Origin of the sequence: Kitasatospora sp. NPDC050543, from assembly GCF_044457565.1 — a bacterium.
GTDB lineage: Bacteria > Actinomycetota > Actinomycetes > Streptomycetales > Streptomycetaceae > Kitasatospora.
In genome coordinates this window covers 226,284-282,994 of record NZ_JBITGZ010000007.1, presented here as the reverse complement: position 1 = coordinate 282,994, position 56,711 = coordinate 226,284, and the positions used below count along the sequence as shown (strand labels likewise).

Below are 56,711 nucleotides of genomic sequence, written 5' to 3'. Positions count from 1 at the left end.
GCCGAAGAGCGCGATGGCTCCGGCGATGCCGAGGAAGGAGGCGGCGGACATGTAGTCGCCGGAGATCGCCAGACCGTTCTGGAAGCCGGTGAAGCCCCGGCCGCCGGCGTAGAAGTCGGCGGCGTCCTTGGTCTGCCGGCCGGCCCAGATGGTGATGCCCAGGGTCGCGAGGACGAAGAGGCCGAACAGGCTCATCGTCAGGGCGCGGTGCTCGGTGGCGGCACTGGCCAGGGTGGTCATTCGCCGGCCCCCCGGGGCTCGTGGACGGTCACGGTGTGGTGGCGCTCGCGGATGGCGGCGGCGGGCGGGTCGAGCCGGCGGTCCGCGTAGCGGGCGTACCAGGCGGCGATCGCGAAGGTGGTGGCGAACTGGAGCAGGCCCAGCACCAGCGCCACGTTGATGTGGCCGGCCACCTTGGTCGCCATGAAGCCGGGCGCGTAGCTGGAGAGCAGCACGTAGAGCAGGTACCAGAGGATGAACCCCGCGGTGACGGGGAACGCGAAGCTGCGGAAGGAACCGCGCAGGGTGCGGAACTCCGCGCTCTCCTCGATGCGTTGGACGTCCGTCGGGGCGGTGGCGATCGGCGGCGGTGCTTCCACCAGGGGTCTCCTGACTCCTTCGTAGGGCTGGTTCGCCCAGTGGAACGACGCGGCGTGAGGGCCGTCACAGTCCGGGCGCGTGTCGCTGCATGCTAGGAGCGATCACGGGCCACGAGAAGCGATTGAGCATGATCAGCCAAGACTTCACCCCGCCGCGCTCCCGAATGGCCGAATCCGATCGGCTCCGGACACGCCGCCCACCGCGTGTCCGGGCCTGCCGGGCGCGACCGGCGGACCGTCAGAGGGCGATCCGCACCTTCAGCGCCGAGCGGTCGTGCATCGCCCGGTACCCCTGGGGCACGCCGTCCAGGTCGACGGTGCGGTCGAAGACCGGCGCGGGGTCGATCGCGCCGGAGAGCACGTCCGGCAGCAGCTGCGGGATGTACGCGCGGGCGGGGGCGACCCCACCGTTCAACGAGACGTTCCGGCCGAACATCTGGCCGATGTCCACCCCGGCGCTGCCGCCGTGCGGCACCCCGACGTACCCCACCGCGCCGCCGTCCCGGGTGATCGAGATGGCGGTACGCATCGACTCCTCCGTGCCGACGGCCTCCAGCACACAGTGCGCGCCCTGACCGCCGGTCAGCTCCCGCACCGCCTCGACGGCCGCCTCACCACGCTCGGCGACCACGTCGGTGGCGCCGAATCCGCGGGCGATGTCGGTCCGCGCGGCGTGCCGGCCGAGCGCGATGATCCGCCTCGCCCCGAGCCGCCGCGCGGCCAGCACACCGCACAGACCCACCGCGCCGTCGCCGACCACCGCCACCGTCGCCCCCGGGCGGACCCCGGCGCCGACGGCCGCGTGGTGGCCGGTGGACATCACGTCGGAGAGCGCCAGCAGGCCGGGCAGCAGCTTCTCGTCCGAGGCCGCCTCCTTCGGCAGCTTCACCAGCGTGCCGTCCGCGAAGGGCACCCGGACGGCCTCGCCCTGGCCGCCGTCGGAGCCGGCCTCGCCCCAGAAGCCGCCGTGCGGGCAGGAGGTCTGCAGGCCCTGGACGCAGTACTCGCAGGTGCCGTCGGACCAGACGAACGGCGCGACCACCAGGTCGCCGGCCCGGACGCCGCGCACCTCGGCGCCGGTCTCCTCGACCACGCCGAGGAACTCGTGACCGATCCGCTGCCCGGCCGTCCGGGCGGCGACACCCCGGTACGCCCACAGGTCGCTGCCGCAGATACAGGCGTTGAGCACCCGTACCACCGCGTCCGTCGGGCGCCGGATCGCGGCGTCGGGCACCTCCTCGATCCGGATGTCATGGGGACCGTGGATCACGGTGGCGCGCATGGGCAGATCACCCTTCGGGGAAGGTGCCGCCGGGGGGTTTCTGACGGCCTGGGAATTCGGCCGGATGTCCGACGGAATCCTCCGCCCACTCTATTGCGGCCCCGCGCGTACGACATTCGGACCGGGCGCGTCCGCGCGGCCCTTATTCTGGTTGACCATGCACGCGATCCAGTCACCGACGAACGGCGCCCCGTGGACCACCGTGGTCCCCGCACAGCGCTCCGCCGCCCCCGCCGAGGGCTTCGCGGTCGTCGACGTCGAGACCACCGGCCTCGGCCGCACGGACCGCGTCATCTCCGCGGGTGTCTACCAGCTGGACGAGGACGGTGAGGTCACCGACCACTGGTACACCCTGGTGAATCCCGAGCGCGATCCCGGCCCGGTGTGGATCCACGGCCTCACCCAGGACGTGCTCAGGGGCGCGCCGACCTTCCCCGAGATCGCCGGTGAGCTCGCCGATCGGCTGCGCGGACGGGTGATGGTCGCCCACAACGCGCTCTTCGACTGGAACATGATCTCCCGCGAGTACTCACGCGCCGGGTTGCGCGCCCCCGTGGACCAGCGCCTGTGCACCATGGTGCTCTCCCGGGACCTGCGGCTGCCGCTGCCCAACGGCAAGCTCGCCTCGCTCGCCGCCTACTTCGGCGTCCAGCAGCGCCACGCGCACAACGCACTGGACGACGCCCGGGTGCTCGCCGAGGCCTTCCGCCCCAGCCTGCACCTGGCCCGCCAGGGGGGCGTACCGCTGCCCCTGCAGGCCTGTGTGGCCGTCACCGATCTCGGCGAGGACGAGCCGGCCGCGCCGGGCCGCAGTTCCTGGAGCTCCTCCTACCGGGCCGCCAAGAAGCGCCCGCCCTGCCCGTACCCCAACCCCGGGCGGTGGCAGGACGGCAAGCCGCTGGTCCAGGGCATGCGGGTGGCGATCACCGGCGACACCGCCACCGACCGCGAGCTGCTGGAGGACCGTGCGGTGGAGGCCGGGCTGCACATCGCCACTTCTGTGAGCCGCCTCACCAGCCTGCTGGTGACCAACGAGCCGGGCAGCTGGAGCGGCAAGGCGCGCAAGGCGCGGGAGCTCGGCACGCCGGTCGTCGGCGAGGACGCCTTCCTCCAGCTGCTGCGCGAGGTCGCCCCGCACCCCGGTGTCTGAGCCCGCCACCGGGTGGGCGTACCGTGCCAATGTGTACCGATTTCTGCTCTCCCGGCGCTGGCTGATCACCCTGCTGATCGCCGTGCTGCTGATCCCCACCACGATCCGGCTGGGCTTCTGGCAGCTGCACCGGCACGAGTCGCGGGTGGCCAGGAACGAGCTGATCGCCCGGGCACTCACCGCGCAGCCCGTCGCCTTCGACTCGCTCTCCGCGCCCGGCTTCGCGGTGCCCGGCGACCTGACCTGGCGGGCGGTCACCGCCACCGGGGAGTACGACGCGGCGCACGAGTTCGTGGTCCGCAAGCGCACCGACTCCGGCGGGGACAAGATCGGGTACTTCGTCGTCACCCCGCTGAAGCTCTCCGACGGCAAGGGCGAGGTGCTGGTCAACCGGGGCTGGGTGGCCTCCGGCGAGTCCGCCGCCGCCTACCCCGCCGTCCCGGCCACGCCGGCCGGCGAGGTCACCGTCACCGGGCGGCTGCGCGCCGACGAGACCGCCGCCGGCAGCGGCATCCGGGACCGCGGCGGTCTGCCGGACCGCCAGTTCAACCTGATCAGCTCCACCCAGCAGGCCCGGGAGAGCGGGATCACCCTGCTCGGCGGCTACCTGGAGCTGACCGGCACCAGCCCGGCGCCGGCCGAGCAGCCCGAACTGCTGCCGGAGCCCAACCACTCGGACATCGGCCCGCACATGGCGTACGCCGTCCAGTGGTGGCTGTTCACCGCGATGATCCCGGTCGGCTGCTGGATCCTGATCCGCCGCGAGGCCAGGGACCGCGCCGAGGAGGCCGCCGAGGCCGGGGCCGAGGCCCCCGCCGAGCCCGTCCCCGCCGCCTGACCGCGGGCCACGCCGCCCGGCCGCCGGCCCACGCCCGCTGCCGCCCGCATTCCCCGCGCCGCTGCCGCCACCGCGTCCGTACTACCCGCGGTGGCGTCCAGCGGGCAGGATGGACCCCATGGATCTTGGACTCAAGGACAGGGTTTACCTCCTCACCGGCGCCACCCGCGGTCTGGGGTTCGCCGCCGCCCGGGAGTTGGCGGCCGACGGCGCCCGGGTGGTGGTGAGCAGCCGGAGCAAGGAGTCGCTGGACGCGGCCGTGGCCGAGCTCGGCGGCAGCGAGCGGGCGCACGGCGTGGTCGCCGACAACGGCGACCCGACGACGGCCGCGCGCCTGGTCGAGGCCGCCACCGAGCGCTTCGGCCGGCTGGACGGGGTGCTGATCAGCGTCGGCGGCCCGGCGGCCGGCCCGGTCGCCCGTACCGAGGACGACGCCTGGCGCGCCGCCTTCGAGACGGTGTACCTCGGCGCGCTGCGGATCGCCCGCGCCGCGGCCGGCGAACTCGGCAACGGCGGTGTGATCGGCTTCGTGCTCTCCGGCTCCGTCCGCGAGCCGATCCCCGGGCTCGGCATCTCCAACGGTCTGCGCCCGGGCCTCGCGATGGCCGCCAAGTCCCTCGCGGACGAACTCGGCCCGCGCGGCATCCGGGTCGTGGGGCTGCTGCCGGCGCGGATCGACACCGACCGGGTCCGCGAGCTGGACGCCCTCGGCGGCGACCCGGCCGCCGCCCGGGCCCGGGCGAGCGCCGCGATCCCGCTCGGCCGCTACGGGACGGCCGAGGAGTTCGGCAAGGTCGCGGCCTTCCTGCTCTCGCCCGCCGCGTCCTATCTGACCGGTGTGATGATCCCGGTGGACGGTGGTGCGCTGCGCGGGCTCTGACGCCCGCTCACAGCACCCTCGGCTGCTTGGCCCTGCGCCCCGCGGTGGCGACGGGCTTGCGTACCGTCACCCACAGCCGCAGTTCGGCGGGCAGCTCGGCCAGGCCCAGGCTGCTGCGGGCGTCGAGCAGCGGCCCTGCGTCGAAGCGCTCCACCACCACCGCCGGGTCACCCTCGGCCGCCAGCACCGCGGCGCCCCGCACACCGGGGCGCCGCGGGGCGCCGGTCAGCCGCACCCGCGCCCGCTCGACCTCGGGCAGCCCGGCCGTCCCGGCCTCCAGCACGTCCTCCAGGGCCCGCGCCCGCAGCTTCACGCGCAGCGTGGACCCGGCCGGTACCGGCACCCGCAACGAGCTCGGCCCGGGCCTGCGCAGCTGCGCGAGCAGCCACCACGCGGCGCCGGCCACCGCCAGCGACAGCCCGCCGATCACCGCCGGCCACCACCAGTCCTGCCCGGTCCAGCGGGTGAGCGCGGCGCGGCTGAGCAGTGGCCGGGCGGGCGAGAGCAGCGGCCACCGCCGGGGCGGGTGGATCCCCAGCCGCCGGTACAGGTCGAGGCCACCGGCCAGCACCAGCAGCCCGACGATCAGCACCACCACCCCGGCCAGCGCCAGCAGCACCCGGTTGACGGCCGTCCGGCTCATCGGGCGCTCCCCCTGCCGCGTCCGGTCATGACGTCCAGGCGCGGCGGGGCGGCCAGCGCGACCCGGTCCAGCTCGGTGCGCAGCTGCCGCTGGACGGCCGCCGGGTCGGCGGGCCCGATGATCCTGACGGCGATCCGGTGCTTCCTGATCCGGACGGTGCTGTGCTCCACACCGGGCAGTGCGCCCGCCCGCGCCACCAGCAGCACGCCGAGGCCCGCCCGGTCGATCACCGCCACGGTGCCGCCGGGCGCGCCGCGCATCGCCAGCCAGCGGTGCCGGCCGGGGGCGAGGGCGAGCCAGCAGAGCCAGCCGCCGATCAGGACGGCGGCGCCCGCGCCGATCAGCACCCAGAGGTCGTCGAGGTGGCGGGTCGCCGCCTCGGTGGCGACCCGGACCCGCCAGCGCGCGGCGACGTGTCCGGTCCTCACCGAGATGACGTCGACGAGCAGGAAGCCGCAGAGCACAAGGAGGACGGCGGCGACGAGGGCCGCAGGCACGGTGCGCGGCCTCCAAATGCGCGCCCGCGTCGTGCGCGGTGTGCCGGCGTGGCGCGTCCCGGCGTGCCGCACCGCAGGGGCCCGCCCACCGCCCGTCGTCGGCCCGGGCCGCCTGCTGCTGATCGCCGTCGCTCCCGGGGCCGCCGGCCGGCCGGGTGCCAGCCCGGCCTCCGGCCGGCTCACCTCGGCCTCGGCCGGCCCCGCCTCGGAGGGCGCCACCTCGGCCTCGGGCTCCTCGCCCTGCGGCGAGGGCGTCGGCCCGCTCACCGTCGCCACCTCCCCGGCTCCGCCGTCGCCCGCGTCCGTCCGCTCATCTCACGGCCTGCCGCCGGCCGGTACCAGCCGTTCCACGACCACGGCGACCTCTCCCACCCGGGTGCCCGTCAGGGTGGACACCCGTTCGGTGATCCGGTCGCGGACCTCCCCGGCCACGGCCGCCAGGTCGCAGGGGTACGGCAGCTCCAGCGAGACCCGGACGGTGGCCGTGCTGCCCTGCGCCGAGATCGCCACCTTGGGCGGGGCCCCGCGCCCGGCCCGGCCGGCCCAGGCGCGCGCCATGGCCTCGCGGGCGGCACGCGCGGCGATCCGCGCGAAGACCCGGTCGGCGATCCGCAGGCGCCCCCGCCCGGCGGCGGACCGGGGCGCCGCTCCCCCGGCGGTCACGGCGGCCATCAGCGCCGCCGGTCGCGGCCGCGCAGCAGGTCGCCGAGGTCGCGGAGTTCGATGTCGCCCTCCAGCAGACGGCCCAGCACGAAGCCGACCGCGCCGAGCGCGGCGACCAGCAGGAAGCCCGCGAACCCGCCGAAGTAGCCGGCGAAGCCGAGCGCCATACCCACCACCAGGCCGACGATGGCCAGGTTCATCCACTACTCCTCGCGTGCTGGGGCCCGTCCGGGCCGGCTACTGCAGTTTGGGGCGCTGGCCGGCGACGGGCTCTTCCTCCTCCTCGACGTCAGGCTCGTCGGGGAGATGGACGTCGTTCACCGCGATGTTCACCTCGACGACCTCCAGGCCGGTCATCCGCTCGACGGCGGCGATGATGTTCTCCCGCACCTGCCTGGCGAGTTCCTGGATCACCACGCCGTACTCGACCACCAGCGCGATGTCGATGGCGGTCTGCCGCTCGCCGACCTCCGCCTTGATGCCGCGCCCGACGGGCGACTTGCCGCCCGGGACGCGGTCGCGCATCGCGCCGAAGGTGCGGGACAGGCCGGAGCCGAGGGCGTGGATGCCCGGGACCTCGCGGGCCGCCATGCCGGCGATCTTCTCGACCACACCGACCGCCAGGACGGTGCGTCCGCGCTCGTCGGACGCCCTGGTACCGCCGGTGGCGGAGGTCGGCGTGGCGTTCTTGTTCATGCTGGCCGGCGTCGGGGTGTCAGGCATGGCGGGTCTCCTGTTCAAAACCAGCTATATCGCAAATCCCTCCAACTCTGACATTTCGCCACGGAATCCGCCCCCGCAAACACCCGCGGACCGCCCCCGCAGACGCCGATGGCCCGACCCTGGGCGGGTCGGGCCATCGGTTCGGCTCGCGGTCAGTCGCCGATGCCCGCGAGGTCACGCATCCGGCGGGCCTGCGCCACCCGTTCGGCCGAACGCTGCTCGTCGTACGAGCGTCCGCCGGCACCCTGGAGCAGCGCCTTGGTCTCGATCACGGCGCCACGCGGGGCGGCCAGCAGCGCGGCGGCCAGGTCGCCGGCCGCGCCGTCCAGCTCGGCACCGGGGACGGCGAGGTTGGCGAGGCCGGTGGCGACCGCCTCCTCGGCGCCGACCCAGCGGCCGGTGGCGCAGATCTCCAGCGCCCGCGCGAAGCCGACGAGTTCGGTCAGCGGCTTGGTGCCGGCCAGGTCCGGGACCAGACCGAGCGAGGTCTCCTTCATGGAGAACTGGACGTCCTCGGCCACCACCCGCAGGTCACAGGCGAGCGCCAGCTGGAAGCCCGCGCCCACCGCATGACCCTGGACGGCCGCGATGCTGATCAGGTCGGGACGCCGCCACCAGGTGAACGCCTCCTGGAAGCCGGCGATGGTGTCGTCGAGGTCCTTGTCCTCGGCGGCGGCCAGCTGGATGAAGTTGCGCTCGCCGGGCAGCCCCTCGGGGGTGAACATCGCGCGGTCCAGGCCGGCCGAGAAGGAGAGGCCCTCGGCCCGCAGCAGGACCACCCGTACGGTGCCGGGCAGCTCACGTCCGACGGCGGCCAGCGCGCGCCACATGGCGGGCGACTGGGCGTTGCGGCGCTTGGGCTGACAGAGCGTCACCCGGGCCAGCTCGCCGTCGATTTCGAGCCGTACGCCGACCCGCTCCCAGTCCTGGGGCTGCGGGTCGGTGGCGGGGTCGGTCATGGGCACCTCCGGCGGTGAGGGGGTCGCGACTGGCGCGCCGCCGAGGGTGGCGGCGGACCACGGCCGAGGGAGGGCGGGGTGCCCGGCCCGGTTCGGCTACCGGAGAGTAACAAAGTTGCGGGCGAAGCGGCAGGGGTGGCCGGGGCGAGTGCCGCGGTGATCGCCCGGGCCGCCGGACCCCGCCGGCGCACCACACCCGGACATGACGATCGGCGGCCGGATCGCCCGGGCCGGGGGGCCGACGACGCTGGCATCGTCTCCCCGGCCGGCGCCCTGCCGCCGAATCATCCTGAGCTATTGGCTGCGCACGCGCACGCAGTGCCCGGCGCGGCGACCACGACCCACCTGGGCCCTGCGGTCGGACCACCCGCCGGCATGACGGACTGTCAGGAACCAGCTCCCGCAGTAGCCTTGTTCTTGCCCCGCGTGGCACCGCCGCGGCCCCGGAGGATCACTCCGGACTCGCTCAGCATGCGGTGCACGAAGCCGTATGAGCGCCCGGTCTCCTCCGCCAGAGCGCGAATGCTCGCTCCGGAGTCGTATTTCTTCTTGAGATCGGCCGCGAGCTTCTCACGCGCGACACCGGTCACCCGGCTGCCCTTTTTCAGAGTCTCGGCCACCCGTGCCTCCTCGTAGCGTTGCTCGGTCAGATTCCCATGATCACCCATCGACAGCCTCCTGGCCACCCATTCGACAAGGTCGATGTCGGGAAGGCGCAGTCTGCCGGTGGTGATCCCAACGCACAAGGGCGCTCACACAGAGTGCACGCCCCCCGGCGTGAAGGCGCCGCCCGGGAAGAAACAGCTGATCAGCAGGGCGGCCCGGCCGTCCTTTGGACAGCCGGGCCGACGAGAGTTCCTCAAACGGAATCTCGGACCTCTTCATTCCCGGCCACGCCGGGAGTACTAGATCTTCTGGTCCGAACTGATGACTCCGCGTCTACGCATGGTCACGCCAGAGAGACGAGATCCTGGTACGCCGGGCTCCAGAGATCCTCGACGCCGTCGGGCAGCAGAATGATGCGCTCCGGCTGGAGCGCGTCGACCGCGCCCTCGTCGTGGGTGACCAGGACGACGGCGCCGCTGAACTCGCGCAGCGCGCCGAGAATCTCCTCGCGGCTGGCCGGGTCCAGGTTGTTGGTGGGCTCGTCGAGCAGCAGCACGTTGGCGCTGGAGACCACCAGCGAGGCCAGCGCCAGCCGGGTCTTCTCACCGCCGGAGAGCACCCCGGCCGGCTTGTCCACGTCGTCGCCGGAGAACAGGAACGAGCCGAGGATCTTGCGGATCTGCACCAGGTCGGTGTCCGGTGCGGAGGAACGCATGTTCTCCAGCACCGTACGCTCCGGGTCCAGCGTCTCGTGCTCCTGGGCGTAGTAACCGATCTTCAGGCCGTGGCCCGGGATCACCTCGCCGGTGTCCGGCTGCTCCACACCCGCGAGCATCCGCAGCAGGGTGGTCTTGCCGGCGCCGTTGAGGCCGAGGATGACCACCCGCGAGCCACGGTCGATCGCCAGGCCCACGTCGGTGAAGATCTCCAGCGAGCCGTACGACTTGGACAGGCCCTCGGCCATCAGCGGGGTCTTGCCGCACGGGGCCGGGTCCGGGAAGCGCAGCTTGGCGACCTTGTCCGAGACCCGCACCTGCTCCAGGCCGGCGAGCAGCTTCTCGGCGCGACGGGCCATGTTCTGCGCGGCCACCGTCTTGGTCGCCTTGGCGCGCATCTTGTCGGCCTGCGAGTTGAGGGTCGCGGCCTTCTTCTCGGCGTTGGCGCGCTCGCGCTTGCGGCGCTTCTCGTCGTCCTCGCGCTGCTGCTTGTACTGCTTCCAGCCCATGTTGTAGACGTCGATCGCGGAGCGGTTGGCGTCCAGGTAGAAGACCTTGTTGACGACCGTCTCGACGAGCTCGACATCGTGCGAGATCACGATGAAGCCGCCCTTGTACGTCTTCAGGAAGTCCCGCAGCCAGGCGATCGAGTCCGCGTCGAGGTGGTTGGTGGGCTCGTCGAGCAGCAGGATGTCGGCGTCCGAGAACAGGATCCGGGCCAGCTCGACGCGGCGGCGCTGACCACCGGAGAGGGTGTGCAGCTCCTGGCCGAGGATGCGGTCCGGCAGTCCGAGCGCGGCGGCGATGGTCGCGGCCTCCGCCTCGGCGGCGTACCCGCCCTTGGTGAGGAACTCCGTCTCCAGGTTGGAGTACTTCTTCATCGCCTTCTCGCGGGTGGCGCCCTTGCCGTTCGCCATCCGCTCCTCGTTCTCGCGCATCTTCTTCAGCACGGTGTCCAGGCCGCGCGCGGAGAGGATCCGGTCGCGGGCCAGCACGTCGAGGTCGCCGGTGCGCGGGTCCTGCGGGAGGTAACCGACCTGGCCGGAGTTGGTGACCGTGCCACCGGCCGGCATGCCCTCGCCGGCCAGCACCTTGGTGAGGGTGGTCTTGCCGGCACCGTTGCGGCCGACCAGGCCGATCCGGTCGCCGGGGGCGATCCGGAAGCTGGCGGACTCGATCAGGACGCGGGCGCCGGCACGCAGCTCAAGGGCGTTCGCGGAAATCATGGCTGGGGTACTCCTGGGACGTGGGCGGGCGCGGCAGCCGCGGCTCCAGAAGGCTGGAACGGCGGGCGGGCACGGCGGGGTGAGAGGGCGGCGCTGGGCATCACGACGGGCCTTGGGGCGCCTCGCTGAGCTGCGCCGCCGGGCTCGCCGTCCGCCCGCTAGTGCCCGGAGAGAACAGCCATGGGGGCAAGTCTACCGGGCGCCGCGAACACGCCGGGAAACATTGCGGCGGGGCCGGGCCCGCCCCGCCGGGGGTCAGTGCTCCCGGTTCTCCGCCGGGTCGGTGCAGCTGCCCTGCGGTCGGACGGCCGCGAACGGCGCGCCGGCGCTGCCGCAGGCCGTCTCGGGCGCCGCGGCCTTGGTGTCGAACACCCGGGCGCCGACGATCGGGCCGTCGTCGATCAGCACCCGGCGCCCGTCCAGCGCCTTCAGCTGCACGCCGGGGCCCGCGTTCAGCTGCCAGCCGGTGCTGTCCAGCCGGTAGCCGCTGATGCCGCCGGAGACCGGGTGGCCGTTGCTGCCGCCGCTGGTGCAGCTGCGCGGGACGAGCACCGCGTGGTCGGTCCGCACGGTGCGCATCGGGTCGTACAGGCAGTTGCCCGGGGGCTTGGAGTTGTAGCGCAGATCACCGTCCGCGTCGCGGAAGCCCATCGTCAGGCTGGGCGTCACCACGGCCACCCAGGGCGCGGCCTGCGGGACGGTGTACAGGGCGGCGGCGGCACGCTCCAGCGAGATCTGCCGGCGCTGGGCCTCGGTGCGCCTGTCCGCGCCTGGCTCACCCTCGCCGCTGAGCCAGTCGGCGAGGCCGGGCACCGCCCGGTGCCAGCGCACCTCGTGGTCGGACGGGCGGACGGAGGTGACCAGACCGTCGTCCCAGACCACCACGGCGCTTTCGCCGGCCATCGCCAGGTAGAGGGCGGTCGCGCCCTCACGCCGGTAGGACCACGCGTGCTCACCGGTGGAGCCGTTGTAGGCCTCCAGACCGGGGCCGACCCTGAGCTCCAGACCGGCGGTGTCCAACGACTGCGCGTTCACCGGGCTCGCGTCCGCGCCACCCGGCTCGGCCACTCTGTCCCCGAACGGCACCGGCTTGTTGGCGTGCGCGGCCGCACCCGCCACCAGGACCAGCAGAACGGCCAGGGCAGGGAGGATCGAACGAGGGGTGAGTACACGCGGCGGCTTCCAGGACACGGGCGGAGCGTACCCGCCGTTCGAGCGCGAGTCAGCTCGACATGGCCGGGCGTGCACGCCGTGGACGCCCGGCCGGACGCCGTGCGAGCCGACGCGCGCTCCTCCCGTCGACCTGCATTTCTCGGGGCACCCGTCACCCCGCGTGCTCCGTGGTGCGCCGCCTCGGCGCGGGCGGCGCGGCGCGGCGGACTGTTACAGAGGTGATACACGACGGGCGGCCGGGCGTCGACCGGCCCGCCGACCGGGCCGGGGCGTGGCCGGCGGCCGACGGAGCCCGGGGAGGCCGGGCGGCGCGGCGGCCCCGGGCGAGCGGCGGGCCCCGCCCCCGGCCGCTGGGGAACACCTGTCGGGAACCACCCGGCCCGAGCCGGGCGGCGTTCGAACATCGCCCACTTCAGGGTGACATCCGCCGTCCCTGACGCCCCGTGGGCCTACGCTCGGGCCGCGGGCCCATACTCTGCCCCGGTCGTGACGCCCAGAGGAGAGCCCCATGCGATTCGGCCGCCTGTCACTGGCCGCCGCCGCGCTGCTGCTACTGGCCACCGCCAGCGTCCCGGACGGCACGCCGCCCGGCCGGAGCAGGCCCGGACTCTCCTCGGACGCCTTCCTGCCCCGCGGCGCCGCACCCCGGCCGGCCGTCCAACGGGCCAGGCACGAGGCGCCGTTCGGGGCCTTCGTCGGCTCCTGGGACAGCCACATCCCGCAGATCGGCCGCTACGCCCGCTGGCTCGGCGACGCCAACATGCAGGTCGGCCACACCTATCTGGCCGGCAACGGCTGGTCGGACATCGAGGGCGAGCCCGCCGTACTCGGCCTCTGGTCGCAGTGGCGGCTGGCCGACCCCGCGCGGATGCTCGTCCTCGGCGTGCCGATGCTGGTGCCCAACGAGGCGAACATCCCCGACGCACAGGTGGCGGGGCTGCTCCAGCGGGGCTCCCGGGGCGAGTTCGACCAGCACTTCCTGCGGCTGGCCGGCAGGCTCGTCGCGCTCGGCGGCGCCGACACCGTGCTCACCCTGGGGTGGGAGATGAACGGTGTCACCTACACCCACCGCTGCAAGCCTGACCCGGCCGCCTGGAAGGCGTACTGGCGGCGGATCGTGGGGGTGATGCGGTCGGTGCCCGGACAGCGCTTCCGCTTCGACTTCGCACCCAACCGGGGGCTGGACGCGATCCCCTGGACGCGGTGCTACCCGGGCGACGACGTGGTCGACATCATCGGCATGGACAGCTACGACCAGCCGGCCGGCGCCACCTTCGACGACTACGTCTTCGAGCCGTACGGGCTCCAGGACCAGGTCGAGTTCGCGGCCAAGCGCGGCAAGCCGGTCTCGTACCCCGAGTGGGGGCTGTTCCGCAACGGGGACAACCCGGACTTCGTCCAGCGGATGGTGGAGTGGATGCGCACCCATGACACCAGCTACCAGACCGTCACCGACTACTGCCCGCACGGGTTCTTCGGCTGCACGAGCAACCCGCGCTCAAGCGCCCGGTACCGGCAGCTGATGGCGGGGTCCAGGGGCGCGCCCGCCAGCCCGTTCGCCGCGCCCGGTGCCGGGCCGGGCACGGCGCCGGTCCCGGTACCGGCGCCGCGGTGAGCCCGCCGGCCGGGGCGTAGGAGGGAGTGCTCCGGGGCGGACGGGAGCGGCTCAGCTGCGGCGACGGGCCGCCAGCGCCTCCTTCAGCCCGGGCAGGCTGCCACCCAGCACCCGCACCGCCGCCCGCCGGGCCCGCGCCCCCAGCGCCAGCACTGCGAGCGCCGGGGCCACCCGGCGCGGGCCGAACAGCAGCCGCTGGTTGGGCAGCCTGTCCGGGCGCCAACGCTGCTTGTACGGCTCCTGGCCGCGCAACAGACTCAGCACCGGGATGCCCTGCCCCACCACCTCGTCCAGCGCCGTCCCGAACAGCAGGCCGGCGATGTCCAGCCGCTCACGCAGCCGCGGGTGCGCGCCGTACATGTAGAGGCCGCCGAAGGACGGGCAGAGCAGCAGCAGGTTGACCGCCACCAGCTCGCCGTCCAGTCGGTACTGGTGGACGGCCGCCCCGCCGCCGGCCACCAGACCGGCGGTGGAGGCGGTGAGGTGGCGGGCGAAGCGCTCGGTGCGGTGCTCCCGGGTGACGCCGCGCTCCTGCCACTGCAGGAAGTGCAGCCGCAGCAGGCCGGCGATCGCCTCCGGCACATCCTCGGGCGCGGTCGGGCGCACCTCCACACCGCACTCGGCGATCTTGCGCAGCTTGACCCGGCTGCGCTGCGCCGTCTTGCCCGGCAGCCGCTTGAGCAGCTGCTCCATCGGCACGGCCGGCAGGTACTGGCAGAGCGAGTCCGCCAGACGGTGCCGACGCCCGCGCCAGTGTTCGAACACCAGCTGGACGGCGGCCTCCGGGTGCACCTCGCGCAGGTCCAGGCTGTGCCAGGGCCTGGTCAGTGGCAGGGCCGCGGCGAACTCCTCGGCGGCGCGCTCCCGGCAGGAGTCGTCCAGCAGCACGTCGGTGAAGTCGATCAGGCCGCTGCCCAGGCCGCGCAGCCCGCCCGGCAGCGGGCCGCACCGCTGGAAGGCACCGGCGCCCACCAGCCGGCCGTCCCGGCGGACCAGCACGACGACCAGTGCGCCCGGGCGCCCGTAGCTGCTCCACCAGGAGCACTGCCAGGCGGCGGCCTGGAACGGCGTGGCCGTCCGGCAGCGGGCGGCCAGCGCGTCCCACTCCTCGGCGAGGGTGTCCAGGGCGCCGTCGTCGCTGCGGATCTCGGTGCTCCAGCGCGGCGCGGCGGCCTGGGCGGGGATCCCGGCCGCCGCCAGGTCGGTGCTCATCGGATGCTCCCCGCCGTGGCGGCGTCCCGGTCCTCGGCGCGAGGGCGCGGGGCCGTGGAGTCGGGCGCGGGCACTGCGGCCGGCGCGGGCTGCTGCTCCCCGCGCCGGCGCGTCATCATCACCAGCGCGCCGACCAGCAGCCCGGCCGCGCCGCCCACCGCGAGGTCCAGCTGCGCGGACGGCGTGGTGGGCTTGTCGGGCTCGGCGGCGGCCGCGAGCGGGACGAGCCGGACGCCGGTCTCCTTGCTGCTCGTGTTGGCGAACGCCACCAGCGACCTGGCCACCGCGTCGGCGGCCCGGACGGCCGCCTGAGGCCCGGTGCCGGTACCCGTGATCTCGATCACCGGTGCGTCGGGCGAGGTGGTCCCGTGCACCAGCGCCTCCAGCTCGGTGGCACTGTGGCCGGACTCGGCCGCGGCCGCCGCCAGCACCTGCGGCTGGCCGGCGAGCCGGCCGTAGGCCTGCGCGAAGTTGACGGCGGTGGCGCTCTCCCCCGGGTTCTGCGGCACCACCACCACATAGGAGTTGGCGGCGTACACCGGGTGCGCGACGGTCGCGTACCCGGCTCCGGCGACGGCGCCCAGCGGCACCGCGAGGGCCACCGGCCACCAGCGGCGGGCCAGCTGGCGAGCGCTCTGGCGCAGTTCGGACATTCGGGGCTCCTTGGCATGGCTTCTGGTCGGGCACGGCTTGCGGCCGGTGCCGGGCGCCCGTACAACGCGGGGCACGGCCGGGTTGAGGACGAGGGCGGCTCGGCGCGGGTCAGCCGCCCGGCGACGGTCGCTCGGGCACCGGCCGGCGCCGCGGCGGGCGGGCGGCAGCCGCCGCCGGGGCCAGGCGGTCGTAGAGGGCGCTCAGCTCGGCGGCGACCCGGCCGATGCCGTAGTGGTCGACCGCCCGCGGCCGGGGCAGCAGGCCGCCGCCGTGGGCCCGCAGCTCACGCAGCGCCGCCGTGTAGGACGCGGCGTCGGCGGGGATGCGCCGGGCGCCGGGAGCGGCGTCCGGGGGGAGTTCGTCCAGGGCGGGGCAGGCGCTGTGCCGCACGGGCAGTCCGGCGGCCAGGCCCTCCAGCACGCCGAGGCCGAAGGTCTCCTCGGTCGAGGGGGCGGCCAGCACGTCCAGCGCGGTGAGGAGTTCGGGGACGTCGTCGCGCTCGCCGGTGAGGACCAGCCGGCCGCGTACGCCCAGCCGCTCGGCCCGCTGCTCCAGGACGGCGCGCTCGGAGCCCGCGCCGACCAGCACCAGCCGGGCGTCGTCCAGCTCCGCCAGCGCGTCCAGCAGCACGTCGAACCGCTTGCCGGGGACGAGGCGGCCCACCGCGCCGATCACCCAGCCCTCCGGCGGCAGGCCCAGTTCGGCTCGGACCCGGCGGCGCAGGGCGGCCCGGGCGCCGGCCGGCCAGGTGTGCGCGTCGGCGTCGATGCCGTTGGGGATCAGCTCCACCCGGCCGGGCGGCACACCCCAGCCGTGCAGGGTCCGTTCGACCTGCCGGGAGACCGCGACGGTGGTGCTGCCGAGGCGCTCTGCGGCCAGGTAGAGGCCCTTGACGCCGGGGGTGACCGGGCGGCCCTCGATCACCCCCGGGTGCAGCGAGTGCTCGGTGGCGACCACCGCCCGTACGCCCGCCAGCCGGGCCGCCAGCCGCCCGTACAGGCCGGCCCGGTAGAGGTGGGTGTGCACCAGGTCGTAGCGCCCCGCGCGGATCAGCCGCACCAGCCGGGGCAGCGCGCCGAGATCCCGGTTGCCGCCCATAGCCAGGTGGTGGACGGGCACGCCCTCGGCCCGCAGCGCGGCGGCGACGCTGCCGGGGTTGGTCAGCGCGACCACCTCGCAGCGCCGGCCCCCGGGCAGGTGCCGCAGCAGCAGCTGGAGCTGGCGTTCGGCGCCGCCGGAGGCCAGGCCGGTGACGATGTGCAGCACTCTCATCGGGCGGACCTCCGCCCGCGGGCCGCCGCGCGGCGCAGCGCGGTGAAGGCTTCGCGCAGGCGGTGCCGGCCGCGCTTGACGCGCAGCCGCCAGGCACCGTCCCGGTCCCCGACGTAGCAGCGCGGCAGCGCGAAGCGGCCGGTGAGCGGGGAGTGCGCGATCGCGACGGCGTAGTCGTACCCGGCCTCGCGGACGGCGATGGTGGCGGGCAGGTCGACGGCGCCGTACGGGTAGCAGAAGCCGGTGACGGGCCCGCCGACCACCTCCTCCAGTGCCCGGCGGCTCTCCCTGGTCTGGCTGGCGAGCACGTCCGCGGGCAGACCGGGCAGGGCCTGGTGGCCGAGCCCGTGGGAGCCGATCTCCCAGCCGGCGGCGGCCAGTTCGGTGACCTGGTCGACGGTCAGCAGTTGCTTGCGGGGTCCCTCGGCGTCCCAGTCGTTGTCGCGGCCGAGCAGGTCCGCCACCACGTAAGCGGTGGCGGTGAAGCCGTACGCCTGGAGGATCGGCACGGCGTGCCGGGCGAAGTCGGCGTAACCGTCGTCGAAGGTGAGGCCGACCAGCTTGTCGGCGGTGCCGGCGGCGTGGGCACGCATCAGCTCGCGGATCGAGACCCCACGCCGCCCGCGCCGGTGCAGCCAGGCCATCTGGGCGGCGAAGCGCTCGGGGCTGACGGTGAGCAGGTACGGGTCCTCCTTCTCGACGGCCACCGAGTGGTACATCAGGATCCAGGGCGCCGGCCGGCCGCGGCCGACCGCGATGGCGCGCGCCGGGCGGCGCGGGGACGGGAGCGGTCCGGCCGTCCGCCGCGGGGTGGGCCGCGCCCCGGCGGCGCGTGGCGCCGGGTGGCCGGGCGGGATGTCCGGGAGGCGGGCGTCACCCGCCGCCGGAGCGGCGGAGCGGCGTCGCACGCCTTGCAGGACCGATCGGACAGGGCCCCGTTCAGCGTCCATGGGGCAGCTTCCCTTCATCGGCGATGGTTGGCGGGCACAGGGCCCGGACGAGGGCGAGGACCGGGCCGCGCACCTCGCGGGCACCGAGGCAGGTACCGAGGGCGGCGAAGGCCAGCGCCACGGTGACGCCGCCGAGCAGCGTCGAGAGCAGCGGGTTGGTGCACAGGCCCGCGGTGAGCGCGCCCACGGCTGCGGCGCCGACGGCGGCGCCGAGCAGCCGCGCCTGGCCGCCGAGCACCCGGGGCAGCCGCAGCGCGATGCCGCGCAGCAGGAGGCCGCGCAGCAGCAGCGCGGCGCAGGTGGTGATGCCGGCCGCGTTGCCGGCGGCCAGGCCGAGCGCGCCGTACGAGGGGGTGGCGAGCAGGCCGACGGCGACGGTGACGGCCAGACCCGCCACCATCGCGGCGACGGGGTACCAGTCGAGCAGCCGGCGCCCGCCGTCGTCGGCCCGCGGGTCGCCCGCGCGGCGGACCACCGGGCGCAGTGAGAAGTACGGGCGGACCATCACGCCGATCAGTGCCTGGGCCGGCAGGCCGAAGCTGTAGACCCGGATGACGGCGGCGGTGGCGGCGGTGTCCTGCGGCCCGAACGCGCCGCGCTCGAAGAGCAGCGCGACGACGGAGGGTGCGCAGGCCATCAGGAAGGCGGTGCCGGCCAGGACGACGGCGGCGGCCTGGCCGAGGTCCTTCTCGACCCGGTCCCTGGCGGTGGCCAGGTCGCCCGCGGCCAGCGCCCTGGCGACCAGTGGGAAGGTCACCGTGCAGATCAGGATGGCCGCCGTCATGGCGAGTTGGGAGACCTTGGCGGCGTAGTTGAGGTGCGAGATGGTGCCGGGCGGCAGGTCGGAGCCGAGGTAGCGCTCGATGAAGACCTGCGCCTGGCGGGTCAGGGTGAAGGCGGCGACCGGCAGTATGGCCAGCGGGATGAGCACCAGGCCCTGCCCGGCAGCCGGTCCGCCGCCGACCTGGCTGCCCTCGACCCGGCTGCCGTCGACCCGGCTGCCGTCCTCCTGCTTGCCGTCCTCCTGGCTGCCGCAGCGGCCGGGGCCGGCTCCCACCGGCGCGCGCCCGGCCGGCGGGCGGCCCTCGCGCAGCCGGCGGGTGAACGGCCCGATCAGCAGCCCGGCCATCAGCATGCTGCCCAGCGCGACGCCCACCGCCGCCGACCGCACGCCCCACAGGGCGTTGCAGCTCAGCAGAACGGCGAGGATGCCGAGGTTGTACGCGACGTAGATGCCGGCCGGTGCGGTGAAGCTGTGGTAGGCGCGCAGGGCGGAGCCGAGGTAGCCGGCGACGCCGAACGGGAGGATGGTGAGGGCGGTGATCCTGGTGCAGTCCACGGCGAGTTCTGGATCGGCCAGGCCGGGGGCGAGCAGCTGCACCAGCTGGGGAGCGCCGAGCGCGGCGCCGCCGGACAGCACGCACAGGGCGAGCAGCAGCCAGGGCAGCGTGGCCTTGGTCAGCTGCCGTACCGGATCCGGGCGGTCAGGGTGTTCCTCGCGCAGCACCAGGGCCAGGCTGAAGGCCGGGACCATCAGGAAGGCCATCGCGTCCTCGATCAGCAGCGGCGCCGCCGTCTCGGGGACCGTCCAGGCGACCAGGAAGGCGTCGGTGCCCTGGTTGGCGCCGAAGAGGCGGGCCAGCAGCAGGTCCCGGAGCAGCCCGAGGGCCGAACCGGCGGCGCTGAGCAGGGCGGTGACCCCGAAGGCCCTGGCCAGGAAGGCGCGCCTGGGCGGGGTCCGGTCCTGCGCCGCGCCGGTCGCGGCCCCGGCGCCGCGGCCAGCCGGGACGGTGGCGGGGAGGACCGGGACGGTGGCGTCCAGGACGGGGACGGCCGGGACGGGGACGGCCACGGCCTGCGCCGGTGGTTCGGTGGTCATGACGCGCCGGCCCCCGGGGCCACGGCGGCGGCGGGCCCGGCGCCCGGCCCGGCGGGCAGCGCCGAGCGGGCGGCGAGGCCGAGCACGATGGAGGTCAGCACCGTGGTGGTGCCGCCGATGTCGGCGTACAGGAAGTCGACCATCACCCAGGTGAGCAGCGCGAGCGCGGCCAGCCCGGTGCCGCGGGCGCGGCGCAGGCAGCCGAGCAGCAGGCCGATGAAGAGCGCCGCGTAGGCGATCATCCCGATCAGGCCCTGCTCGCTGAGCACCAGGAAGTACATGTTGTGCGGGGAGAGCAGCGGTTCGCGCCGGAAGCCGATGGTGGCGTCGGCGGCGTCGCTGCCGGAGGAGAGCCGCAGCGGCGCGTGACTGTCGCGCAGTTGCTGGAAGGCCTTGGGGCCGGCCCCGCTGACCGGGTGGTCCTGCCAGATCCGCCCGGCGGTGGCCCAGAGGTCGTAGCGGTCGCTGACCGACTGGTCGGGGGCGGCGGAGACGGAGCCGATGCTGCTCAGCCGCTTGGTGACGCCGGAGGCGCCGAGGCCGAGGCCGCCGACCAGGACCACGGCGGCGGCCAGCGCGAGCACGGCGCTGCGGACGGCGAGCCGGGCGTCGGTGCGCAGCAGCAGCACGGTGGCGGCGACACCGGTGGCGATCCAGCTGCCCCGGCTGAAGGAGACCGCCAGCGGGAAGGCCAGGAACGCGGCGGCGCCGTACATGGCGAGCCGCAGTCGCCGGTCGCCGGTGGGGCCGCGTTCGGCCAGCGCCAGGGCGAGGGCGGAGAGCAGGCCGAAGCTGACGACGGTGGACATCGCCATGATGTCCAGGGCGCCGAAGGTGCCGACGGCTCTGATCGGCTGTCCGATGTAGGAGGCGCCCGTCCTGGTGAGGTACTGGTGGGCGCCGACCACGCCCTGGATCAGGCCGGCGGTGACGAAGGCGCCGAGGGTCAGCCGCAGGTCGGTGCGGTCGCGCAGGGCGCAGAGCACGCCGGCGGGGACGAGGACGAAGACCTGGGTGAGCCGGACGAAGCCGGTCAGGCTGGTGGCCGGGTCGATCGAGCCGATGGTGGCCACGGCGGCGGCGAGCACGATCGCGCCGAACAGGGTGCAGGCGGTGCGGCTCAGCGCGGGGGTGCGGCCGCGCAGCAGGTCCAGGGCGGTCAGCGCGACCAGCGCCAGCGAGGCGAGGTCGGCGGCGGTGACGTGGACGGCGGCGGTGACGTCCTTGTCGCCGGTCGGCACGCACACCAGCAGCACGGTGGCGGCGGCGAGCAGGCTGGGCCGGGCGAGCAGCAGCGCCGCTGGCCGGCGTAACTCGGGCGCCGTCCGGGGTGGGGCGCCGAGGGTGAGGGCCATGCGGTCAGCTCCCGTCCGGGTGGAGCATCAGGGCCGCGGTGCGGAACAGGATCTTGACGTCCTGCCAGAGGCCCCAGCTCTCGATGTAGCGGTTGTCGAAGCGGGCCCGGTCCTCGATGGAGGTGTCCCCGCGCAGCCCGTTGACCTGGGCGAGGCCGGTGAGCCCGACAGGGACGCGGTGGCGGTCGGCGTACTCGGGGTAGGCCTGGCCGAAGCGCATCACGAAGTAGGGGCGTTCGGGGCGGGGGCCGACCAGGCTCATGTCGCCGCGCAGGACGTTCCACAGCTGCGGAAGCTCGTCCAGAGAGCTGCGGCGCAGCAGCCTGCCGACGGCGCCCATCCGGTGGTCCTGGGAGATGTTCCAGCGGGTGGCCGACTCGTGCTCGTTGCTGGGGCGCAGGGTGCGGAACTTGAGGACGGTGAAGACCCGGCCGTCCAGTCCGGTGCGCTGCTGGCGGAACAGGACGCCGGGGCCGGTGTCGAAGCGCACGGCCAGGGCGCAGGCGCCGAGCACGGGGGCCAGCGCGAGCAGGCCGAGCGAGGCGGCGGTGATGTCGAGGGCGCGCTTGACGGCCCAGCCGTGGCGGTGCATGGCGGGGCGGCCGATCCGCAGGCAGGGGAAGCCCCAGAGGTGGTCGCCGCCGCCGGCCCGGCGGGCGGCGTCCAGGGAGCCGTACTCGCGCAGGGCGGGCACCAGCCAGACCTGGCAGCCGAGCCGGGCGGCGTCGCGCAGGGCGGCGGCGGTCTCGCTCTCGTCGGCGGCGCCGGCGGTGGCGATGACGTGGTGGACGCGGTGCCGGCGCACGGCCCGTTCGAGGACCTCACGGCCGCCGAGGACGGGCAGCTTGGTGTTCTCGGCGAGCAGCACCGGGTCCGGGTCGACGAAGCCGACCGGGCGCATACCGTACTCACGGCGCTCCGCCAGGGCGGCGGCGACCCGCTGGCCGAGGTGGCCGGCGCCGAGGACGAGGACGGGGCTGGGGCGGCGGCTGCGGGCCCGGCGCAGCAGGTGGTAGGCCAGGGCGCGGCCGCAGCCGGCGGCCAGCAGGAAGCCCGTGACCAGCAGCACCAGGCGGCGCGGGCCGGCCGGGCCGCAGTCGGGCCAGCGGCCGTCGAGCGCGCCGGAGAGGGTGACGGCGAAGGCGGTGGCGACGACGGCCCGGACGGCGAGGGCGGGGAGCTCGTCGAGCGCCGAGAGGGTGAGGCGGGTGCGGTAGAGGCCGCCGGCCAGGTTGAGGGCGAGCAGCAGCGGCAGCAGCCCGGCGACGCCGAGCGTGGGGTGGGCCCGGCCCGCGGCCCCGAGGGTGGTCGAGCAGACCAGAGCGGCGGCGCACAGTGCGAGGACGTCGACGGTGACCAGCGCGGCGGGCAGCACGGCCCGGGAGCGGAGCGGTCGGCGGTGGCGGCCGATCGGCGGGGCCGAGCGGGCCTGCGCCGCACCCGCCGGACGGTCCAGCAGACCGGTGGCCTGTCGCCGACCGCTGGGCAGGGGCCGCCCCGGGTACGGCACGCTCTCGTGGTCAATGGTCATCAGCGCACGAACTCCCCTGCTGTGTGCCCGTGTTGACGGGGGTCCGGCCCCGGGTGTGCCGGAGCGGGCCGCCCGGCCCGGCGGACGCGGTCCAGGTGGCACCTGCTGCCGCACTCAACGTTCGACAATTTCCGCAAATCGACAATGCCGAGAGGAACGAAGCAGTCGAAATCAGGCGGCACCGAACGTCGGTTTGAATTCCGGCAGCTGACTCGCCATTTCATTCCACCCATCCACGAATAGGAACTTCCGGCTTGAAGCCTCGTCCTATCCGGTTGAGATGCGAATACGGCGGCACCTTCGTGGCGAGCATTCACGGCATGTGAAACGATCAGATCCGCTCAGGGACACGGGCACTCCCCCGCCCGGCGGCCGGGTCGGCCCGCAGCAGTGTTCGATAGAGCGCGTCCACCCGCTCCACCACGGACCGCACGTCATGCCGCGCCACCACGTGCTCCCTGGCCAGTGCCCCGCGCCGCCCGCACTCGATCGGATCCGCCAGCGCCTCGGCGATCCGGCCCGCCAGCGCGGGTACGTCCTGCGGCGGCACCAGGCCGCGCGCGTGCTCGGCCGACGGCAGGCACTCCCGCGCACCGGGGACGTCGGTCAGCAGCACCGGCCGGCCCGCCGCCATCGCCTCCAGCGGCGCCAGCGCCATCCCCTCCCAGCGGGAGGGCAGCACCACCAGGTCCGCCGCCGCCAGCCACGGTCGCGGGTCCGGCACGTCCCCCGCCAGCCGCACCCGGCCCGGATCCGCCAACTCCCGTACGGCGGTGGCCAGCGCGGCCTCGTCCGGTCCGCCGCCGACCAGCGCCAGCCGGGCGGCGGGCACCGCGCGCAGCACCTCGGGCCAGGCGGCGAGCAGCACGTCCTGGCCCTTCTGGCGGCAGAGCCGGCCCACGCAGACCGCCAGCGGGGCGTCCAGGTCCAGGCCGAGCGACATCCGGGCGGCGCGCCGCTCGGCGGGCGCGTAGTGCCGTACGTCCACCCCGTTGGGGACGACGGCCCACTCGGCGGCGATCCCGGCCGCCTCGCCGTCCCTGCGCTCCTGGTCGCTGACGCAGAGCACCCGGTGCGCCCAGCGCGCCGCGTACCGCTCCCAGCGCAGGGTGGCGGCGGTGAGCGGGCCCTCGACGGCGGCGAACGACCAGGCGTGCGGCTGGAACACGGTCGGGACGGCCCCGCGCACCGCCAGCCGCCCGGCCAACCCGGCCTTGGCGCTGTGCAGGTGGAGGACGTCGGGCCCCGCCGCCCGGACGATCCGGCGCAGCCGCCAGGCCTCCACGGCGGTGGCGGGGCCGGGTGAGCGGCGGGCGGGCCAGTCCTGGACCAGCGCGCCCGCGGCGGCGGCCTCGGCTGCCAGCCGGCCTCGCTGCGGGCAGGCCACCAGCACCCGGTAGCCGGCCTCGCGCTGCCCCCGGACCAGGTCGACGACCACGCGGGCGACTCCGCCGTCGACGGGCTGGGCGATGTGAAGGATCGTCATATGCACGGCGGTGAGCCTAGGCTCGGGCCGACGGCCGGGACGGCCGCTGTCACCCGCAGGTGGCGGGCCGCCACCCGTACGGCGCGCAAGCCGTACGGGTGTCCGGTGCGGTCGTAAGCACGTTCCCGGCGGGGCCGGCCCGGGGGCGGGCGCGGTCCGGGTCCGCGCGGGGCCCGCACGCCCGGCTCCCGGTTCCCCGGATCCCCGGGCGTCCCGGGCGTCCCGGGCGTCCGGCTCAGCATGCTTCGGTTCGGGCGCGTCGCCGGCTCAGCGTGCTTCGACTCTGGGCGCGCCGGTTCAGCGCACCTCGTCGGCGAGGCGGGCGAGCACCTCGTCGTGGATGCGGTTCAGGCCCTTCGGGGCGAAGGTGCGCTCGAAGAAGCCGCCGATGCCGCCCGCGCCCTTCCAGGTGGTCTCCACCGTCACCCGGGTGCCTCCCTCGCCGGCCGCGGCGACCGTCCAGGTGATCACCATGGAGGAGTTGGCGTCCGTCTCCACCAGCTTGTCCGGGCTCGGCGCGGAGACGGTGAACAGGCAGTCCCGAACCCGCTTCTCGGTGGCCTGGAGCCGCCAGTGCACCTGGGTGCCCGCACCCGTGCCGCCGGCCCGCACCTCGTACTCGCTGTACTGGGCGGGCAGCAGCTTCGGGCGGGTCACCCGGTAGTCGGCGAGCACCTCGTAGACCCGCTCGGGTGCGGCCTCGTAGACCCGCTCGGTGGTGGCGTACACCTGTCCCATGACCATGCTCTCCTCGGCTCGACTTCGCTTGCTCCGGCAAGCCAACCACCGCCCGGGCCGGGTACCAAACCAGGGCGCGACCGCGGGGCGTGGCGCGCCGTGACGAGCGGCGCCGCCCGGGTGCGCCGAACGGCGTGAAATCCATTCGCGGTCGGTGCGGGGCGCCGCGCTATGGTGGCCGGTGTGCTTGATCAGGTGACCGCAGTCCGCTACCTCGACCCGCTCCGGGCCGGCGGTTCGGTGCCCGGCGTCGTGGAGACCGACGACCTGGGGACGTACGTGGTGAAGTTCACCGGCGCCGCCCAGGGCCGCAAGGCGCTGGTGGCCGAGGTGATCGTCGGCGAACTGGCGCGCCGGCTCGGGCTGCGGGTGCCGCCGCTGGTGCTGGTCGACTTCGACCCGGCGGTCGCGGCCCATGAGCCCGACCGGGAGATCCAGGACATCCTCCTGGCCAGCGGCGGCCTCAACCTCGGGATGGACCTGCTCCCCGGCGCCCGCGACTTCAGGCCCGCGATGATCGACGTCGACCCCGTCGAGGCCGGCCGGGTGGTGTGGCTGGACGCCCTGACCGGCAATGTCGACCGCACCCTGCGCAACCCCAACCTGATGGTCTGGCACGGCCGGCTCTGGCTGATCGACAACGGCGCCGCACTGGTCTTCCACCACCGCTGGTCCGCGGCCGGATCGGCCCTCACCAGGCGGTACGACCTCAGCGACCACGCGCTCGGGGGATACCGCCCGGACGTGGCGCAGGCCGACTCCCGGCTCGCGCCCCTGGTCACCCCCGGGCTGCTGCGCGAGGTGCTGGCGCTGGTACCGGACGAGTGGCTCGCGGACGAGCCCGGGTTCTCCTCGGTTGCCGAACTGCGCGAGGCGTACGTCGGCCATCTCGCGGCCCGCGCCGCCGCCTCGGCGGCCTGGCTGCCGGACGGCTTCGCCACCCCTGACGAGCTGCGCGCGACCGCCGAACGGCGGGCCGCGGCCACCCGGGCCGCGCGGCCGGCCTGGCTCCAGCAGGTCCCCGACCTGCACGGGAAGCCCTCCGTCGAGGTCGACGGGCGCGGGCACTTCGGCTGACGCCGGGCCGGTGCTCCGCCGCGGCCTGTCTCGGGCATCGGGCGCACGGGAGCCGCCCGGCGCGCCCGCCCGGGTGCGGGTGCTCGAACACCGGTGGGGGCCGGCCCCCACTCGGGGCCGGCCCCCACTCTGGTGGCTCGGGCTGTCGGTACGTCGGCGCGTCAGCTGGACCGACCGCCGGCGCGGCGCCGGCTCAACGCCACCACTGAACCGCCTTCTGCGCGTTGATGATGCCGGCGCCGTAGAAGCCGTTGTCGTTCTCGCCGCCCTCGCAGGTGGCCGTCCACGCGCCGGTCCCGCCCGGGTTGTACGGCGCGGTCGGGCAGGCGTGCGACTCGGCGTGGCTGGTCAGCATCTCGGTCAGCTCGTCCGGGCTCGCCCACGGGAAGGTGCTGGCCAGCAGCGCGACCACGCCGGTGGTGTGCGGCGAGGCCATCGAGGTGCCCTGCTTGTAGCCGTACCCGCCGCCGGTGACGGTGGACAGGATGCGGCCGTTCTTGTCCGGCGTCGCCGGGGTCTGGTACCGCGCGTCACCACCGGGGGCGGCCACGATCGCGACGCCCTTGCCGTAGCTGGAGTAGTACGACTTCTCGCCGTCGGACCCCACCGAGGTGGTGACGACGACGCCCGGCAGCTCGGCCGGCAGCGACAGGCAGTCGTTGGTCACCGGCCGGGGCGCCGGCGTGGTGTCGTCGGGGCTGCTGACGTCGGTGGTCTTGTGAGCGAGGTCGATGTTCTCGTTACCCGCCGCGGCCACGTTCAGCACACCGTTGCGCTGCGAGAACTCGACGGCGCGGCGCACGGCGGTGGTGATCGCCGCCTGGTCCGGGTCGTTCTTGCAGTTGAACATCCACGGGTCGATGTAGTAGCTATTGTTGGTCACCTTGAAGTGGTGCTGACCGGCCCAGACGAAGCCGCAGACCGCGTACTCGGGGTAGATGAAGCCGGCGTCGTCGACGACCTTGACCGCTGCGAGCTTGACGTTCGGCGCGATGCCGACGATCCCCTTGCCGTTCTTGGCGGCGGCGATGGTGCCGGCGACGTGCGTGCCGTGGTCACTGGTGGTCGGCTGCCAGGCCTGCCAGGCGGTGTTGGGCTTGCCGCCCTCGATGCAGGACACCGACTGTGAGGCATCCACGTTGGGCGCGAGGTCCTCGTGGGTGGCCTCGATCCCGGAGTCCAGCACGCCGACGGTCACATCACGGCTGCCGAGCGACAGCTTGTGCGCCTTGTCGGCGCCGATCAGGCGCATGTCCCACTGGTTGGCCTCCAGCGGCTCACTGCCGTCCGTGGGTGCGGCGGCCGGGGCGGAGGCGGCGATGGTGGTCTCGACATCGCTCTGCGGGAGGCCCTTGGTACGGCTCGCCCCGACCGAGTCGACGCCCTTGGCCAGCCGGAGCTTGGCGGCGAACTGGGCGTCCGTCGAGCGGGCTATGACGACGCCGATCTGCTCGTAGGAGTACACCACGGTGCCGCCGAGAGCGGTGATCGCACGCTCGGTCTTCTGCACCTGGCCGTGGTTGGCCTTGGTGTTGACCACGTAGCTGAGCAGCGGACCGGTCGTGCTCCCCGCCTCCGGGGCGGCAGCGACGGCGGCGCCGGCCGGCAGCGCGAGCGCGCCGGCGGTGGCGAGGGTCAGTCCCACCACCGCGATCCGGGTCCGGCGTATCCGAGGAACTCTCATAGGGGTTGGCCCTCCCGAGTGACTTCTACGCGGCTGCTGGTGGCAGTGGCGGTTGAGTAAAGGGAACGTAGTGAACTGACGCGCCCACGGGCAAGACCTGAAGGACCGTTTCCTAGAACTGGATTATTTTCCGACTGATTCACCGAAGTTGGGCATGCCGGTCCCCGATCGGGGTAGCACGAGCACCCTCGCCGGGCGGCCCGGGCAACGCCGGGATCAGAGCCCGACCAGCCGCAGGTCACCGAGTGAGTCGTCGGGGCGCATCGGTGGATGACCGGCCACGCGCAGGAGCGGGCGCACCGGACCGAGGCGCTGCTCAGAGCCGGTACAGCCGACGGGCGTTGTCGGCGGCCAGCAGCCGGGCGATGCGGGCGGCGTCGGCGGCGGAGCAGTGGCCGCCGAACCGCCAGTCGGAGAACACCGCGCCCAGGCCGTGCCGGAACTGGGCCGCGCCGACCAGATGCAGCTCGGGCAGACCGTAACCGTCGGTCGAGAACAGCACCTTGCCGAACGGCGCCAGCTCCAGCATCTCGCCCAGTACGGCGGCCACCCTCGGCCCGACGTAGGAGGCGGTCAGGCCGAGGTCGGTGTACACCAGCGGGAACGCCTGGGCCAGCCAGGCGGCCTGCCGGTGATAGGGGTAACCGTGCAGCAGCACCAGCGGCACGCCGCTCGGTTCGGCGGCGCGGATGAAGTCCGCCAGCAGCGAGGGGTCCGCCCGGTGCAGCGTCAGATCGGGGTCACCGAAGCCGGTGTGCAGCTGGAGCGGCAGGCCTCGCTCGGCGCAGACGTCCAGCGCCGTCCAGAGCAGATGGGCGAGCAGCACCGGGTCGGTCAGCCGCCCTCCCCCGGCGCGCAGCCTGTCGCCCGCCGCACGGATCACCTCGGCGTCGCTCGGGCGCCGCCCCGGGATGCCCAGGCCGTGGCGGTACGCCAGCACGGACTTCATCGCGACGGCGCCCGCGCTCGCCGCCCAGATCGCCGCACGCACCGCCGCGGGCCAGCTCCCGGCGGCCGCCGGCGCCGACTCGGCGATGCGCTCCAGCCGGACCACCTCGCGCACCCGTGCGCCGGCGCTCTCGGCGAACTCCGTGAGTGGCAGCAGGGGTTGGCCTGCGGCGGTGGTGAGTCCGGTGTCCAGCAGGCAGGTGTCCAGGCCGGCCGCCGCGAGCAGCCGCCTGGTCGCCTCCGGCGCGCCCAGCTCGCGTCGGCGCGCCAGGTAGTCGGCGGCGCCGGTGTGCGCGGGCAGCCCGAGCGCGGGCGGGCACCAGCGGCGTACCGCGAGACCGAGTGCGCTGTCGAAGGGGGAGCAGCCGGGGGCGGGCGGGCGGTCCGACTCGGTGAGCAGCGCGGCGAGGGCATCGTCGTCGAGTTCGGCCGTGACCACGCTGTGGCAGTGGTGGTCCACCAGCGCGGGAACGTCCACCGCCGCCACCCTCAGTACCGCCATCGCGTCGCCGCGACGATCTCCTCGGGGCTGCGCCCGGCGAAGAGCTCGATCTCCGCCCGCCGTACCGCGAGCACCGCGTCGTAGAGCGGCTCGCCGAGTGCCTCGCGCAGCACGGCCGACTTCTCGTACGCCTCCACCGCCTCCGGCAGGCCGGCGGGCAGCCGGCGGACGGCTCCGGGGGGCGCGTCCGCCGGGTCCGCGGTGACCTCGGGGGGCAGCGTCAGCCCCTCGTCCAGGCCGGCCAGGCCGGCCGCGATCACCGCGCCCACGGTCAGATAGGGGTTGGCGGCGGCGTCGAAGCACTTGATCTCGGCGTTGGCCGCCGTCGCCTGCTCGCCGGTGGAGCCGGTGACCAGCCGCAGCGCCGCCTCGCGGTTCTCCCGCCCCCAGCACTGGTAGGCGCCGGCCCACTGCGAGGGGACCAGCCGCAGGTAGCTCGCCGGGCTGGGTGTGCCGAGCACCAGCAGCGCCGGGAGCGCCGCGAGCGCCCCGGCGAGGAAGCCCTCCGCCTCGCCGGTCAGCCCGTACGGTCCAGGGCCGCCCTGGCAGAGATTCTGCCGCTCGCGCCAGAGGCTGAGGTGCAGATGGCCGCCGTTGCCCACCACGCCGGGGCTGACCACCGGGGCGAAGGAGGCCCGCAGGCCGTGCCGGGCGGAGACGGCGCGCACGGTGTGCCGGACGAGGACGGAGGTGTCGGCGGCGGCGACCGGGCTCTCGGCGGCGAGGGAGACCTCGAACTGGCCGGGCGCGTACTCGGGGTGGACCTGGAGGACGGTGAGCCCCTGCTCCCCGAGCGCGCGCAGGATGTCGAGCAGGTAGTCGGAGAGGTCGGTGAGCCGGTGCATGCCGTAGGCCGGGCCGCGGGTGGGGAAGACGGGCTCCGCCTCGGGTGGGCCGGCCTCGGCGACCACCCACTCCACCTCGATGCCGGCCCGCAGCGTCAGGCCGCGCTCGGCCGCGGCGGCCTCCATCCGGCGGGCGAACAGCCGCTGGCAGCCGGGGTGCGGGGTGCCGTCCTGCCGGTAGCGGTCCGCCGGGGCCCAGGCCCAGCCGCTCTGGGCGGCCAGCGGCACCAGGCGGTCGAGATCGGGGTAGAGCCTGAGGTCCCCGGTGGGGCCGCCGACCGAGCGGTCGGTGGCCATCGAGTCGTCCACCAGGAAGACGTCGAAGCAGGGCGCCGCGCCGACTCCCCACTCGGCCGCGTGCTCCAGGCCGCCGACGGGCACGGCCTTGACCCGGGCGATCCCGGCGTTGTCCACCCAGCCGAGGGCGACCCCCTCGACGCCGACCGTCCGCAACTTGGCGGCGGTGAGCCGCGCCTGGGCGGCGCGCTCGGCGGGCGGCGGCAGGGCGGCGGGGTCGATGCTCATGGCTTCCATGCTGCCGCGCGCACTGACCTGGCGGTATTCCCCGGAAGAGTGGTTTGGCCACCGACCCGGGCCCGGGGCCGGCGGCCGACGGCGGTGCGGTGGAGCCGTCGGCACTCTTCCTACTTGGCGGTAGCTTCGCTACAGTGACCGCACGCACCACCGCCGGGCTTCGGGAGCCGCACCGGCGGGGTTCGTCGTCCGGCGCGCCAACCGCGTTTCGCCGGCGGCGGCACGGGTGCCTCTCCCGTCCTGCGCCCTTGCGCGCACGACGGAGCTTCCCTCGTATCAGAGCCGCTTCCTTCACCTTTGAGCGCCTGAGTACCACGGCACATCCGCGGCACGGCCGGAGCGGACCGGCCCGTCCCGCGGCTGCCGCAACCGTCATCTCCCCTTCCCGCTGCGCGGACCCTCCTCCGGCGGCCGCCGGCCCTGCCATGGGCCGGGCGGTCCGCCGCAGCGCGCGCGGGCCCTATGACAAGGAGTCAGGACAATGGAGCGTCCCTTCCCCACCGTGGCCGTGGTCGGCCTCGGCACCATGGGCGCCGGCGTCGCGGTGGCGGTCGCGAAGAGCGGCCGCCGGGTGATCGGCATCGAGGCGAGCGGCGACTGCGCCGCCCGGGCACTGGCCCGGATCGAGGAGGCCACCGCGCACGCCGTGCAGCGGGAGCGGATCACCGCCGAGGAGCGCACCGCGCTGCTGGCGCTGATCTCGGTCGGCGACCGGCTGGACGCCGCCGCCGAGGCCGACCTGGTGATCGAGGAGGTCCCCGAGCAGCTGGAGCTGAAGCGGGAGATCTTCGCCGAGCTGGACCGGATCTGCCCGCCGGAGACGGTGCTCGCGACCGGTACCACCGCCCTGTCGGTGACCCGGATCGCGGCCGCCACCGCGCGCCCCGAGCGGGTGCTGGGCCTGCACTTCTTCAACCCGGTGCACGTGATGAAGCTGGTCGAGGTGGTCCGCACCGTACTGACCACCCCGCAGGTGGCCGAGAGCGCCGCCGAGTTCGCCCGCGACCTGGGCAAGGAGCCGGTCGCGGCCGGCGACCGGGCCGGCTTCGTGGTCAACGGACTGCTCTTCGCCTACCTCAACCAGGCCGCCGCGATGTACGAGTCCAAGTACGCCACCCGCGAGGACATCGACGCCGCGATGCGGCTGGGCTGCGGCCTGCCGATGGGCCCGCTGGCCCTGCTGGACCTGATCGGCGTGGACACCGCGCGGACGGTGCTGGAGGCGATGTACGAGCAGTCCAGGGACCGTCTGCACGCCCCGGCGCCGATCCTGGGCCAGCTGGTCTCGGCCGGGCTGCTCGGGCGCAAGTCCGGGCGCGGCTTCTACACCTACGAGGCGCCGGGCTCCTCCAAGGTGGTCGCCGAGGCGGCCGGCGCCGCGGCCGTGCGCCCGGCCGGCCGTCAGGTGCGCGCCGTCGGCGTCTGCGGCTCGGGGACGATGGCCACCGGCATCGTCGAGGTGTTCGCCAAGGCCGGGTACCAGGTGCTGCTGGCCGCCCGCAGCCAGGAGAAGGCCGACCGCGCCAAGGCGCAGCTGGCCAAGTCCCTGGAGCGCTCGGTCACCAAGGGCCGCCTCAGCGCCGAGCAGCGGGACGCGGCGCTGGCGCTGGTCACCCCGACCGGCCGGTACGGCGACCTGGCGGAGGCCGACCTGGTGGTCGAGGCGGTGGCGGAGGACCTCGCGGTCAAGCGCGAGCTGTTCGCCACCCTCGACAAGATCTGCAAGCCGGGCGCGGTGCTGGCCACCACCACCTCCAGCCTGCCGGTGATCAGCTGCGCCGCCGCGACCTCGCGGCCGCAGGACGTGATCGGGATGCACTTCTTCAACCCGGCGCCGGCCATGAAGCTGGTCGAGGTGGTGTCCACAGTGCTGACCGCGCCCGACGTCACCGCCACCGTGCTGGACCTCTGTGCCAAGGTGCGCAAGCACCCGGTGGAGTGCGGCGACCGGGCCGGCTTCATCGTGAACGCGCTGCTCTTCCCCTACCTCAACGACGCGGTGCGGATGCTCCAGGAGCACTACGCGACGGTGGACGACATCGACACCGCGATGAAGCTCGGCTGCGGCTACCCGATGGGCCCCTTCGAGCTGCTGGACGTGGTCGGCCTGGACGTGTCGCTGACCATCGAGCAGGTGCTGCACCAGGAGTTCCGCGAGCCGGGCCTGGCGGCGGCGCCGCTGCTGGAGCACCTGGTGGCGGCGGGCTGCCTGGGCCGCAAGACGGGCCGTGGCTTCCGCGACCACGCGCGCCGATGACCACGCCACCCACGGGCGGCCCGGCGCGGGCCGGCTGGAGCCCCGGGACGGTCTCGTCCCGGTGGCCCCGGCCGAGCGCGACCGGGCCCCTCGCACCGGTGCGCAGGGCCAAGCCGAATACCACCGCCGCGGGGGCGTGTAGCGTTCCGGGCATGGATCGGGTTCAGTCAACCTCCGGGCACCACGACGCCGCACGGGCGGTCGCCGCGGGAGCCACCGCCCCCGTCGGAGCCGTCGCGGATCCGGGCCCAGGCAGCCGGCGGGCCGCCGCGCAGCGCCAGCAGATGCGCCAGGACCTCGCCACCGCGGCGATGGAGCTGTTCGCGGGGCAGGGCTACGAGGAGACGACGGTCGACCAGATCGCCGCCGCCGCCGGGGTGGCCCGGCGGACCTTCTTCCGGTACTTCCGGTCCAAGGAGGAGGCGATCTTCCCGGACCACGACGACACCCTGGTTCGGGTGGCGGACCTGCTGGCCAGCGCCGCGCCGGACGAGCACCCGCTGGACGTGGTGTGCCGGGGCATCAAGGAGGTGCTGCGGATGTACGCCTCCACGCCCGCGGTCTCGGTGGCCAGGTACCAGCTGATCCGCCAGGTGCCGGCGCTGCGCGAGCGCGAGATCGCGGTGGTGGCCCGCTACGAGCGGCTGTTCACCCGGTACCTGCTGGGCCGCTTCGACGCGGCCGAGCAGATCCCGCCGGGCTGGCAGCGCGGCGGGGACGACGACTCGATGCTGGCCGAGGTCTCGGCGGCGGCGGTGGTCGCGGCCCACAACCACGTGCTGCGACGCTGGCTGCGGGCGGGCGGGCGCGGCGACGTGGAGGCCCAGCTGGACCACTCCTTCGAGGTCATCCGGGGCACGTTCTGGGCGACCGCGCCGGCTCCGGCCGGGGTACGGCGCCGTGGAGCCATCGTGGCACCCGGTGCCATCGGTGACCTCGGATCGCCACTGGAGGCCGCCGCCGCGAGCGCACTGAGTGCCACCCCGGGCGGTGAGGTCCTCATCACAGTGGCCCGCACGGACGCGCCACTGGATCTCGTCCTGGACAGCATCAAGGCCGCCCTGGGTGGTGCGAGGGCCTCCTAGGCCGATGCGTTAACGCAGGTCAGAGGCTTCTTCGAGGGCCCGCACCGGTTCGCCGGCGCGGGCCCTGCGCATACCCGGGGACGGACTCTCCGAGGCTGCCCGAACGGTCGTCCGGTTCATTCGAATTGATGACACCCGGTGTCTTTACGAGTGGCACAGGGTGCCACTACCTTGTTACCCACCAGTCACGACGCCGCGGCTCCCCACCTCGGTGCGTCGTGTCCGGCGCTCCCCACCCCGGGAGCTGTGCCAGCCCGAACCCACCCACCCTCAGCGAAGCCGGTGTCCGCTCCCGGCTCCCCCAGACGCCCTGTGCCCCTCACACAGGTACGCCTTCGGAGGCAGCCATGAAGGAAATCCTCGACGCGATCCTCAGCTCCGACAGCACCGCGGCGGACTTCGCCGCGATCAAGCTGCCGGAGTCCTACCGAGCCGTCACGCTCCACAAGGACGAGGAGCAGATGTTCGCGGGCCTCGCCAGCCGCGACAAGGACCCTCGCACGTCCCTTCACCTCGACGACGTGGCCCTGCCCGAGCTCGGCCCGGGCGAGGCGCTGGTCGCCGTCATGGCCAGCGCGGTGAACTACAACACCGTGTGGAGCTCGATCTTCGAGCCGGTCTCCACCTTCGGCTTCCTGGAGCGCTACGGCCGGCTGTCGCCGCTCACCAAGCGCCACGACCTGCCGTACCACGTGCTCGGCTCGGACCTCGCGGGCGTGGTGCTGCGCACCGGCGCCGGCGTCAACGCCTGGAAGCCCGGCGACGAGGTGGTCGCCCACTGCCTCTCGGTCGAGCTGGAGTCCTCGGACGGCCACAACGACACGATGATGGACCCGGAGCAGCGCATCTGGGGCTTCGAGACCAACTTCGGCGGCCTGGCCCAGCTGGCGCTGGTGAAGACCAACCAGCTGATGCCCAAGCCCGCCCACCTGACCTGGGAGGAGGCCGCCTCCCCCGGCCTGGTCAACTCCACCGCCTACCGCCAGCTGGTCTCGCAGAACGGCGCGGGCATGAAGCAGGGCGACAACGTGCTGATCTGGGGCGCCAGCGGCGGCCTCGGCTCGTACGCCACCCAGTACGCGCTGGCCGGCGGCGCGACCCCGATCTGCGTGGTCTCCAACGACCAGAAGGCCGAGATCTGCCGGGCGATGGGCGCCGAGGCGATCATCGACCGCAGCGCCGAGGGCTACCGGTTCTGGAAGGACGAGAACACCCAGGACCCGCGTGAGTGGAAGCGCCTGGGCGGCCGGATCCGCGAGCTGACCGGCGGCGAGGACGTGGACATCGTCTTCGAGCACCCGGGCCGCGAGACCTTCGGCGCCTCGGTGTACGTCACCCGCAAGGGCGGCACCATCGTCACCTGCGCCTCCACCTCCGGGTACATGCACCAGTACGACAACCGCTACCTGTGGATGTCGCTGAAGAAGATCGTCGGCTCGCACTTCGCCAACTACCGCGAGGCGTGGGAGGCCAACCGCCTGGTGGCCAAGGGCAAGATCCACCCGACCCTCTCCAAGGTCTACTCCCTGGAGCAGACCGGCCAGGCGGCGCTGGACGTCCACCAGAACAAGCACCAGGGCAAGGTCGGCGTGCTCTGCCTGGCCCCGTCCGAGGGCCTGGGCGTGCGCGACGCCGAGCTCCGCGAGAAGCACCTTCCGGCGATCAACCGCTTCAGGGACATCTGATGACAGCTCAGAAGCGCGACCGGCCCTGGCTGATGCGCACGTACGCGGGCCACTCCACCGCGCACGACTCCAACGCGCTCTACCGCAAGAACCTCGCCAAGGGCCAGACCGGCCTCTCGGTGGCCTTCGACCTGCCGACCCAGACGGGCTACGACTCCGACCACATCCTCGCCCGCGGCGAGGTCGGCCGGGTCGGTGTCCCGGTGGGCCACGTCGGGGACATGCGGACCTTGTTCGACGGCATCCCGCTCGAACAGACCAACACCTCGATGACGATCAACGCCACCGCGATGTGGCTGCTGGCGCTCTACCAGGTGGTCGCCGAGGAGCAGGGCGCGGACATCGCCAAGCTCACCGGCACCACCCAGAACGACATCGTCAAGGAGTACCTCTCGCGCGGGACGCACGTCTTCCCGCCCGGTCCGTCGGTGCGCCTGATCACCGACATGATCGCCTACACGGTCGGCAACATCCCCAAGTGGAACCCGATCAACATCTGCAGCTACCACCTGCAGGAGGCCGGGGCCACCCCGGTCCAGGAGATCGCGTACGCGATGTGCACCGCGATCTCCGTCCTGGACGCCGTCCGCGACTCCGGCCAGGTGCCGGCCGAGCGGATGGGCGAGGTGGTCGCCCGGATCTCCTTCTTCGTGAACGCGGGCGTCCGCTTCGTCGAGGAGATGTGCAAGATGCGCGCCTTCGCCCGGCTCTGGGAGAAGGTCACCCTGGAGCGCTACGGCATCCAGGACGCCAAGCAGCGCCGCTTCCGCTACGGCGTGCAGGTCAACTCGCTCGGCCTGACCGAGGCCCAGCCGGAGAACAACGTCCAGCGGATCGTCCTGGAGATGCTGGCCGTCACCCTCTCCAAGGACGCCCGCGCCCGGGCCGTGCAGCTGCCCGCCTGGAACGAGGCACTCGGCCTGCCCCGGCCGTGGGACCAGCAGTGGTCGCTGCGCATCCAGCAGGTGCTGGCCTACGAGTCCGACCTGCTGGAGTACGGGGACATCTTCAACGGCTCCGAGGTGATCGAGGCCAAGACCGCGGCGCTGCTGGCCGGCGCCGAGGCGGAGATCGCCAAGGTGCTGGAGATGGGCGGGGTGATCCCCGCCGTCGAGTCCGGCTACCTGAAGTCCAACCTGGTCTCCTCGCACGCCGCCCGGCGGGCCAGGATCGAGTCCGGCGAGGACAAGATCATCGGGGTCAACTGCTTCGACACCACCGAGGAGAGCCCGCTCACGGCCGACCTCGACACCGCGATCATGGTGGTCGACCCGGCCTCCGAGCAGTCGGTGCTGGGCGCCCTCGCCCGCTGGCGCGAAGGCCGCGACGAGAGCGCCGTGCAGCGCGCCCTTGAGGAGCTCCGGGCCACCGCCGCCACCAGCGACAACCTGATGCCGGCCACGCTCGCCTGTGCCCGGGCCGGCGTCACCACCGGCGAGTGGTCCTTCGCGCTGCGGGACGTCTTCGGCGAGTACCGCGCTCCCACCGGCGTGGGCGGCGCCCCGGTGGCGGTGGCCGCCGAGCCCGGCGGGGAGCTGGCCGCCGTCCGCGAGGCGGTCGCCGCGACCGCCGCCGAGCTGGGCACCGGCAAGCTGCGCCTGCTGGTGGGCAAGCCCGGTCTGGACGGGCACTCCAACGGCGCGGAGCAGATCGCCGTCCGGGCCCGCGACGCCGGCTTCGAGGTCGTCTACCAGGGCATCCGGCTGACGCCCGAGCAGATCGTCTCCGCCGCCGTCGCCGAGGACGTGCACTGCGTCGGCCTGTCGATCCTCTCCGGGGCGCATCCCGAGCTGGTCCCGGACGTCCTGCACCGGCTGCGCCGGGCCGGGGTGGAGGATGTGCCAGTGATCGTGGGTGGCATCATCCCGGCAGCGGACGGCGAGGCTCTCAAGGCCGCCGGCGTCGCTGCCGTGTTCACCCCGAAGGACTTCGGCATCACCACCATCATCGGCCGGATCGTGGACGAGATCCGGCTGGCCAACAGGCTCCAGCCGTGGACGCCCGCCACCGTCGCGACCACCAGCTGACCCCGGAAGGAACTGACCACCCCTCATGAGCACTATCAACCGGCTCCGCCCCCGCCGCTCCTGCCTCGCCGTGCCGGGGAGCAACCCGCGCTTCCTGGAGAAGGCCCAGGGCCTGCCCGCCGACCAGGTCTTCCTCGACCTGGAGGACGCCTGCGCCCCGCTGGTCAAGGAGAGCGCCCGGCACAACATCGTCGACGCCCTGAACAACGGCGACTGGGGCAAGAAGACCAAGGTCGTCCGGGTCAACGACTGGACCACCCACTGGACGTACCGCGACGTGATCACGGTCGTCGAGGGCGCCGGCCCGAACCTGGACTGCATCATGCTGCCCAAGGTCCAGGACGCGACCCAGGTCAAGGCGCTGGACCTGCTGCTGACCCAGATCGAGAAGACCATGGGCTTCGAGGTCGGCAAGATCGGCATCGAGGCGCAGATCGAGAACGCCAAGGGCCTGGTCAACGTCGACGAGATCGCCGCCGCCTCGCCGCGGCTGGAGACGATCATCTTCGGCCCGGCCGACTTCATGGCGTCGATCAACATGAAGACCCTGGTGGTCGGCCAGCAGCCGCCCGGCTACCCGGCCGACGCCTACCACTACATCCTGATGCGCATCCTGATGGCCGCCCGGATGCACGACCTCCAGGCGATCGACGGGCCCTACCTGCAGATCCGCAACCAGGAGGGGTACCGCGAGGTGGCCGGCCGCGCCGCCGCGCTGGGCTTCGACGGCAAGTGGGTGCTCCACCCGGACCAGGTCGCCGCCGCGAACGAGATCTTCTCGCCCTCGCAGGAGGACTACGACCACGCCGAGCTGATCCTGGACGCCTACGACTGGTGCACCTCGGAGGCCGGCGGCGCCAAGGGCTCGGCGATGCTCGGCGACGAGATGATCGACGAGGCCAGCCGCAAGATGGCCCTGGTGATCGCCGGCAAGGGCCGCGCCGCCGGCCTGGAGCGCACCTCCAAGTTCGAGCCCCCGCAGGCCTGACCTCGTACCGATCCCCCTAAGGAAGCTGAATCATGCAGTTCGGACGCACCTACGAGGAGTTCGAGGTCGGCGCCGTCTACAAGCACTGGCCCGGCAAGACGGTCACCGAGTACGACGACCACCTCTTCTGTCTGCTCACCATGAACCACCACCCGCTCCACATGGACACCAACTATGCGGAGAAGACGACGGACTTCGGCAAGAACGTCGTCGTCGGCAACTACATCTACTCCCTGCTGCTCGGCATGTCCGTCCCGGACGTGTCCGGCAAGGCGATCGCCAACCTGGAGATCGAGTCGCTGCGGCACATCGCGCCGACCTTCCACGGCGACACGATCTACGGCGAGACGGTCGTGCTCGACAAGTGGCCGTCCAAGTCCAAGGACGACCGCGGCATCGTCTACGTCGAGACCAAGGGCTACAAGCAGGACGGCACGGTCGTCTGCATCTTCCGCCGCAAGGTGATGGTGCCGACCGAGACGTACATCAAGGCCCGCGGCGGCGAGCAGCCCGGCCGCCCCGAGCCGCTGTCCTAGCCGGCCCGCACCCCCGATACCCCGGTACGAGGAGCCGCCGTCATCGGCCCCTCCCCGGCCTGGGGGCTCCACGGAAGTCACGCCCGTGGAGCCCCCCACACCACCGCTTTCCGCTTGCCCCCCACCTCTTCCTTCTTGACGTACGACAGGAGCCGCACGATGGGACGCCTCGCGCAGACCGACGGCCTCACCGAGATCCAGCGGGACATCCTCGCCACCGTGCGGGACTTTGTCGACAAGGAGATCATCCCGGTCGCCACCGAGCTGGAGCACAAGGACGAGTACCCGACCGCCATCGTGGAGGGGATGAAGCAGCTCGGCCTGTTCGGGCTCACCATCCCCGAGGAGTTCGGCGGCCTCGGCGAGTCCCTGCTCACCTACGCCCTGGTGGTGGAGGAGATCGCCCGCGGCTGGATGTCGGTCTCCGGCATCGTCAACACGCACTTCATCGTGGCGCACATGATCAACGCGCACGGCACCCAGGAGCAGAAGGAGTACTTCCTGCCCCGGATGGCCGCCGGCGAGATCCGCGGCGCCTTCTCGATGTCCGAGCCCGGCCTGGGCTCCGACGTGGCCGCGATCTCCACCAAGGGCGTCAAGGACGGCGACTTCTACGTCCTCAACGGCCAGAAGATGTGGCTGACCAACGGCGGCACCTCCACCCTGGTCGCCGTGCTCTGCAAGACGGACGAGGGCCAGGCGACCCCGTACCGCAACATGACCACCTTCCTGATCGAGAAGACGGCCGGCTTCGGCCCGAACCCGACCGTCCCCGGCCTCACGGTGCCCGGGAAGATCGAGAAGATGGGCTACAAGGGCGTCGACACCACCGAGCTGGTGCTCCAGGACGTCCGCATCCCGGCCGACCGCATCCTCGGCGGAGTCCCCGGCAAGGGCTTCTACCAGATGATGGACGGCGTCGAGGTCGGCCGCGTCAACGTGGCCGCCCGCGGCTGCGGCGTCGCCCGCCGCGCCTTCGAGCTGGGCATCTCCTACGCCCAGCAGCGCTCCACCTTCGGCAAGAAGATCGCCGAGCACCAGGCGATCCAGTTCAAGCTCGCCGAGATGGCCACCAAGGTCGAGGCCGCGCACCAGATGATGGTGATGGCCGCCCGTAAGAAGGACAGCGGCGAGCGCAACGACCTCGAGGCCGGGATGGCGAAGTACCTCGCCTCCGAGTACTGCAAGGAGGTCGTCGAGGACGCCTTCCGCATCCACGGCGGCTACGGCTTCTCCAAGGAGTACGAGATCGAGCGGCTCTACCGCGAGGCCCCGATGCTGCTCATCGGTGAAGGTACGGCGGAGATCCAGAAGATGATCGTTGGACGCCGTTTGCTGGAGGAGTACCGCCTGGCCGACTAGGCAGGGCGATGATCATCACACAATCCAGTTGAACCGCCGGCGGCCGGGCGTGCGGGCCCGCCTCCGGCACGCCGTACCGCTGTGACTTACCGGCCTGGTCCGCCGGAAAGTCGGGTACGGCCGCGGGGGCGGCCGCAGGGCGCGTAACACCAGCTACGCGCCCTGCGGCCGCTTTCGCACACCCCTGGAGAGCCCCCTCGCGCCGTCCCGCGAGCTGAGACTTGAGTCACCGATGACTTGAGACCTCTTGGGAACCGGACTGCGCCGAGCTACGGTCGTATACACAGCAGGGGCACATCCGCACAGCGCAGGACAGATGAACGAGCAGGCGGGTTGCCCACCCACCGTGTGCTCCCGATAGCATCCACCGGGACAACAGCCGTCCTTTATCACTCGATCCCCGCGGTGGCCCCCGTCCAGCGGCCATGATCCCCCGCGACTAAGGTCTTCGATGCCCATCAGCCCGTCCCCTCACACCTCCGTCACGGACCGCGATGCCCTCGCCGCTCCGACGGCCGGTCGGCGACCCCGCGTGACCATCGCGCGCGGAGCCACCCCCTGGTTCGTCCCAACCCTGGCCACGGCCGCTCTCACCAGCGCGCTCACCCGGCGCAACGGCAAGTGGGCCCTGGCGGCGGTACCGACCTGCGCGCTCAGCGCGGGCATGCTGTGGTTCTTCCGCGACCCCGAGCGTGAGATCGGCACCGGCAGAGTGATCTCCCCGGCCGACGGCGTGGTTCAGAGCATCGACGCGTGGCCGGACGGCCGCACCCGCGTCGCGATCTTCATGAGCCCGCTGAACGTGCACGTGAACCGCGCACCGCTGCCCGGCACGGTGACCTCCGTCGAGCACGTCTCCGGCGGTTTCGTCCCCGCGTTCAACAAGGACAGCGACCAGAACGAGCGCGTCGTGTGGCACTTCGACACCGAGCTCGGCGACATCGAGATGGTGCAGATCGCGGGGGCCGTGGCCCGCCGCATCGTGCCGTACGTGAACGCCGGTACCAAGGTCGAGCAGGGCGAGCGGATCGGTCTGATCCGCTTCGGCTCGCGCGTCGACACCTACCTGCCGGCCGGCGTCGAGGTGGGCGTCGAGGTCGGCCAGAAGACCACTGCCGGGGTGACGCGCCTTGACCGTGACTGATCCTGAGACGATCGTCGGCCTGGACGACGAGGAGACGGACCTGCGTCGCCGCCGCTGGGCGCGCGACCGCGAGCTGCGTGCTCCGCGCTCGCCGCAGCACCTGTCGACCGCCGACTTCCTGACCCTGGGCAACGCCGTCTGCGGCTTCCTGGCGATCTACTCGATCACCACCGGGGTCCTCGTCCCGCACATCACCAACCCGGACGCCGCGCCGGACCGGCACAGCGCCGCCACCGCCGTGACGCTTCTGCTGATCGGTTCGATGTGCGACCTCTTCGACGGGCTGGTGGCGCGCAAGCTGCGCTCCTCCGCGCTCGGGGCGGAACTGGACAACCTGGCCGACCTGATCAGCTTCGGCATCGCGCCGGCCTACTTCGTCGCCGTCTGGGGCATGGTCTCGCCGGGCTCCGACAGCCGGCTGTCGGCGCTGATCGCGCTGACCGTGCTGCTGTCGGTGGTGCTGCGGCTGGCCCGGTTCTCGGCCGTGAAGATGCGACCGGGGGTCTTCCAGGGCATGCCATGCCCGATGGGCGCGATGACGGTGATCGCCATCGTGCTCCTGGACCCGCCGTTCCTGCCCGGCCTGCTCGCCATCTCGGGCGCCGCCTACCTGATGATGAGCCGGATCGAGTACCCGAAGCCACAGGGTCTGCTGGCCACGGCGACGCTCTGCTGGATCGTCGTCAGCATCGGCTGCCTCGCGGCCTGGGCGACCGGCCTGCCCGGCGGCGACACGCTGCTGCACATCGGCGCGTTCGCCCAGATCGCGCTGGCCGCGATGGCCCCGCTGCTGGTCATCCGCCGCAAGGTCGGCCAGAAGGTCGGCGACGTCCGCGCCCGCCGCGCGGAGTCCCGCCTCGGCTGACCGTCACCGCACCGCCTTGAAGGGCCCGGATCCACCCAGGATCCGGGCCCTTCGCGTTGTGGGAGGCGGGGTGGAAGGCGGCGTGACGCAATGCCGACGCGGGAAGTCGGCCGGGCCGACTTCTGGTGCGGCCGACGGCGCGGTAGCGCGGGGCGGGGCGGTGGGTGTCGCGCGCGGGGTGGGGGTGTGGCGGTGAGGGCGGGCGGCCCCCGGGCCCCAGGGCGGGGGTCAGGCGCCGCCGTGGTGGACGCTGAAGGCGGAGCGGCGGGCCGCGCGGGCCACGGCGGGGTCGGGGTGGACACTGGAGACGGCCGTGAGGACCGAGGCGGCACGCGGGTGGCCGGACTGGCGGGCGCGGGCGAAGAGCCGGACCGGATCGCCGGCCGAGGCGCCCTCGACATGCCCGACCAGCAGCTCCGTCTCCCCGTGGTCCAGCACCGCCGCGGCGGTGTCGACCCAGAGCCAGGCGGCGTCCTCCGCCCCCAGCACGTCGGCTGGGGACACCCCGCCCTCGTCCGACTGCTCCGCGAGCCACAGCAACGCGTACGGCCGCAGCACGGGCTCGTCCACCGCCGCCCGGACGGCCTGCTCGGCCGTGCCGCCGGCGACACGCAGCGCCTCGAAGGCGAGGCCGCGCACCAGCGCGTCGTCACCCCGGGCGGCGTCCAGCAGCTCGGCGACGGCGCGGTCCACCGGGCGGGCCGCGACCCAGGCGCGGTACTCGGCGCGGGCCGGACCGGGCGAGTAGTCGGCGCAGGCGCCCAGCAGCTCCATGGCGCTCTGCTCGATGTGACCGGCCGCCGTCTGGGCGACGGTGCAGATCTCCTCCAGCTTGGCGCGCACGGCCCAGTGCCCCAGGCGGGAGAGCTCGGCGGCGTCGTCCTTGCGGATCACGGCGCCGACGGCCGCCAGGCCGTCGAGCATCCAGTCCAGCACCGCGGCGACGTCGGAGGGCGCGGGCGGGGTGTCGACCTGCGGCGCGCGGCAGGTGCCGCGGACGGCCGAGACGGCGGAGGCCGCGTGCGGCACGGGCGAGAGCGAGACGACGCCGGTGCCGGCGCCCATCCGGCGCTCGTCCAGGCCGCGCCGCAGCAGCTCCATCAGTTCACTGTCGGCGACCGGCCCGTCCACCAGGTGCAGGAAGGAGAGTAGCTGCGGGGCCTGGTCGACGGCCTGGCCGGCGAGCACGGCGAAGACGCCGCGCAGGGCGGCCGGCGGGACGGGCGCGAGCAGGGTCCAGGCGTCGAAGAGCGCGGACCAGCCGCGGACCACGGCCTCCTCGTCGTGCTCCCAGGCATGCAGGCGCCAGCCGGGGGCGGCGCCGCCGTCCCGGGGCTCGACCAGCCCGACCAGCAGGGCCTGGCCCCAGGCCTTGGCGGCGGCGCCGACGGTCATGTTGAGCGCGCGGCCCGCCGCGCGGGCGTCGTCGGGGAGGAGTTCGCCGCGCTTGCCGACCTGCTCCAGCTCGCCGGCCCAGCGGGCGATCCGGACGGCGTCGACGAGCATCCGGCGGGCGAGCGGAGCGAGCTCTGCGGGGGCCGGGAAGCCCTCGGGCACCGGCACCCGGCCGCGGCCGGGAGCGGGTGCGGGGCCACGGCGGCGGGGTACGCCGGGAGTGCCCGGGCGCGCGCCGTCGGCGCGGTGGGCCGTGCCGGGCAGACGGGTCACCGTCGCGCCGGTACCGATCGTCGGCGGGGGCGGGGCATCACGGTCGCGCGGGTTCCGAGACGTCACGCCGTGCAGTCTTCCCCGTGTACCGGCCTTCTGTCACATCGAGTTCCGCGAGTCAGCGGGGAGCGGGCGCCGCCGGGGCCACAAGATCGGGCAACAGAGGCCAAACCGGCACTATGACGTGCACGGAGTGACGCGGGCACGCCACTCCGGGGCCGGGTGGAAGTCCCCGATGCGGCCGGGAGACGACTCGTACGCGACGGGTAGCCGACCCATAGCCGACTCGGACACGGCCGGACGCAGCCGGGACGCGGCGACGGCGCGCCCCTGAGGCGGCCGGCTGGACGGAGACGGCGACAGGGAGGGAGACGGGGACAGGGACAGGGACAGGGACAGGGACAGGGACGGGGACGGGGACGGGGACGGGGACGGGCTGTGGCGGTTCGGACCGCGACTCAGAGGAGCGGGGTGAGCCAGCGGCGCAGCGCCTCCTCGTACCGGCCGGGGTAGGCGTTCCAGAGAGCCGCGTGGTCCGCGTCCGGGACGGCCTGGATGCTCACCAGGTCGTGCCGGCGGGCCGCCAGCCGCTCGGCGGCCCGCCAGGGGGCGACGGGATCGTCCGGGCTGTGCAGCAGCAGCGTCGGCACGTGCAGGTCGCTGCCGTCGGCGAGCCGGGCGAAGCCGGCCAGGTCGACACCGGTACGGCCTTCGGCGGCGAGGGCGCCCAGTTCGGCGAGCGGGGCGCTGATGCCCGCACCGGTGGCGTCGCGGCGGACGGTGGCGGGCCAGTCCAGCACCGGCGAGTCGACGATCAGACCGCTGACGGAGTCGGCGAAGGAGGAGCGGGCGACCGTCTGGAGGGCCATCGTGGCGCCCAGCGACCATCCGTACAGGACGACCTTGCCCGCCCCGGAGTCCGTCGCCAGCCGGACGGCGGCCTCGACGTCACGCCACTCGGTGTCGCCGAACCTGCCGATCCCACCGGGGGCGGCCGGCGCGCCCTCGTCGCCCCGATAGGTGAGGGAGAGAGTGGGGAGCCCGAGCCGGTTCAGCAACGGGAGCACGGGGAGGGTCTGCTGCCGGTCGGTGCCGGGACCGTGCACCAGCAGCACCCAGGTGCCGCGCATGCCCGGCACGTACCAGGCGGGCATCGGGCCGAGCTCGCCGTAGGCGGCGGTCTCGGTGTACTCGAGGCCGAGCGCGGTGGCCGGGTCGCCGAGGAGGACGCGAGGGGTGAGCCGGACCTCGATGCCGGGCTCCAGGACGCCGCGGTCGCCGTGGTCGGCGCGCTCCAGCCGGCGGGTGACGCCGTTCTCGTCGCGGTGCACGACGTCGCCGACGACGGCGTGGCCGTCCGCACCCCACTCGACGGCATAGCGGCCCGGGCGCAGCGTCGCCGTGGTCGGGGTGAAGGTGACACGGTCGGCGGCCACGGACAGCACCAGGGCCGGACCCGACGGATCCCCCGCGCGGCGGCGGCGGGCGGTGACTCCCGGAAGGACCACCCGGTCGGACACCTTGCGCCCCAGCGCCAGCACGGCGATGCCGGTGCCGACGACGGCAGCCGCCACGACGGCTGCGGTTCCCCAACGCATATCGCTCCCCGCTCTGCTGATCGCGGACTGGCCGGTGCTTCCCAGTCCACTTCTCCGCGGGGCGCGGGGCCACCGGTGCGGGGCCGTCCGGGGCACGGCGCCGGACGTGGGGGCGCGGGACGGGAGGCGGGGACGGGAGGTTGGGGGCGCGGGAAGCGGGCCGAGGCGGCGGGGGTTCGGGGGCAGGCAGGGAGAGGCGGGCGGATCAGACGGGGATGCCGGTGTCCTCGCGGGCCAGGAGCTCCCAGAAGCGCTCCGTGATCGGCTGGGTCGGCTGGGCCGGCTCCACCCGGGCCAGGGAGGAGGAGCCCCAGCTGCCCGCGCCCCAGTGGGAGGAGAGCTGGTACTCGCCCTGAATCACCGTCAGCACCTTCGACAGTGCCTCCCGGGGGACGGGGACGATCCGTCCTATCGCCCTGGCCTGCGCCTGCCAGCGTCCGTCGATGCACTGCCGGAGCCGCTGGTCCAGCTCCTCCCGGCGCCCCGTCACCGTGAGCAGGTCCCGCAGGGTCAGCCCCAGGGCCTGGGCGAGGGAGTACGTCTGCTCCTCGTCGCCGGTCCACCTGCCGGAGCTCTCGGCCTGCTCGTAGGTGCGGTCCGAGACGCCGATCCGGCGGGCGGCCTGCTCCTGGCTGAGCTCGCGGGCCACCCGGAAGTCGCGCAGGCTGGCGGGCCGGGCGCCCATCAGCTGCACGGCGGGGCACCACAGCGCGCGGGCGAGGGCGACGAACTCCTCCTCCGAGGGCCGGACCTCGCCGCTCTCCCAACCGAGGACGTGGGACGGCAGCAGTCGGACCCCGTGCGCGGCCATGCCCTCCGCCACCTGCTGGGGGGTCAGGCCCAGCCCGGCGCGGTGCGCCCTGGCCGCCGCGGGCGAGAAGGGCACCGGTGTCACGGGAGGCTGTCTGCGTCGCATGGGACACGACCGTACGGGCCCCGGCAGGCGTGTCCCCAGGCGCCGAACGCACGAAGCGCAGCAGGGGGCCTCACTGGGCGATTGTGCGATCCCATGAATCCCGATGGCGCGACGGTTGTTCTACTCGGAGGTAGCGACGGTTTCCGGCGCCGAGCACAAGCTACGCGAGTAGCTCATGCCCGACCTGCGTACCTGCCGGTCCGTCAGGCTTGGATGATCAACCGATTCCGGCACCGGCCGCCCACCCCGCGGGCCTGCGGTCCGCGCCACGCGCGGCCGGCCGCGGCGGCCGGCGCGCGTGCCCGGGCACGCGAGCCCGGGCACGCGAGCCCGGGCACGCGAGCCCGGGTGCACGCCCGGGTGACGTGTGACCAACCCCTCCGTGACCTTGGTTGACTCCCCCTCGAACCGCGTGATGGGATCCTTCAGCCATACGGAGGCATGTAGAGGAAGCCGGTGCGAATCCGGCGCGGTCCCGCCACTGTCACCGGGGAGCACGCTCGAAGCACGGCCACGGCGTACAGCTGGAAGGCCCGAGAGTGCGTCAGAACCCGGAAGCCAGGAGACTCTAGCCCCCGTGACGTCGATCCAGGGCGCGGACCCTGAGTGAGGACACGCACGCCATGCAGGCTGCCCGGGCCGCCCACCGGCCACCGCCGTACGCCCACGCCGGCCGCCCCGCCGTCCCCGCTGTCCCCGCTGTCCCCGTCCTCATCGGCCTCGCCTGCGTACCCCCGGCCGTTCCCGCAGCCGTCCCCGTTCCGCCGTGCGCCGGCTGACCCGCGGGGCCGCCTTCGCCCTGGGCGTCGTCGCCGGCCACCTCGCCGACGCCCGCTTCGCCGACCCCCGGCGCGGTCACCCGGTGGCCGCCTTCGGCAACGCGGCCGGGCGGCTGGAGAAGCTCCTCTGGCGTGACGCACGCGCGGCCGGGGCGGCGTACACGGCGGTCTGCGTCGGTGCCGTCGCCGCCGGCGCGGTGGCCGCCGAGCGGACGCTCGGACGCGGCGCCGCCGGCCGGGCCGCACTCGCCGCCGCCGCGACCTGGACGGTGCTCGGCGGCACCTCGCTCACCCGCGAGGCCCGCACCATCGGGCGGGCCCTGACAGCCGGTGACCTCACCGCGGCCCGCGAGCGGCTGCCGCACCTGTGCGGGCGGGACCCGAGCGCGCTGGACGAGCAGCAGATCGCCCGCGCGGTGGTGGAGTCGGTGGCCGAGAACACCGCCGACGCGGTGGTGAACGCCCTGGTCTGGGGCGCGTTCGCGGGTACGCCCGGGCTGCTGGCGTTCCGGGCCGTCAACACCCTGGACGCCATGGTCGGGCACCGCTCGGCGCGCTACCGGCGCTTCGGCTGGGCCTCCGCGCGGCTGGACGACGTGGCCGGCTGGCCCGGCGCCCGGCTCACCGCGCTGTTGACGGTGTGTGCCGCGCCGGAGCCCGGCACCGCCTGGCGGGTCTGGCACCGCGACGGCTCCGCCCACCCCAGCCCCAACGCGGGCCAGGCCGAGGCGGCCTTCGCCGGCGCGCTGGGCGTGCGTCTGGGCGGCACCCTGCGCTACGGCGAGCGGGTCGAGCACCGGCCCGTGCTCGGCGCCGAGCTGCGCCCGGTGACGGTGGACGACATCGAACGGGCCTGCCTGCTCTCCCGCCGGGTCGGCCTGCTGGCCCTGGCCGTCAGCGTCGCCGGGCACGGCACGCTGCGCCTGGCCGCCGCCTCGGCGCGAACGCTCGGCGTACCGCCGACGGGAGCGAGGGAAGCGACGGCAGCGGTGGCACCAGCGGCAGCAGCGGCCGGAGCACCCGCTCAGCCGGGCGCGCACGCCGCGCCCCGCCGGAGCACGGGCGCATCAGCCGGCTCGGCGGGCACCGCGCACACCGCCGCACCGGCCCCGCGCCGCGCCACCGCCGGCCGCGCCGCGGGCAACGCGGTATCACCGACCGGACACCCGGGTACGAGGCCCCTGGCCGTGGCCGCCCTGGCCATGACCACCCTGGCCGTGGCCGTACTGGCCCGGGCCGCCCGGGCCGCAGCGAATGAGGGAGACGTATGAGCGGGGCGCTGCTGGTCGCCGGGACCACCTCGGACGCCGGGAAGAGCGTGGTGACCGCCGGGATCTGCCGGTGGCTGGCCCGGCAGGGTGTCAGTGTCGCGCCGTTCAAGGCGCAGAACATGTCGCTCAACTCCTTCGTCACCGCCGACGGCGCCGAGATCGGCCGCGCCCAGGCGATGCAGGCACAGGCCGCCCGGGTCGAGCCCGAGGCCGCGATGAACCCGGTCCTGCTCAAGCCGGGGGCGAACGGCCGGAGCCAGGTGGTGCTGCTGGGCCGCGCGGTCGCCGAGGTCGGCGCGCTGGACTACCGCGAGCGCAAGCCCGTCCTGCTGGAGCGGGCGCTGGAGTGCCTGGCCGATCTGCGCGGCCGGTACGACGTGGTGGTCTGCGAGGGCGCCGGCTCGCCTGCCGAGATCAATCTGCGGGATCGCGACATCGCCAACATGGGCCTGGCCGTCGCCGCCGGGCTGCCGGTGGTCGTGGTCGGCGACATCGACCGCGGCGGGGTCTTCGCCGCGATGTACGGAACGCTGGCGCTGCTGTCGCCGCAGGACCAGCGGCATGTGGCCGGCTGGTTCGTCAACAAGTTCCGGGGCGACGCCCGGCTGCTCGCGCCCGGCCTGGACATGCTGCACGGGCTGACCGGCCGGCCCGTCCTCGGCACCCTGCCGATGCTGGCGGGGCTCTGGCTGGACGCCGAGGACTCGCTCGACCTCTCCACCGTGGTGGACCGCGAGGACACCCGAGGCCCGTACGGCGCGGACGTGCTGCGGGTCGCCGTGGTGCGGCTGCCCCGGCTGTCCAACTTCACCGACGTGGACGCGCTGGCGCAGGAGCCCGGGGTGCTGGTGCGCTGGGCGACCCGGCCAGAGGAGCTGGCGGACGCGGACCTGGTGATCCTGCCGGGCACCCGGGCCACCGTCGCCGACCTGGCCTGGCTGCGCGAGCGCGGCCTGGAGTCCGCGCTGCTGGCACGGGCGGCCGCCGGGCTGCCGGTGCTCGGGGTGTGCGGCGGCTACCAGATGCTCGCCCGGGAGATCGTGGACGAGGTCGAGTCGAAGGCCGGGGCCGTGGCGGGCCTGGGGCTGCTGCCCACCCGGGTGCGGTTCGGCGCCGAGAAGGTGCTCGCCCGGCCGGTCGGCGAGGCGTACGGGCAGCGGGTCGAGGGGTACGAGATCCACCACGGGGTGGTGGCCGTCGAGGGCGGGGAGCCCTTCCTGGACGGCTGCCGGGTGGGCTCGGTGTGGGGCACGACCTGGCACGGCGCGCTGGAGAACGACGGCTTCCGCCGCGAACTGCTCCGGGACGTGGCGCGGCTGGCGGGGCGCTCGTTCGTGCCCGCGCCCGACACCTCGTTCGCGCAGGCCCGGGAGAAGCGGCTGGACCGGCTCGGCGACCTGATCGAACAGCACGCCGACACCGACGCGCTGTGGCGGCTGATCGAGGGCGGCGTACCGGCCGACGGCCTGCCCTTCGTGCCGCCGGGTGCGCCGTGAGGGATCTGATGGGTACGGATGTTGAAGGCCTGGCAGAGGAGAGGGACACCCGATGAGTGACGTCCGATACCCGTTCACCGCGATCGTCGGCATGGCCGACCTGCGGCTCGGACTGCTGCTCAACGCGGTCTCCCCCGCCGTGGGCGGGGTCCTGGTGCGCGGCGAGAAGGGCACCGCCAAGTCGACGATGGTGCGTGCGCTGGCCGGGCTGCTGCCCTCGATCACCACGGTCGGGGACTGCCGCTTCGCCTGCGACCCGGCCTCGCCCGACCCGCAGTGCCCCGACGGCCCGCACGACGGCGCCCCGGAGGCCGCCAGGGCCGCCCACCTGGTCGAACTGCCGGTCGGTGTCTCCGAGGACCGCATCGTCGGCTCGCTCGACCTGGAGCGCGCCCTCGCCGAGGGCGTGAAGGCGTACGAGCCCGGGCTGCTGGCAAAGGCCCACCGTGGCGTGCTCTACATCGACGAGGTCAACCTGCTCCAGGACCACGTCGTCGACCTGCTGCTGGACGCCGCCGCGATGGGCCGCTCGTACGTGGAACGCGAGGGCGTCTCGGTGCGGCACGCGGCGCGGTTCCTGCTGGTCGGCACCATGAACCCGGAGGAGGGCGAGCTGCGCCCGCAGCTGCTCGACCGGTTCGGCCTGACCGTCGAGATCGCCGCCACCCGCGATCCGCAGGAGCGCGCCGAGGTGGTCCGGCGCCGGCTCGGGTACGACGCGGACCCGGCGGACTTCGCCGCGCGGTTCGCGGAGGAGGAGCAGGCGCTCGCCGAACGGATCACCGGCGCCCGCGAGTTGCTGGCGAAGGTCGAGCTGACCGATGCGGCGCTGCGTCAGATCACCGCCGTCTGCGCGGCGTTCGAGGTGGACGGGCTGCGCGCCGACATCGTGATGGCGCGCACGGCGGTCGCGCTGGCCGCCTGGGCCGGGCGGACCGAGGTGCTGGAGGAGGACGTCCGCAAGGCCGCCCAGCTCGCCCTGCCGCACCGCCGGCGCCGCAACCCCTTCGACGCCCCGGGGCTCGACGAGGAGCTGCTCGACCGGACGCTGGAGGAGCACGCGCAGACTCCCGAGCCCGCCGGGCCCGAGCAGCCGGAGGGCAGCCTCGACGAGCAGCAGCCCGACCCGGACCGCGACCCCGACGGCGACCACGACCCGGACGGCGGTCCCGACGGGGACGGCCGGGGCCCCGGCGGCGGGCCGGACGGCGGGGGCGGTGCGCCCGACCCGGCCGGCCCCACGGCGCCGGCCGACACCGCCGCGCCCGACGACGGCCGCGATCCCCAGGCCCCCGAGCAGGGCGTCCCGGCCCAGGACCACGGCCCGGCCCGGGAGGCCGCGCCCGTCGCCGCCGGGGAGCCGTACCGCACCAAGCTGTTCAAGGTGCCGGGCACCGGCAAGGGCGCCCGGGGCCGGCGCTCCCCCGCCGAGACCGACGGCGGCCACACCATCCGCGCCCGGCGCCCGGCCGGCGCCCTCACCAGGCTGCACCTGAGCGCCACCCTCCAGGCGGCCGCCCCGCACCAGCACGCGCGCGGGCGCAGCGGGCGGGCGCTGGAGCTGCGCCGGGACGACTTCCGGGAGCAGGTGCGGGAGGGGCGGGAGTCCAACCTGGTGCTCTTCGTGGTGGACGCCTCCGGTTCGATGGCCGCGCGGCAGCGGATGACCGCCGTCAAGGGCGCGGTGTTGTCCCTGCTGATGGACGCCTACCAGCGGCGGGACAAGATCGGCCTGATCACCTTCCGCGGCTCGGGTGCCGAGCTGGCCCTCCCGCCGACCTCCTCCGTGGAGGTGGGCGCGGCCCGGCTGGAGTCGCTGCCGACCGGTGGCCGTACGCCGCTGGCCGCCGGGCTGCTGCGGGCGCACGAGGTGCTGCGCGTGGAGCGGATGCGCGATCCGCACCGGCGCCCGCTGCTGGTGGTGGTCACCGACGGGCGGGCTACCGGCGCGCGGGACGCCCTCGCCGAGGCCGGCCGGGCCGCCGGGCTGCTGGCGGGCCGCGGGCTGGCGAGCGTCGTCCTGGACTGCGAGTCCGGGCCCGTCCGGCTCGGCCTGGCCGGGAGGCTGGCCGGTCAGCTCGGGGCCTCGGCCGTCACCCTGGAGGAGCTGCGCGCCGAGGGCGTGGCGGCGCTCGTCCACTCGCACCGCGGCGGCGGCCCGGGCCACCGCGGTGCCTCCGCCTCGCGCGGCACCACCCACCGCAGCAGCACCCACCGCAGCACCACCACCGACCGAAAGGCAGCCTGACCCATGCCGCAGGGAAAGCCGGAGACCGTCCCCGACGATGGCCTGACCACCCGCCAGCGCCGTACGCTGCCGATCACTGCCGTGCACACCGGCCCGGGCAAGGGCAAGTCCACGGCCGCGTTCGGGATGGCCCTGCGGGCCTGGAACCAGGGCTGGCCGATCGGGGTGTTCCAGTTCGTGAAGTCCGCCAAGTGGAAGGTGGGGGAGGAGAACGCGCTGCGCGTGCTCGGTGCCTCCGGCGAGGGCGGCACGGTCGCCTGGCACAAGATGGGCGAGGGCTGGTCCTGGGTGCAGCGGACCGCCGAGATGGAGATGTCCAGCGAGGAGGCCGCCAAGGAGGGCTGGGAGCAGGTCAAGCGTGACCTGGCCGCCGAGACCTACCGCTTCTACGTCCTGGACGAGTTCACCTACCCGATGCACTGGGGCTGGATCGACGTGGCGGAGGTGCTGTCGGTGCTGCGCGAGCGCCCGGGCAGCCAGCACGTCGTCATCACCGGCCGGTACGCGCCCGAGGCGTTGACCGCGGTCGCCGACCTGGTCACCGAGATGACCAAGGTGAAGCACCCCATGGACGCCGGCCGCAAGGGCCAGCGCGGGATCGAGTGGTAGAGCAGCCGTCGTCGTGAACATCCCCCGTCTCGTCATCGCCGCGCCCGCCTCGGGCTCGGGCAAGACCACCGTCGCCACCGGGCTGATGGCCGCGCTCGCCGCCCGGGGCCTGGCGGTCTCGCCGCACAAGGTCGGCCCGGACTACATCGACCCCGGCTACCACTCGCTGGCCGCCGGCCGCCCGGGCCGCAACCTGGACGCCTACATGTGCGGCCCCGACCGGGTCGCGCCGCTGTTCCTGCACGGCGCGGCGGGCGCGGACGTGGCGGTGGTCGAGGGCGTGATGGGGCTGTTCGACGGGGCCTCCGGGCAGGGGGAGCTGGCCTCCACCGCGCACGTGGCCAAGCTGCTGCGGGCGCCCGTGGTGCTGGTGGTGGACGCGTCCTCGCAGTCCCGCTCGGTGGCGGCGCTGGTGCACGGCTTCGCCTCCTGGGACCCTCAGGTGCGCCTCGCGGGGGTGATCCTCAACCGGGTCGCCTCCGACCGGCACGAGCTGCTGCTGCGGGAGGCGCTGGAGGAGGGCTCGGGCGTGCCCGTGCTCGGCTCGGTACGGCGCTCGGCCGCCGTGGCCACGCCGTCCCGGCACCTGGGGCTGATCCCGGCCGCCGAGCGCTCGGCCGAGGCCGTGCGCGCGGTGCGGGACATGGGTGAGCTGATCGCGGCCTCGGTCGACCTGGACGCACTGCTGGCGCTGGCGCGGACGGCGCCGCCGCTGCCGGACGCGCCCTGGGAGCCGTCCGCCGAGGTCCCGCCCGTCACGGGCCGGCCCCGGGTCGCCCTGGCCTCCGGCGCTGCGTTCACCTTCTCGTACGCCGAGAACGCCGAACTGCTCGCGGCGGCGGGCGCCGAGGTGGTGCCGTTCGACCCGCTGCACGCGGGCGAACTGCCGGACGGCACCGCCGGCCTGGTGATCGGCGGCGGCTTCCCCGAGCTGTACGTGCGCGAGCTCAGCGCCAACACGGCGCTGCGCACGGCGATCGGCGAGTTCGCGGCGGCCGGCGCGCCGATCGCCGCCGAGTGCGCCGGACTGCTCTACCTGGGGCGGGAGTTGGACGGCCTGCCGATGTGCGGGGTGCTGGACACGCGGGCCCGGATGACCGAGCGCCTCACGCTCGGCTACCGCGAGGCGGTCGCCCTGCACGACTCCCCGCTGGCCCCGGCCGGCACCCGGGTCCGCGGCCACGAGTTCCACCGCACGGTCTGCGAGCCCGGCGCCGGCGAGCAACCGGCCTGGGGCTGGCGCACCCCCGCGGGGCCCCGCACGGAGGGCTTCGCGGGCGCCGACGTGCACGCCTCGTACCTGCACCTGCACTGGGCCGGGGCGCCGCAGCTGGCCGCGACGTTCGCCGCTGCGGCGGCCCGGTTCGCGGCGGGCAGGTTCACGGCGGGCGGATGATCGCGCGGCCCGGGCGGCGCCCGGGCAGGCGCCCGCCTCAGCCGGAGGCGCGCACCCAGACGTCGCCCGCCCCCTCCAGGGCCGCGTCCGAGCGGAGGACGTAGATCTGACGGTGACCGCCCGCCGGGTCCGTCACGAGCGGGGCCTCGGACGGCTCGTCGCCCGGCAGGGCGGCCCGGAGGTCGGCCGGGAGGGCCGCCGCGGCGCCGGGGGCCGGCAGGTCGTAGGTGGACAGGAAGTCGTCGACGTTGACGTCCCGGCCCCCCTCGAAGCGGTAGTGCAGGTAGCCCGCCGCAGAGCCGTCCGGTAGCCGCCCGTACACGGCGTCCATCGGGATGTAGTACCGGCCCTTGCCCGGGTGCTGGGAGTCGTGCAGGCCGGCCAGCCGCTCGGCCCGGCTCCGGTCGCTCTCGGGTGGGGTGCGGTCCCGCGTCAGCGCGAACACGCCCCACCCGAGCACCAGCACGACGAAGGCCACGCAGAGCACCAGGAAGGCCGCGACCGAGCGCCGGAGCACCGGCCGGGGGCGCAGCCACGGCAAGGCGTCACCGAGCCACCCGCCGGTACGTCCTGCACCGTCCGTCACTGCCGCCTCCGGTGTCCCCGGGCCCGGCACCGGGCCTCCTCCCCCAGGGACGCCGGGGCCGGGGGCGGGGTTCCACCGCTCCGGGCTCCCCGGGCAGGGCCGACGAGGCGTCAGCGGCCGAGGTGGGCCGGGGCGAGGGCGGCGTCGAGCAGGCGGTGGGGCTCGCCGCTGCCGTCGGCGGGGGTGCTCCAGAGGTCGGCGCCGAAGTCGCCGGGGACGGCGTAGAGGAGGGTGTCACCGTCGGACCAGAGGGCCTGGTCGTCGATGCTGCGCTGCTCGGCGGTGGCCGTCTCGGTCATGGTGGCGAGGTCGAGGACGTACAGCCGCCACGGGGCGTCCGCGGACAGGCCCGGGACGCGCTTCTTGTACGCGATCCGGTTGCCGTCGGGCGAGAGCGAGGGGCACTCGACGTTCTGGTGCAGGGTGGTGAGGGTGCGGGCGGCGAGGTCGCCGTGCACCAGGTAGGTCTGGCCGCCGGTCGCCAGCGTGGCGTAGAAGGTGCTGTCGTCGGCGAAGGTGACGCCCCAGATGTTGACGTCGTGGGACTGGTAGGGGTGGCCGTCCTTGACGACGGAGAACTCCTCCAGGTTGTCGTACCTGGTCCAGTCCCTGGTGTCGACGATCGACGTCCGGGTGGAGAAGTCGGTGCCGGCGTAGGAGTCGCCGCTGACGAAGACCGTCCAGGCCGCGAGGTGGCCCGAGGGCGAGACCCGGGAGCGGGTCGGGATGCCGGCCACCGGGAAGTGCCGCAGCTCGTGCAGGCCGGCGTCCAGGACGACGGCGCGGTAGGTGTCCTGGAGTGCGCCACGTTCGGCCTGGAGGCAGATGCCGGTGCCCGCCGCCGCGTGGAAGCGCAGGCACGGCACGCCGGAGGCGGTGCGCGGGCCCTCGGGGCGGTCGGCAGGGACGCTCGCGAGCTCGTCGCGGTGCGGGCCCCAGGCCAGGTTGCGGAAGACCAGCAGCCGGCCGTCCGGGGGCGCCCGCAGTGAGAGCGGCCCGGCGGTGACGAGCGGGCCGCCCGGCTGGGCGACGTCGCGGCGGGCCGAGCGGTCGGCGGCGTGCAGCACCGCGCCGGTGCCGGCGGTGCCCAGCAGCAGCATCGCCACCAGCAGGACGAGCAGACGGGTGGTACGGGTCACGCGGCGGCCTCCTCGGGGCTGCGCAGCACCCGGGCGGCGCCCGCCACGCAGAGTACGAGGGCGCCGGCGGCCCAGGCGAGTGCCGCCGTAGCGCCGATCGCGCTCCAGGCCGCGCCGAAGGCGAGCGAGCAGGCGAACCGGGCCAGCGCCTGCCCGGTGCCGACCAGGGCGAGGCCGGCCCCGCGCTGCTCGGCGGGTACCGCGTCGGCCGCGGCGGCGGCCAGCACGCCGTCGGTGGCGGCGTAGAAGGCGCCGTGCAGCAGCAGGACACAGCAGGCGGCCGGGCCGCCGGAGACCGGCCCGAGCAGCAGGCCGTACGCGAGCAGCAGGACGCCGTGGCCGGCGAGGAAGAGCCGGCGGCGGCCGATCCGGTCGGCGAGGGCGCCGAGCGGCACCGCGAGCAGCAGGAAGGCGGCCGCCGTGCCGAGCGGCAGCAGCGGGAAGAGGTCGGTGGCGAGGCCCAGCCGACGCTGGAGGAGCAGGTAGAGGAAGGAGTCACTGACGGTGGTGAGGCCGAGCAGCGCCGCGCAGAGGGTGAGCCTGCGCAGGTCGGGCAGCTTCAGCAGGGCGAGCGCGTCGCGCAGCGAGGGTGCGGCGGCGGGCGGGCCGGCCTCGGCCCGCGGCTGCCGGCCGGGGACGAAGAGCACCAGGACCAGGACCCCGAGCACCGCGACGCAGCCGCTGACGGCGAACACCGCGTCGTACCCGTCGACGGCCAGCCGCAGGACGCCGAAGGCGGCCAGCGGCCCCAGCAGGGCGCCCGCGGTGTCCATCGCGCGGTGCACGCCGAACGCGCGCCCCCGGTGCTCGGGGTCGGTG

General features: G+C 74.3%; 48 protein-coding genes, 1 pseudogene and 1 riboswitch (2 of these 50 cut by a window edge). Of the genes and pseudogenes, 19 read left to right on the top strand and 30 right to left on the bottom strand.

The window, feature by feature from the left end; all coding sequences use genetic code 11:
• The 3 genes from ACIBH3_RS12015 to ACIBH3_RS12005 all read right to left on the bottom strand — a co-directional run.
• On the bottom strand, nt 1–240 hold the start of the coding sequence (locus ACIBH3_RS12015; protein WP_396311814.1) for a cation acetate symporter. It extends 1,371 nt beyond the left edge of the window; 240 of the gene's 1,611 nt are visible here — the first part of the coding sequence; its start codon is at nt 238–240; its stop codon lies beyond the left edge, outside the window.
• The gene (locus ACIBH3_RS12010; RefSeq protein WP_396311851.1) at nt 237–602 is read right to left on the bottom strand and encodes a DUF485 domain-containing protein; all 366 of its coding nucleotides are present in this window, start codon (nt 600–602) and stop codon (nt 237–239) included. The genes ACIBH3_RS12015 and ACIBH3_RS12010 overlap by 4 nt, the downstream gene beginning before the upstream one ends.
• 235 nt (nt 603–837) lie before the next feature.
• Entirely contained in the window at nt 838–1,881 is a 1,044-nt protein-coding gene (locus ACIBH3_RS12005; RefSeq protein WP_396311813.1) for a zinc-dependent alcohol dehydrogenase family protein, read from the bottom strand.
• 157 nt (nt 1,882–2,038) lie between these two features.
• Between ACIBH3_RS12005 and ACIBH3_RS12000 the strand changes: the two genes are divergently transcribed.
• The 3 genes from ACIBH3_RS12000 (at nt 2,039) to ACIBH3_RS11990 (ending at nt 4,749) form a co-directional block, all read left to right on the top strand.
• Entirely contained in the window at nt 2,039–3,031 is a 993-nt protein-coding gene (locus tag ACIBH3_RS12000; RefSeq protein ID WP_396311812.1) for a DEDDh family exonuclease, read from the top strand.
• A gap of 31 nt (nt 3,032–3,062) precedes the next feature.
• Nucleotides 3,063–3,869 (top strand): SURF1 family protein, encoded by an 807-nt coding sequence (locus tag ACIBH3_RS11995; RefSeq protein WP_396311811.1) that lies wholly within the window; start codon nt 3,063–3,065, stop codon nt 3,867–3,869.
• Nucleotides 3,870–3,987: 118 nt separating this feature from the next.
• A complete protein-coding gene (locus ACIBH3_RS11990) occupies nt 3,988–4,749 on the top strand; it encodes an SDR family oxidoreductase (protein WP_396311810.1) in 762 nt (253 codons plus the stop codon).
• Between the two features lie 7 nt (nt 4,750–4,756).
• Here the strand turns inward: ACIBH3_RS11990 and ACIBH3_RS11985 are convergent, their stop codons facing one another.
• The 9 genes from ACIBH3_RS11985 to ACIBH3_RS11945 all read right to left on the bottom strand — a co-directional run bounded on the left by ACIBH3_RS11985 (nt 4,757) and on the right by ACIBH3_RS11945 (nt 11,973).
• Nucleotides 4,757–5,392 (bottom strand): alkaline shock response membrane anchor protein AmaP, encoded by a 636-nt coding sequence (locus ACIBH3_RS11985; RefSeq protein WP_396311809.1) that lies wholly within the window; start codon nt 5,390–5,392, stop codon nt 4,757–4,759.
• Nucleotides 5,389–5,889 carry a DUF6286 domain-containing protein gene (locus tag ACIBH3_RS11980; RefSeq protein WP_396311808.1) on the bottom strand — a complete coding sequence of 167 codons (501 nt, stop codon included), beginning with the start codon at nt 5,887–5,889 and terminating at the stop codon, nt 5,389–5,391. Before ACIBH3_RS11980 ends, ACIBH3_RS11985 begins: the two co-directional genes overlap by 4 nt.
• A gap of 315 nt (nt 5,890–6,204) precedes the next feature.
• On the bottom strand, nt 6,205–6,561 hold the full coding sequence (locus ACIBH3_RS11975; RefSeq protein ID WP_396311807.1) for an Asp23/Gls24 family envelope stress response protein: 357 nt from the start codon (nt 6,559–6,561) through the stop codon (nt 6,205–6,207).
• Nucleotides 6,561–6,752 carry a hypothetical protein gene (locus ACIBH3_RS11970; RefSeq protein WP_396311806.1) on the bottom strand — a complete coding sequence of 64 codons (192 nt, stop codon included), beginning with the start codon at nt 6,750–6,752 and terminating at the stop codon, nt 6,561–6,563. Before ACIBH3_RS11970 ends, ACIBH3_RS11975 begins: the two co-directional genes overlap by 1 nt.
• Nucleotides 6,753–6,789: 37 nt before the next feature.
• The gene (locus ACIBH3_RS11965) at nt 6,790–7,275 is read right to left on the bottom strand and encodes an Asp23/Gls24 family envelope stress response protein (RefSeq protein ID WP_396311805.1); all 486 of its coding nucleotides are present in this window, start codon (nt 7,273–7,275) and stop codon (nt 6,790–6,792) included.
• 152 nt (nt 7,276–7,427) lie between these two features.
• On the bottom strand, nt 7,428–8,234 hold the full coding sequence (locus tag ACIBH3_RS11960) for an enoyl-CoA hydratase/isomerase family protein (protein ID WP_396311804.1): 807 nt from the start codon (nt 8,232–8,234) through the stop codon (nt 7,428–7,430).
• Between the two features lie 386 nt (nt 8,235–8,620).
• Nucleotides 8,621–8,854, bottom strand: coding sequence for a helix-turn-helix domain-containing protein (locus tag ACIBH3_RS11955; protein ID WP_396311803.1), 234 nt, complete (start codon nt 8,852–8,854; stop codon nt 8,621–8,623).
• Between the two features lie 329 nt (nt 8,855–9,183).
• Nucleotides 9,184–10,782 (bottom strand): ABC-F family ATP-binding cassette domain-containing protein, encoded by a 1,599-nt coding sequence (locus tag ACIBH3_RS11950; RefSeq protein WP_396311802.1) that lies wholly within the window; start codon nt 10,780–10,782, stop codon nt 9,184–9,186.
• A gap of 255 nt (nt 10,783–11,037) precedes the next feature.
• Nucleotides 11,038–11,973 (bottom strand): hypothetical protein, encoded by a 936-nt coding sequence (locus ACIBH3_RS11945; RefSeq protein ID WP_396311801.1) that lies wholly within the window; start codon nt 11,971–11,973, stop codon nt 11,038–11,040.
• 490 nt (nt 11,974–12,463) lie between these two features.
• Here ACIBH3_RS11945 and ACIBH3_RS11940 point away from each other — a divergent pair, with 490 nt between their 5' ends.
• Nucleotides 12,464–13,570 carry a glycoside hydrolase family 26 protein gene (locus ACIBH3_RS11940; RefSeq protein WP_396311800.1) on the top strand — a complete coding sequence of 369 codons (1,107 nt, stop codon included), beginning with the start codon at nt 12,464–12,466 and terminating at the stop codon, nt 13,568–13,570.
• Nucleotides 13,571–13,621: 51 nt separating this feature from the next.
• Here ACIBH3_RS11940 and ACIBH3_RS11935 read toward each other — a convergent pair whose 3' ends face one another.
• From ACIBH3_RS11935 to ACIBH3_RS11895, 9 genes are all read right to left on the bottom strand, one after another.
• Entirely contained in the window at nt 13,622–14,782 is a 1,161-nt protein-coding gene (locus ACIBH3_RS11935) for a GNAT family N-acetyltransferase (RefSeq protein WP_396311799.1), read from the bottom strand.
• Complete coding sequence (locus ACIBH3_RS11930; RefSeq protein ID WP_396311798.1) at nt 14,779–15,435, bottom strand: Wzz/FepE/Etk N-terminal domain-containing protein; 657 nt, start codon at nt 15,433–15,435, stop codon at nt 14,779–14,781. The genes ACIBH3_RS11935 and ACIBH3_RS11930 overlap by 4 nt, the downstream gene beginning before the upstream one ends.
• 109 nt (nt 15,436–15,544) lie before the next feature.
• Nucleotides 15,545–16,708, bottom strand: coding sequence for a glycosyltransferase (locus ACIBH3_RS11925; protein ID WP_396311797.1), 1,164 nt, complete (start codon nt 16,706–16,708; stop codon nt 15,545–15,547).
• Nucleotides 16,705–17,616, bottom strand: coding sequence for a polysaccharide deacetylase family protein (locus tag ACIBH3_RS11920; RefSeq protein WP_396311796.1), 912 nt, complete (start codon nt 17,614–17,616; stop codon nt 16,705–16,707). Before ACIBH3_RS11920 ends, ACIBH3_RS11925 begins: the two co-directional genes overlap by 4 nt.
• Before the next feature lie 31 nt (nt 17,617–17,647).
• A complete protein-coding gene (locus ACIBH3_RS11915) occupies nt 17,648–19,537 on the bottom strand; it encodes a lipid II flippase MurJ (protein WP_396311795.1) in 1,890 nt (629 codons plus the stop codon).
• Entirely contained in the window at nt 19,534–20,892 is a 1,359-nt protein-coding gene (locus ACIBH3_RS11910) for an O-antigen ligase family protein (protein ID WP_396311794.1), read from the bottom strand. Before ACIBH3_RS11910 ends, ACIBH3_RS11915 begins: the two co-directional genes overlap by 4 nt.
• A 4-nt stretch (nt 20,893–20,896) precedes the next feature.
• A complete protein-coding gene (locus tag ACIBH3_RS11905; RefSeq protein ID WP_396311793.1) occupies nt 20,897–22,423 on the bottom strand; it encodes a sugar transferase in 1,527 nt (508 codons plus the stop codon).
• A 331-nt stretch (nt 22,424–22,754) separates the two neighbouring features.
• On the bottom strand, nt 22,755–23,909 hold the full coding sequence (locus ACIBH3_RS11900) for a glycosyltransferase (RefSeq protein WP_396311792.1): 1,155 nt from the start codon (nt 23,907–23,909) through the stop codon (nt 22,755–22,757).
• Nucleotides 23,910–24,206: 297 nt separating this feature from the next.
• On the bottom strand, nt 24,207–24,647 hold the full coding sequence (locus ACIBH3_RS11895; RefSeq protein ID WP_396311791.1) for an SRPBCC family protein: 441 nt from the start codon (nt 24,645–24,647) through the stop codon (nt 24,207–24,209).
• 183 nt (nt 24,648–24,830) lie between these two features.
• Here ACIBH3_RS11895 and ACIBH3_RS11890 point away from each other — a divergent pair, with 183 nt between their 5' ends.
• Nucleotides 24,831–25,724, top strand: a complete 894-nt coding sequence (locus ACIBH3_RS11890; RefSeq protein WP_396311790.1) for a HipA family kinase — start codon at nt 24,831–24,833, stop codon at nt 25,722–25,724.
• Nucleotides 25,725–25,917: 193 nt separating this feature from the next.
• On the opposite strand, the gene ACIBH3_RS11885 is transcribed toward ACIBH3_RS11890, so the two are convergent.
• The 3 genes from ACIBH3_RS11885 to ACIBH3_RS11875 all read right to left on the bottom strand — a co-directional run bounded on the left by ACIBH3_RS11885 (nt 25,918) and on the right by ACIBH3_RS11875 (nt 30,228).
• Nucleotides 25,918–27,408 carry a S8 family peptidase gene (locus tag ACIBH3_RS11885; protein ID WP_396311789.1) on the bottom strand — a complete coding sequence of 497 codons (1,491 nt, stop codon included), beginning with the start codon at nt 27,406–27,408 and terminating at the stop codon, nt 25,918–25,920.
• A gap of 316 nt (nt 27,409–27,724) precedes the next feature.
• Entirely contained in the window at nt 27,725–28,834 is a 1,110-nt protein-coding gene (locus ACIBH3_RS11880; RefSeq protein ID WP_396311788.1) for an amidohydrolase family protein, read from the bottom strand.
• An 11-nt stretch (nt 28,835–28,845) separates the two neighbouring features.
• Nucleotides 28,846–30,228 (bottom strand): glutamine synthetase, encoded by a 1,383-nt coding sequence (locus ACIBH3_RS11875; RefSeq protein ID WP_396311787.1) that lies wholly within the window; start codon nt 30,226–30,228, stop codon nt 28,846–28,848.
• Between the two features lie 490 nt (nt 30,229–30,718).
• On the opposite strand from ACIBH3_RS11875, the gene ACIBH3_RS11870 reads away from it, so the two are divergent.
• From ACIBH3_RS11870 to ACIBH3_RS11830, 9 genes are all read left to right on the top strand, one after another.
• Entirely contained in the window at nt 30,719–32,494 is a 1,776-nt protein-coding gene (locus ACIBH3_RS11870) for a 3-hydroxyacyl-CoA dehydrogenase family protein (RefSeq protein ID WP_396311786.1), read from the top strand.
• Nucleotides 32,495–32,646: 152 nt separating this feature from the next.
• A complete protein-coding gene (locus ACIBH3_RS11865; protein ID WP_396311785.1) occupies nt 32,647–33,579 on the top strand; it encodes a TetR family transcriptional regulator in 933 nt (310 codons plus the stop codon).
• Between the two features lie 347 nt (nt 33,580–33,926).
• The gene (ccrA, locus tag ACIBH3_RS11860; RefSeq protein ID WP_396311784.1) at nt 33,927–35,264 is read left to right on the top strand and encodes a crotonyl-CoA carboxylase/reductase; all 1,338 of its coding nucleotides are present in this window, start codon (nt 33,927–33,929) and stop codon (nt 35,262–35,264) included.
• On the top strand, nt 35,264–37,291 hold the full coding sequence (locus ACIBH3_RS11855; protein ID WP_396311783.1) for a protein meaA: 2,028 nt from the start codon (nt 35,264–35,266) through the stop codon (nt 37,289–37,291). Before ccrA ends, ACIBH3_RS11855 begins: the two co-directional genes overlap by 1 nt.
• 25 nt (nt 37,292–37,316) lie before the next feature.
• Nucleotides 37,317–38,279 (top strand): HpcH/HpaI aldolase/citrate lyase family protein, encoded by a 963-nt coding sequence (locus ACIBH3_RS11850; RefSeq protein WP_396311782.1) that lies wholly within the window; start codon nt 37,317–37,319, stop codon nt 38,277–38,279.
• Nucleotides 38,280–38,311: 32 nt separating this feature from the next.
• Nucleotides 38,312–38,815, top strand: a complete 504-nt coding sequence (locus ACIBH3_RS11845; protein ID WP_396311781.1) for a MaoC family dehydratase — start codon at nt 38,312–38,314, stop codon at nt 38,813–38,815.
• A 159-nt stretch (nt 38,816–38,974) separates the two neighbouring features.
• On the top strand, nt 38,975–40,177 hold the full coding sequence (locus ACIBH3_RS11840; protein ID WP_396311780.1) for an acyl-CoA dehydrogenase family protein: 1,203 nt from the start codon (nt 38,975–38,977) through the stop codon (nt 40,175–40,177).
• 451 nt (nt 40,178–40,628) lie between these two features.
• Nucleotides 40,629–41,321 carry a phosphatidylserine decarboxylase gene (locus ACIBH3_RS11835; protein WP_396311779.1) on the top strand — a complete coding sequence of 231 codons (693 nt, stop codon included), beginning with the start codon at nt 40,629–40,631 and terminating at the stop codon, nt 41,319–41,321.
• Nucleotides 41,308–42,186 carry a CDP-alcohol phosphatidyltransferase family protein gene (locus tag ACIBH3_RS11830; RefSeq protein ID WP_396311778.1) on the top strand — a complete coding sequence of 293 codons (879 nt, stop codon included), beginning with the start codon at nt 41,308–41,310 and terminating at the stop codon, nt 42,184–42,186. The genes ACIBH3_RS11835 and ACIBH3_RS11830 overlap by 14 nt, the downstream gene beginning before the upstream one ends.
• A gap of 228 nt (nt 42,187–42,414) precedes the next feature.
• On the opposite strand, the gene ACIBH3_RS11825 is transcribed toward ACIBH3_RS11830, so the two are convergent.
• From ACIBH3_RS11825 to ACIBH3_RS11815, 3 genes are all read right to left on the bottom strand, one after another.
• The gene (locus ACIBH3_RS11825) at nt 42,415–43,920 is read right to left on the bottom strand and encodes a hypothetical protein (RefSeq protein ID WP_396311777.1); all 1,506 of its coding nucleotides are present in this window, start codon (nt 43,918–43,920) and stop codon (nt 42,415–42,417) included.
• Nucleotides 43,921–44,312: 392 nt separating this feature from the next.
• Nucleotides 44,313–45,452 (bottom strand): prolyl oligopeptidase family serine peptidase, encoded by a 1,140-nt coding sequence (locus ACIBH3_RS11820; RefSeq protein ID WP_396311776.1) that lies wholly within the window; start codon nt 45,450–45,452, stop codon nt 44,313–44,315.
• Between the two features lie 205 nt (nt 45,453–45,657).
• Nucleotides 45,658–46,347 carry a helix-turn-helix domain-containing protein gene (locus ACIBH3_RS11815; protein ID WP_396311775.1) on the bottom strand — a complete coding sequence of 230 codons (690 nt, stop codon included), beginning with the start codon at nt 46,345–46,347 and terminating at the stop codon, nt 45,658–45,660.
• Between the two features lie 423 nt (nt 46,348–46,770).
• Nucleotides 46,771–46,958: riboswitch (cobalamin riboswitch) on the top strand.
• A gap of 185 nt (nt 46,959–47,143) precedes the next feature.
• On the opposite strand from ACIBH3_RS11815, the pseudogene ACIBH3_RS11810 reads away from it, so the two are divergent.
• The 5 genes and pseudogenes from ACIBH3_RS11810 to ACIBH3_RS11790 all read left to right on the top strand — a co-directional run.
• Nucleotides 47,144–48,091 (top strand): annotated as a pseudogene (locus ACIBH3_RS11810) (cobalamin biosynthesis protein); the annotation flags it as partial.
• 323 nt (nt 48,092–48,414) lie between these two features.
• Nucleotides 48,415–49,914, top strand: a complete 1,500-nt coding sequence (locus tag ACIBH3_RS11805; RefSeq protein WP_396311774.1) for a cobyric acid synthase — start codon at nt 48,415–48,417, stop codon at nt 49,912–49,914.
• Nucleotides 49,915–49,966: 52 nt separating this feature from the next.
• The gene (locus ACIBH3_RS11800) at nt 49,967–52,162 is read left to right on the top strand and encodes a putative cobaltochelatase (protein ID WP_396311773.1); all 2,196 of its coding nucleotides are present in this window, start codon (nt 49,967–49,969) and stop codon (nt 52,160–52,162) included.
• A gap of 3 nt (nt 52,163–52,165) precedes the next feature.
• A complete protein-coding gene (gene cobO, locus ACIBH3_RS11795; protein WP_396311772.1) occupies nt 52,166–52,771 on the top strand; it encodes a cob(I)yrinic acid a,c-diamide adenosyltransferase in 606 nt (201 codons plus the stop codon).
• Between the two features lie 13 nt (nt 52,772–52,784).
• Complete coding sequence (locus ACIBH3_RS11790) at nt 52,785–54,167, top strand: cobyrinate a,c-diamide synthase (protein WP_396311771.1); 1,383 nt, start codon at nt 52,785–52,787, stop codon at nt 54,165–54,167.
• 37 nt (nt 54,168–54,204) lie between these two features.
• Here ACIBH3_RS11790 and ACIBH3_RS11785 read toward each other — a convergent pair whose 3' ends face one another.
• The 3 genes from ACIBH3_RS11785 to ACIBH3_RS11775 form a co-directional block, all read right to left on the bottom strand.
• Nucleotides 54,205–54,753, bottom strand: coding sequence for a hypothetical protein (locus ACIBH3_RS11785; RefSeq protein WP_396311770.1), 549 nt, complete (start codon nt 54,751–54,753; stop codon nt 54,205–54,207).
• Nucleotides 54,754–54,863: 110 nt separating this feature from the next.
• A complete protein-coding gene (locus ACIBH3_RS11780; RefSeq protein WP_396311769.1) occupies nt 54,864–55,892 on the bottom strand; it encodes a TolB family protein in 1,029 nt (342 codons plus the stop codon).
• On the bottom strand, nt 55,889–56,711 hold the 3' portion of the coding sequence (locus ACIBH3_RS11775; protein ID WP_396311768.1) for an MFS transporter. 461 nt of this gene lie beyond the right edge of the window; the window shows 823 of its 1,284 coding nt (coding positions 462–1,284); its start codon lies beyond the right edge, outside the window; it ends in the stop codon at nt 55,889–55,891. Before ACIBH3_RS11775 ends, ACIBH3_RS11780 begins: the two co-directional genes overlap by 4 nt.

What these genes read in the sequence shown, in the direction of transcription:
- ACIBH3_RS11850 (WP_396311782.1), top strand. Translation starts at nt 37,317, where the DNA reads ATGAGCACTATCAACCGGCTCCGCCCCCGCCGCTCCTGCCTCGCCGTG.
- ACIBH3_RS11975 (WP_396311807.1), bottom strand. Translation starts at nt 6,561, where the DNA reads ATGGCCGCCGTGACCGCCGGGGGAGCGGCGCCCCGGTCCGCCGCCGGG.
- ACIBH3_RS11865 (WP_396311785.1), top strand. Translation starts at nt 32,647, where the DNA reads ATGGATCGGGTTCAGTCAACCTCCGGGCACCACGACGCCGCACGGGCG.
- ACIBH3_RS11940 (WP_396311800.1), top strand. Translation starts at nt 12,464, where the DNA reads ATGCGATTCGGCCGCCTGTCACTGGCCGCCGCCGCGCTGCTGCTACTG.
- ACIBH3_RS11960 (WP_396311804.1), bottom strand. Translation starts at nt 8,234, where the DNA reads ATGACCGACCCCGCCACCGACCCGCAGCCCCAGGACTGGGAGCGGGTC.
- ACIBH3_RS11930 (WP_396311798.1), bottom strand. Translation starts at nt 15,435, where the DNA reads ATGTCCGAACTGCGCCAGAGCGCTCGCCAGCTGGCCCGCCGCTGGTGG.
- ACIBH3_RS11905 (WP_396311793.1), bottom strand. Translation starts at nt 22,423, where the DNA reads ATGACCATTGACCACGAGAGCGTGCCGTACCCGGGGCGGCCCCTGCCC.
- ACIBH3_RS11895 (WP_396311791.1), bottom strand. Translation starts at nt 24,647, where the DNA reads ATGGGACAGGTGTACGCCACCACCGAGCGGGTCTACGAGGCCGCACCC.
- ACIBH3_RS11845 (WP_396311781.1), top strand. Translation starts at nt 38,312, where the DNA reads ATGCAGTTCGGACGCACCTACGAGGAGTTCGAGGTCGGCGCCGTCTAC.
- ACIBH3_RS11900 (WP_396311792.1), bottom strand. Translation starts at nt 23,909, where the DNA reads ATGACGATCCTTCACATCGCCCAGCCCGTCGACGGCGGAGTCGCCCGC.
- ACIBH3_RS11835 (WP_396311779.1), top strand. Translation starts at nt 40,629, where the DNA reads ATGCCCATCAGCCCGTCCCCTCACACCTCCGTCACGGACCGCGATGCC.
- ACIBH3_RS11965 (WP_396311805.1), bottom strand. Translation starts at nt 7,275, where the DNA reads ATGCCTGACACCCCGACGCCGGCCAGCATGAACAAGAACGCCACGCCG.
- ACIBH3_RS11950 (WP_396311802.1), bottom strand. Translation starts at nt 10,782, where the DNA reads ATGATTTCCGCGAACGCCCTTGAGCTGCGTGCCGGCGCCCGCGTCCTG.
- ACIBH3_RS11970 (WP_396311806.1), bottom strand. Translation starts at nt 6,752, where the DNA reads ATGAACCTGGCCATCGTCGGCCTGGTGGTGGGTATGGCGCTCGGCTTC.
- ACIBH3_RS11870 (WP_396311786.1), top strand. Translation starts at nt 30,719, where the DNA reads ATGGAGCGTCCCTTCCCCACCGTGGCCGTGGTCGGCCTCGGCACCATG.
- ACIBH3_RS11800 (WP_396311773.1), top strand. Translation starts at nt 49,967, where the DNA reads ATGAGTGACGTCCGATACCCGTTCACCGCGATCGTCGGCATGGCCGAC.
- ccrA (WP_396311784.1), top strand. Translation starts at nt 33,927, where the DNA reads ATGAAGGAAATCCTCGACGCGATCCTCAGCTCCGACAGCACCGCGGCG.
- ACIBH3_RS11820 (WP_396311776.1), bottom strand. Translation starts at nt 45,452, where the DNA reads ATGCGTTGGGGAACCGCAGCCGTCGTGGCGGCTGCCGTCGTCGGCACC.
- cobO (WP_396311772.1), top strand. Translation starts at nt 52,166, where the DNA reads ATGCCGCAGGGAAAGCCGGAGACCGTCCCCGACGATGGCCTGACCACC.
- ACIBH3_RS11990 (WP_396311810.1), top strand. Translation starts at nt 3,988, where the DNA reads ATGGATCTTGGACTCAAGGACAGGGTTTACCTCCTCACCGGCGCCACC.
- ACIBH3_RS11855 (WP_396311783.1), top strand. Translation starts at nt 35,264, where the DNA reads ATGACAGCTCAGAAGCGCGACCGGCCCTGGCTGATGCGCACGTACGCG.
- ACIBH3_RS11935 (WP_396311799.1), bottom strand. Translation starts at nt 14,782, where the DNA reads ATGAGCACCGACCTGGCGGCGGCCGGGATCCCCGCCCAGGCCGCCGCG.
- ACIBH3_RS11805 (WP_396311774.1), top strand. Translation starts at nt 48,415, where the DNA reads ATGAGCGGGGCGCTGCTGGTCGCCGGGACCACCTCGGACGCCGGGAAG.
- ACIBH3_RS11885 (WP_396311789.1), bottom strand. Translation starts at nt 27,408, where the DNA reads ATGAGAGTTCCTCGGATACGCCGGACCCGGATCGCGGTGGTGGGACTG.
- ACIBH3_RS11840 (WP_396311780.1), top strand. Translation starts at nt 38,975, where the DNA reads ATGGGACGCCTCGCGCAGACCGACGGCCTCACCGAGATCCAGCGGGAC.
- ACIBH3_RS11915 (WP_396311795.1), bottom strand. Translation starts at nt 19,537, where the DNA reads ATGACCACCGAACCACCGGCGCAGGCCGTGGCCGTCCCCGTCCCGGCC.
- ACIBH3_RS12000 (WP_396311812.1), top strand. Translation starts at nt 2,039, where the DNA reads ATGCACGCGATCCAGTCACCGACGAACGGCGCCCCGTGGACCACCGTG.
- ACIBH3_RS11910 (WP_396311794.1), bottom strand. Translation starts at nt 20,892, where the DNA reads ATGGCCCTCACCCTCGGCGCCCCACCCCGGACGGCGCCCGAGTTACGC.
- ACIBH3_RS11985 (WP_396311809.1), bottom strand. Translation starts at nt 5,392, where the DNA reads ATGAGCCGGACGGCCGTCAACCGGGTGCTGCTGGCGCTGGCCGGGGTG.
- ACIBH3_RS11925 (WP_396311797.1), bottom strand. Translation starts at nt 16,708, where the DNA reads ATGAGAGTGCTGCACATCGTCACCGGCCTGGCCTCCGGCGGCGCCGAA.
- ACIBH3_RS12005 (WP_396311813.1), bottom strand. Translation starts at nt 1,881, where the DNA reads ATGCGCGCCACCGTGATCCACGGTCCCCATGACATCCGGATCGAGGAG.
- ACIBH3_RS11875 (WP_396311787.1), bottom strand. Translation starts at nt 30,228, where the DNA reads ATGAGCATCGACCCCGCCGCCCTGCCGCCGCCCGCCGAGCGCGCCGCC.